The 50,211-nt window shown below is 31.1% G+C and carries 52 protein-coding genes and 1 tRNA gene; 28 read left to right on the forward strand and 25 right to left on the reverse strand.

Features of this window, described 5'->3' with window-relative positions; translation table 11 throughout:
• Positions 1-60: 60 nt before the first annotated feature.
• The 3 genes from N5D90_RS13015 to N5D90_RS13025 all read right to left on the reverse strand — a co-directional run bounded on the left by N5D90_RS13015 (position 61) and on the right by N5D90_RS13025 (position 3,371).
• Complete coding sequence (locus N5D90_RS13015; RefSeq protein ID WP_280062749.1) at positions 61-900, reverse strand: hypothetical protein; 840 nt, start codon at positions 898-900, stop codon at positions 61-63.
• A 38-nt stretch (positions 901-938) separates the two neighbouring features.
• Positions 939-1,559: a hypothetical protein gene (locus tag N5D90_RS13020; protein ID WP_280062750.1), complete on the reverse strand. Its 621-nt coding sequence runs from the start codon at positions 1,557-1,559 to the stop codon at positions 939-941.
• A gap of 291 nt (positions 1,560-1,850) precedes the next feature.
• A complete protein-coding gene (locus tag N5D90_RS13025) occupies positions 1,851-3,371 on the reverse strand; it encodes a helix-turn-helix transcriptional regulator (protein ID WP_280062752.1) in 1,521 nt (506 codons plus the stop codon).
• 647 nt (positions 3,372-4,018) lie between these two features.
• On the opposite strand from N5D90_RS13025, the gene N5D90_RS13030 reads away from it, so the two are divergent.
• The 4 genes from N5D90_RS13030 (at position 4,019) to N5D90_RS13045 (ending at position 7,139) form a co-directional block, all read left to right on the forward strand.
• Positions 4,019-4,591, forward strand: a complete 573-nt coding sequence (locus N5D90_RS13030) for a nitroreductase (protein WP_180905388.1) — start codon at positions 4,019-4,021, stop codon at positions 4,589-4,591.
• A 111-nt stretch (positions 4,592-4,702) separates the two neighbouring features.
• Positions 4,703-5,536, forward strand: coding sequence for an alpha/beta hydrolase (locus N5D90_RS13035; RefSeq protein ID WP_280062756.1), 834 nt, complete (start codon positions 4,703-4,705; stop codon positions 5,534-5,536).
• 52 nt (positions 5,537-5,588) lie between these two features.
• On the forward strand, positions 5,589-6,038 hold the full coding sequence (locus N5D90_RS13040) for a hypothetical protein (protein WP_280062757.1): 450 nt from the start codon (positions 5,589-5,591) through the stop codon (positions 6,036-6,038).
• A 33-nt stretch (positions 6,039-6,071) separates the two neighbouring features.
• Positions 6,072-7,139 carry a kelch repeat-containing protein gene (locus tag N5D90_RS13045; RefSeq protein ID WP_280062758.1) on the forward strand — a complete coding sequence of 356 codons (1,068 nt, stop codon included), beginning with the start codon at positions 6,072-6,074 and terminating at the stop codon, positions 7,137-7,139.
• Positions 7,140-7,175: 36 nt separating this feature from the next.
• On the opposite strand, the gene N5D90_RS13050 is transcribed toward N5D90_RS13045, so the two are convergent.
• A complete protein-coding gene (locus N5D90_RS13050; protein WP_280062760.1) occupies positions 7,176-7,673 on the reverse strand; it encodes a GNAT family N-acetyltransferase in 498 nt (165 codons plus the stop codon).
• A 32-nt stretch (positions 7,674-7,705) separates the two neighbouring features.
• A complete protein-coding gene (locus N5D90_RS13055) occupies positions 7,706-8,167 on the reverse strand; it encodes a DinB family protein (RefSeq protein ID WP_038336414.1) in 462 nt (153 codons plus the stop codon).
• 134 nt (positions 8,168-8,301) lie between these two features.
• Here N5D90_RS13055 and N5D90_RS13060 point away from each other — a divergent pair, with 134 nt between their 5' ends.
• From N5D90_RS13060 to N5D90_RS13070, 3 genes are all read left to right on the forward strand, one after another.
• Entirely contained in the window at positions 8,302-9,402 is a 1,101-nt protein-coding gene (locus N5D90_RS13060; protein WP_114998705.1) for an Mrp/NBP35 family ATP-binding protein, read from the forward strand.
• Between the two features lie 14 nt (positions 9,403-9,416).
• On the forward strand, positions 9,417-9,707 hold the full coding sequence (locus N5D90_RS13065; protein ID WP_280062761.1) for a NifU family protein: 291 nt from the start codon (positions 9,417-9,419) through the stop codon (positions 9,705-9,707).
• A gap of 109 nt (positions 9,708-9,816) precedes the next feature.
• The gene (locus N5D90_RS13070; protein ID WP_280062762.1) at positions 9,817-10,587 is read left to right on the forward strand and encodes a DUF3108 domain-containing protein; all 771 of its coding nucleotides are present in this window, start codon (positions 9,817-9,819) and stop codon (positions 10,585-10,587) included.
• A gap of 30 nt (positions 10,588-10,617) precedes the next feature.
• Here the strand turns inward: N5D90_RS13070 and N5D90_RS13075 are convergent, their stop codons facing one another.
• From N5D90_RS13075 to N5D90_RS13085, 3 genes are all read right to left on the reverse strand, one after another.
• Entirely contained in the window at positions 10,618-11,013 is a 396-nt protein-coding gene (locus N5D90_RS13075) for a DUF1398 domain-containing protein (RefSeq protein ID WP_280062763.1), read from the reverse strand.
• Position 11,014: 1 nt separating this feature from the next.
• Complete coding sequence (gene aat, locus N5D90_RS13080; protein WP_280062765.1) at positions 11,015-11,659, reverse strand: leucyl/phenylalanyl-tRNA--protein transferase; 645 nt, start codon at positions 11,657-11,659, stop codon at positions 11,015-11,017.
• Positions 11,660-11,743: 84 nt separating this feature from the next.
• Positions 11,744-12,115 (reverse strand): DUF3127 domain-containing protein, encoded by a 372-nt coding sequence (locus tag N5D90_RS13085; protein WP_180905392.1) that lies wholly within the window; start codon positions 12,113-12,115, stop codon positions 11,744-11,746.
• Positions 12,116-12,232: 117 nt separating this feature from the next.
• On the opposite strand from N5D90_RS13085, the gene N5D90_RS13090 reads away from it, so the two are divergent.
• Positions 12,233-12,314: transfer RNA gene (locus N5D90_RS13090), tRNA-Leu, on the forward strand.
• Positions 12,315-12,660: 346 nt separating this feature from the next.
• Positions 12,661-12,864, forward strand: coding sequence for a CsbD family protein (locus N5D90_RS13095; RefSeq protein ID WP_038336421.1), 204 nt, complete (start codon positions 12,661-12,663; stop codon positions 12,862-12,864).
• Between the two features lie 45 nt (positions 12,865-12,909).
• On the opposite strand, the gene N5D90_RS13100 is transcribed toward N5D90_RS13095, so the two are convergent.
• The 10 genes from N5D90_RS13100 to N5D90_RS13145 form a co-directional block, all read right to left on the reverse strand.
• Positions 12,910-14,034, reverse strand: coding sequence for a GNAT family N-acetyltransferase (locus N5D90_RS13100; protein WP_280062767.1), 1,125 nt, complete (start codon positions 14,032-14,034; stop codon positions 12,910-12,912).
• 46 nt (positions 14,035-14,080) lie between these two features.
• On the reverse strand, positions 14,081-14,602 hold the full coding sequence (locus tag N5D90_RS13105) for a DUF4833 domain-containing protein (RefSeq protein WP_280062768.1): 522 nt from the start codon (positions 14,600-14,602) through the stop codon (positions 14,081-14,083).
• A gap of 48 nt (positions 14,603-14,650) precedes the next feature.
• Positions 14,651-15,253, reverse strand: coding sequence for a hypothetical protein (locus tag N5D90_RS13110; protein WP_280062770.1), 603 nt, complete (start codon positions 15,251-15,253; stop codon positions 14,651-14,653).
• Between the two features lie 3 nt (positions 15,254-15,256).
• A complete protein-coding gene (locus tag N5D90_RS13115; RefSeq protein ID WP_280062771.1) occupies positions 15,257-15,895 on the reverse strand; it encodes a DedA family protein in 639 nt (212 codons plus the stop codon).
• Between the two features lie 50 nt (positions 15,896-15,945).
• The gene (locus N5D90_RS13120) at positions 15,946-16,617 is read right to left on the reverse strand and encodes a DedA family protein (RefSeq protein WP_280062773.1); all 672 of its coding nucleotides are present in this window, start codon (positions 16,615-16,617) and stop codon (positions 15,946-15,948) included.
• A gap of 9 nt (positions 16,618-16,626) precedes the next feature.
• Entirely contained in the window at positions 16,627-16,992 is a 366-nt protein-coding gene (locus N5D90_RS13125; RefSeq protein ID WP_125349580.1) for a YraN family protein, read from the reverse strand.
• 9 nt (positions 16,993-17,001) lie between these two features.
• Entirely contained in the window at positions 17,002-17,637 is a 636-nt protein-coding gene (gene upp / locus N5D90_RS13130; protein WP_125349581.1) for a uracil phosphoribosyltransferase, read from the reverse strand.
• Entirely contained in the window at positions 17,624-18,580 is a 957-nt protein-coding gene (locus tag N5D90_RS13135) for an LD-carboxypeptidase (protein ID WP_280062774.1), read from the reverse strand. Before N5D90_RS13135 ends, upp begins: the two co-directional genes overlap by 14 nt.
• Before the next feature lie 86 nt (positions 18,581-18,666).
• Positions 18,667-21,183, reverse strand: a complete 2,517-nt coding sequence (locus N5D90_RS13140; protein WP_280062775.1) for a TonB-dependent receptor — start codon at positions 21,181-21,183, stop codon at positions 18,667-18,669.
• A gap of 423 nt (positions 21,184-21,606) precedes the next feature.
• Positions 21,607-24,042 (reverse strand): TonB-dependent receptor, encoded by a 2,436-nt coding sequence (locus tag N5D90_RS13145; RefSeq protein ID WP_038336427.1) that lies wholly within the window; start codon positions 24,040-24,042, stop codon positions 21,607-21,609.
• A 458-nt stretch (positions 24,043-24,500) separates the two neighbouring features.
• Between N5D90_RS13145 and N5D90_RS13150 the strand changes: the two genes are divergently transcribed.
• A complete protein-coding gene (locus N5D90_RS13150; RefSeq protein WP_280062794.1) occupies positions 24,501-24,698 on the forward strand; it encodes a T9SS type A sorting domain-containing protein in 198 nt (65 codons plus the stop codon).
• Between the two features lie 72 nt (positions 24,699-24,770).
• Here N5D90_RS13150 and N5D90_RS13155 read toward each other — a convergent pair whose 3' ends face one another.
• Together N5D90_RS13155 and N5D90_RS13160 are read right to left on the reverse strand one after the other, a co-directional pair.
• The gene (locus tag N5D90_RS13155; RefSeq protein WP_280062776.1) at positions 24,771-26,126 is read right to left on the reverse strand and encodes an orotate phosphoribosyltransferase; all 1,356 of its coding nucleotides are present in this window, start codon (positions 26,124-26,126) and stop codon (positions 24,771-24,773) included.
• A 159-nt stretch (positions 26,127-26,285) separates the two neighbouring features.
• Positions 26,286-26,750, reverse strand: coding sequence for a hypothetical protein (locus N5D90_RS13160; RefSeq protein WP_038337114.1), 465 nt, complete (start codon positions 26,748-26,750; stop codon positions 26,286-26,288).
• A gap of 125 nt (positions 26,751-26,875) precedes the next feature.
• Between N5D90_RS13160 and N5D90_RS13165 the strand changes: the two genes are divergently transcribed.
• The 5 genes from N5D90_RS13165 to nadC are packed head-to-tail and all read left to right on the forward strand — an operon-like array spanning position 26,876 to position 32,329.
• The gene (locus N5D90_RS13165) at positions 26,876-27,994 is read left to right on the forward strand and encodes a C1 family peptidase (RefSeq protein WP_038337115.1); all 1,119 of its coding nucleotides are present in this window, start codon (positions 26,876-26,878) and stop codon (positions 27,992-27,994) included.
• A 12-nt stretch (positions 27,995-28,006) separates the two neighbouring features.
• Positions 28,007-29,011: a quinolinate synthase NadA gene (gene nadA / locus N5D90_RS13170; RefSeq protein ID WP_280062777.1), complete on the forward strand. Its 1,005-nt coding sequence runs from the start codon at positions 28,007-28,009 to the stop codon at positions 29,009-29,011.
• The gene (nadB, locus tag N5D90_RS13175; RefSeq protein WP_125349586.1) at positions 29,011-30,576 is read left to right on the forward strand and encodes an L-aspartate oxidase; all 1,566 of its coding nucleotides are present in this window, start codon (positions 29,011-29,013) and stop codon (positions 30,574-30,576) included. The genes nadA and nadB overlap by 1 nt, the downstream gene beginning before the upstream one ends.
• The gene (locus N5D90_RS13180) at positions 30,576-31,466 is read left to right on the forward strand and encodes a hypothetical protein (protein ID WP_280062779.1); all 891 of its coding nucleotides are present in this window, start codon (positions 30,576-30,578) and stop codon (positions 31,464-31,466) included. The genes nadB and N5D90_RS13180 overlap by 1 nt, the downstream gene beginning before the upstream one ends.
• Entirely contained in the window at positions 31,466-32,329 is an 864-nt protein-coding gene (gene nadC, locus N5D90_RS13185) for a carboxylating nicotinate-nucleotide diphosphorylase (RefSeq protein WP_280062780.1), read from the forward strand. Before N5D90_RS13180 ends, nadC begins: the two co-directional genes overlap by 1 nt.
• Before the next feature lie 147 nt (positions 32,330-32,476).
• Here nadC and N5D90_RS13190 read toward each other — a convergent pair whose 3' ends face one another.
• From N5D90_RS13190 to trmB, 3 genes are all read right to left on the reverse strand, one after another.
• On the reverse strand, positions 32,477-32,965 hold the full coding sequence (locus tag N5D90_RS13190) for a hypothetical protein (protein ID WP_280062781.1): 489 nt from the start codon (positions 32,963-32,965) through the stop codon (positions 32,477-32,479).
• Positions 32,966-33,051: 86 nt separating this feature from the next.
• The gene (locus N5D90_RS13195; RefSeq protein ID WP_280062783.1) at positions 33,052-34,503 is read right to left on the reverse strand and encodes a M20/M25/M40 family metallo-hydrolase; all 1,452 of its coding nucleotides are present in this window, start codon (positions 34,501-34,503) and stop codon (positions 33,052-33,054) included.
• A 94-nt stretch (positions 34,504-34,597) separates the two neighbouring features.
• Positions 34,598-35,275 carry a tRNA (guanosine(46)-N7)-methyltransferase TrmB gene (gene trmB, locus N5D90_RS13200; protein ID WP_038337121.1) on the reverse strand — a complete coding sequence of 226 codons (678 nt, stop codon included), beginning with the start codon at positions 35,273-35,275 and terminating at the stop codon, positions 34,598-34,600.
• A gap of 135 nt (positions 35,276-35,410) precedes the next feature.
• Between trmB and N5D90_RS13205 the strand changes: the two genes are divergently transcribed.
• Positions 35,411-35,824 carry a hypothetical protein gene (locus tag N5D90_RS13205; protein WP_125349592.1) on the forward strand — a complete coding sequence of 138 codons (414 nt, stop codon included), beginning with the start codon at positions 35,411-35,413 and terminating at the stop codon, positions 35,822-35,824.
• A 180-nt stretch (positions 35,825-36,004) separates the two neighbouring features.
• The gene (locus N5D90_RS13210; protein WP_180905404.1) at positions 36,005-36,478 is read left to right on the forward strand and encodes a DUF6702 family protein; all 474 of its coding nucleotides are present in this window, start codon (positions 36,005-36,007) and stop codon (positions 36,476-36,478) included.
• Between the two features lie 49 nt (positions 36,479-36,527).
• Here the strand turns inward: N5D90_RS13210 and N5D90_RS13215 are convergent, their stop codons facing one another.
• Together N5D90_RS13215 and N5D90_RS13220 are read right to left on the reverse strand one after the other, a co-directional pair.
• Positions 36,528-37,784 carry a D-alanyl-D-alanine carboxypeptidase gene (locus N5D90_RS13215; protein ID WP_280062784.1) on the reverse strand — a complete coding sequence of 419 codons (1,257 nt, stop codon included), beginning with the start codon at positions 37,782-37,784 and terminating at the stop codon, positions 36,528-36,530.
• Entirely contained in the window at positions 37,784-38,686 is a 903-nt protein-coding gene (locus N5D90_RS13220) for a mechanosensitive ion channel family protein (protein WP_180905406.1), read from the reverse strand. The genes N5D90_RS13215 and N5D90_RS13220 overlap by 1 nt, the downstream gene beginning before the upstream one ends.
• Positions 38,687-38,864: 178 nt before the next feature.
• On the opposite strand from N5D90_RS13220, the gene N5D90_RS13225 reads away from it, so the two are divergent.
• The 11 genes from N5D90_RS13225 (at position 38,865) to N5D90_RS13275 (ending at position 49,834) form a co-directional block, all read left to right on the forward strand.
• Positions 38,865-40,166 carry an OmpA family protein gene (locus N5D90_RS13225; RefSeq protein WP_280062785.1) on the forward strand — a complete coding sequence of 434 codons (1,302 nt, stop codon included), beginning with the start codon at positions 38,865-38,867 and terminating at the stop codon, positions 40,164-40,166.
• 111 nt (positions 40,167-40,277) lie between these two features.
• Positions 40,278-41,408, forward strand: coding sequence for a tRNA guanosine(34) transglycosylase Tgt (tgt, locus tag N5D90_RS13230; RefSeq protein ID WP_038337127.1), 1,131 nt, complete (start codon positions 40,278-40,280; stop codon positions 41,406-41,408).
• 1 nt (position 41,409) lies between these two features.
• A complete protein-coding gene (locus N5D90_RS13235) occupies positions 41,410-42,504 on the forward strand; it encodes an LptF/LptG family permease (RefSeq protein ID WP_280062787.1) in 1,095 nt (364 codons plus the stop codon).
• Positions 42,505-43,134: 630 nt separating this feature from the next.
• Positions 43,135-44,385, forward strand: a complete 1,251-nt coding sequence (locus tag N5D90_RS13240) for a T9SS type A sorting domain-containing protein (protein ID WP_038337129.1) — start codon at positions 43,135-43,137, stop codon at positions 44,383-44,385.
• 154 nt (positions 44,386-44,539) lie between these two features.
• Positions 44,540-46,462, forward strand: coding sequence for a threonine--tRNA ligase (thrS, locus tag N5D90_RS13245; protein WP_038337131.1), 1,923 nt, complete (start codon positions 44,540-44,542; stop codon positions 46,460-46,462).
• Positions 46,463-46,521: 59 nt separating this feature from the next.
• Positions 46,522-47,031: a translation initiation factor IF-3 gene (infC, locus tag N5D90_RS13250; RefSeq protein ID WP_236688239.1), complete on the forward strand. Its 510-nt coding sequence runs from the start codon at positions 46,522-46,524 to the stop codon at positions 47,029-47,031.
• Positions 47,032-47,090: 59 nt separating this feature from the next.
• A complete protein-coding gene (rpmI, locus tag N5D90_RS13255) occupies positions 47,091-47,288 on the forward strand; it encodes a 50S ribosomal protein L35 (protein ID WP_038337133.1) in 198 nt (65 codons plus the stop codon).
• 95 nt (positions 47,289-47,383) lie between these two features.
• Positions 47,384-47,728: a 50S ribosomal protein L20 gene (gene rplT / locus N5D90_RS13260; RefSeq protein WP_038337134.1), complete on the forward strand. Its 345-nt coding sequence runs from the start codon at positions 47,384-47,386 to the stop codon at positions 47,726-47,728.
• 133 nt (positions 47,729-47,861) lie between these two features.
• Entirely contained in the window at positions 47,862-48,527 is a 666-nt protein-coding gene (locus tag N5D90_RS13265; protein ID WP_280062789.1) for a phosphatase PAP2 family protein, read from the forward strand.
• A complete protein-coding gene (locus N5D90_RS13270) occupies positions 48,511-49,293 on the forward strand; it encodes a nitrilase-related carbon-nitrogen hydrolase (protein ID WP_280062791.1) in 783 nt (260 codons plus the stop codon). Before N5D90_RS13265 ends, N5D90_RS13270 begins: the two co-directional genes overlap by 17 nt.
• A 70-nt stretch (positions 49,294-49,363) precedes the next feature.
• Positions 49,364-49,834, forward strand: coding sequence for a hypothetical protein (locus tag N5D90_RS13275; protein WP_280062792.1), 471 nt, complete (start codon positions 49,364-49,366; stop codon positions 49,832-49,834).
• The last annotated feature ends 377 nt before the right edge of the window (positions 49,835-50,211 follow it).

Genomic DNA, 50,211 nt, shown 5'->3' on the forward strand with positions numbered 1-50,211 from the left:
ATTATAAAAGTATTATGCCGTATCACAATCATTATTATTAATTGCTAATCGGCTGGTTTATTATTGGTTTACTGGCATTGCATATAAATACATATCGTTCAACGATGGGTCGAACTCCCACATATTTCCCGTAGTAGCACCTAATTGTCTTTTTGAATTTTTGAGTAAAACATAAATAGTAGCACTATTACCTGTAACCACCACTACAGAAGAACCAGATAAAAAATTGATAGAATTAGCAGCATTCGTACTTTTGGTGATAGCTGTTGCATATCCCATATATGGAGTTGTATTAGAACCTATGATTTCAAAACCATTTTGTTCTCTGGTAGTAGAACTTGATGAAAGATATGCTTTTTGCCAAAATCCAGATTTATGCGGTACATCTGCTGTTATATTTAAATTCAAACCGAAGTTTACCACCCATTTTCCTTTTGGAAGGGTAATGTTTGCTCCCGTATAGATTTCTAGAGGTGCAGAAGATGAATCATCAGAAGTAATGACAGAAGTCCCCCAAGTTCCCAAAATGGTTGGTTTTGTTACTGCTACTTCTTTCCAATAAGCTGTACCGTCTGCTTTACTCATAAGAAAATATCCTTCACCTTGTGTGCCATCATCTAATTTAAATCCTGCAATAGGAGAAGCAGAAGTTCCGCCAGTTACAATGTCTAACTTTTGAACAGGTGCTGTAACACCTAATCCCAAATTACCATTTGTAAGAAACACCAAATCGTTTCTTTGTTGTGCTGGAGTATAAGTAGAACCTGCACCTGTAAGAGGATTGTCTCTACCTCCATCTATATTAAAAACCCCTTGTGGATTTGATGTATTTACTCCTACTTGTGAGAATGCTACTCCTGAAATTAAAATTGCAATTATTATATAAAGATTTTTATTCATTTGGTTATTTTTATTTGTTACTTTTTATTAATTATTATTCAACAAACTATAGGTGGTGGTCGAATTGAAAAATATGTTTCGCTTATTTTACTTAAACCTTTGTTTTTATAGAAAGATTTAATTGATTTTCCTAAAATAATTTTTCGATAGTCGATTTTTGTTTGGCTTGAAAAAACTCCTACTAATTGTGTATTACTAATTGTAGATATAAACTTTCCTATCTGATTCCCAATATCATAAAACAAAGAAGACCTTGAGCATTCAAAGCTGTATGACGATTTTATTGTAGGTTCTATTTGTTCTTTTTCTTTTTGTTTCTTGTGAGAAACTGCTAAGTGCTTTAATGGAGTAGTCCTAATTTTGGAATCCTCTATGTCAACTACTTTTGCAAAGAGATTTTTTTGATCATCGGATACAACTGCGTTTTTAGAAATGTAAAAATCCCCCTTTATAGGTTTGATATTCTCAATAATTGATTCATCATGAATTTCTACTACTGTGGCTCCCTCAGAAACATAAAGTTGTGAATTGCTACTCTGAAAAATCTGAGCGTGAAAAGAAATAGAGATCAATGAAAATAAGAAAGCACAACAATACTTTTTATTTCTAAAAAATATTGAATGTGTAAAAAATATTGAATGTGCTTTTTCCGAAAACATAATTTTCATTTGTGATTATGATCTCAATTAGATACAAAGAGAAAGCATTAAAACACAATATGAAAGCTTAACATACAAGACTAATCAATTATAACAACATATTAAATGACTATAATCAATTGAACACATTCAATTGATTATCAGTGATATGAATTTTTTGAAAAAAGAATTTTAGATGTGTAGTCATTGAGACAATGATATCTAGTTAAACAAATAAAATTGATAGGTAAAAATGGAATTATTAAAGAAATTTGCAATAAAAATAGCTGAGTCATCTAAACAAAAAATTTATTATTGATGTGATTCTTTTTGTAAATAAGTAATGTATTGTGAAGGAGAAATTTTTGTTTTAGCCTTAAAATTTACTGCAAATTGGTTGTACGATTTATAACCACACATTTCTGCAAGAGCTGCAATTTTGTATTTACGATATTGCGGATTATCTTTTAGTAATTGTGTAAAATAATCGATTCGTAAATCATTCATATAATTATTAAAGTCTTGATTGTAATATTTTTTCAGTAGAAAACTTAAATTTCTGGGAGTGATATTAAGTTTCGATGCTAATTGGATTGCTAAAAAATTTTGAGCTAAAAAGAAATGTTTTTGCTCTAAATTCTTCAATTTTTTGATAATTTGATCCTCATTTTCAATTTCTCTAGACTTCTCGAAAATTATAGAATGAGTTGTTGTTTTTACATTTTTTTTCTGTTCAAGACCAGCAATAATCTCCTGAAATGCAGAAGTTAGCTTTTTACGCTTAAATCTATTATACCAAATCAAAATAATCACAACTATTGTACAGAATAAAATAATAATAAAACTAATACTTGTTTTATATTTCTCTTCTTGAATCTTATTTTTTGACTTTCTCGTTTCATATTTAATTAACTCTTGTATATTTAAGGTTTCATTATGGGTTAACTTATCTATTTCTTCGACAAAGGATAATTGTTCTTCAGGTGAATCTATTTTTGCGGCGAGTCTCTCTTTTAAAATAAGTTTTGTAGCTGCAACTGTGTTTTTGGTTTTAGATCTAGAATATGCTGAAGAAAAATAAGTTTTCGCTTCCTCTTTTTTTCCATTTTTTATTGCTAATAGAGCTTTAGCTAATTCATAAATTTCATATAACGATGAGTTTTCCCTTATGGTTACATCACGTATTGTGTTATCTGCTTTTTTTATATTTTTCTCTGCTTCAAAAATATTACCGCATTTCATTTGAGTAAAAGCATTTTGGGCATACACTGCAAAAATGTAATCAGGATCTTTTTTTTGAATGTCTAAAGGTACTAAACTTAAATATTTTATTCTAGCTTCAGAAGCTTTACAATAATCCGCATCAATATCATAGATTTTGGATAGATTATAATAATATTCAGCTTCTTTGAAGGGATTTTTATATTCTTTTTGTAGTTTAATATAGTTTTGCCAAGCATCATTTGATTGTTCTATAAGCCCTGCCCTTCTATATGACATTACTAAACCATTTGTATAGGCCATTTTTAGATTTATTGAATCAATATTTTTGCCTATTTTTCCAGCTTCTTCATAATAATAGACTGCTTGAATATAAAAGCCATTTCTATATTTCATTCCACCCATAATATAATTTGCGTAAAACTTCTCATCAGAAGTTTGTGCATTTTGAAGAAGGGCTTCAGAATTAAAATTATAGTTATTCGAATTTGTATTCAGCAATTTTTTATAATACTCAAAATTTACAGATTTCTTTTCATCTAGTTTTTGCTGAGCAAAACAGAATGTTGTAAGACAAAGAAATAGTAAAAAATTTATTTTTGAGTGATTCATTCTTTATAAGTATGTACAAAAATAATGAAATTTCAAAATAACTGTTTCATATAAGAATGGAAAACAATTCTTTTACAAAATAAATTGTTGGTTTAGCGTTGACTTTTTGTAAATGTGCTGATGAGCGTTAGAAAAAAGAATAAATTTTGCCTTGGGATAGTTTTTTTTTTTAAAATACTTACTTGATTTACTATAATTTTAATTTTGGAAACCTTACTGGAAGCATTGCATATAAAACTCAAATTAGCAAAATTCCCATAATGATAAGCGTTAAAAGGAAATAGCTTCCTATATTTTTGAAACCTCCAAAAAAGTCACCTAGCTCTAACGACATTTTGTTTTCAGTACGTCTGCACCAATCATAAATCCCGTTATAAGTGGATACATCACAAAAAATAACCAATTACAGTGCACGAAGTAAACATATAAATAATGGCTACCATAAGGGCATAAATCACAAATAGCTGCCAATTGTTTTGGAAAAGCTCTAATGATTAATTGAAATATTTCCCAATATCAAATTGAAATTTATTGTTTTTTTAATATTCAATTTTGTTGTAATCTAATGTTTTCATCTTAACGTTGGTTTAATTGAAATTAATGTAAATTTGCTTGATTAGTAGAATAAAATTAATAATTGTTACAACATGAATGCAAACGATTTATTATCAATCATAAAAAATAGACGCTCTATATTTCCTCCGCAATACAATCAAGAAGAAATTACGCGCGAAGAATTGAATCAAATTTTTGAGGCTGCAAATTGGGCGCCTTCTCATAAAAAAACTGAACCTTGGCGTTTTGTCGTTTTAGAAGGTCCTGCAAAAGACCGTTTCCGCGAATACGTGAAGCGTGTTTATGTGCAAGGAACGCCAACAGATCAATTGAGCGACAGAAAAATAAATGCATTAATTGAGAAATGTGATAAGTCGAATAAAATTGTATTAATCAATTTTATCAACACAGAAAAAAATCCTGAATGGGAAGAATTAGCTGCGACTTCTATGGCTGTTCAAAATATGTGGTTAATGGCAAGTGCGCTAAACATTGGTGCATATTGGTCTTCTCCAGCAAACATTATCGCCAATGTTGATGAGTTTACAACTATGGAAGAAGGCGAAAAATGTGTTGGTGTTTTCTATATGGGAAAAATTGAAGGAGATTCTCCAGAAGCTGTTCGTCAACCAATCGAAGATAAAGTGAGATTTTTAGAGTATTAAAAACTCTTTAGAAAATAATTTGAAAAAGACTACTAATTTTTTAGTGGTCTTTTTTATTAAATAGAAAATCAACTCTTTATGATTTTTGTATATTTGATTAAATACTTTAATATGAAATACATGAAATCGATTTTTAACTACTTATTAGTTGTAATCTCTATTAGTTTTTTGACATCTTGCAAAAACTCTAATCCCGTTGTTTACAATGATCCTATTCCAAAACATGAAACATTTACAATTGATTCTAAAATTCTAAATGAAAAGCGAATTATTAATGTTTGGGTTCCAAAAGAATATTCAACTACTCAGGATTCGTTATCCGTTTTGTATATGCCTGATGGCGGAACAAAAGAGGATTTTCCACATATTGCAAACACATTGGACAGTTTGATTACTTCGAAAAAAATAAAACCAGTTATTTTGGTTGGAATTGAAAATATACAACGTCGCAAAGATTTGAGTCCACCAACCGAAAACGAAGAGGATAAAAAAATAGCCGATGTTGTGGGAGGTTCGAATGAATTTAGAAGTTTTGTCAAGGATGAATTATTTCCTGAAATCACGAAAAAGTATCGCACTCAATCCCAAAAAGGAATTATTGGTGAATCGTTGGCTGGATTATTTATCATGGAAACTTTTCTGAAACAACCCGAAATGTTTGATTATTATATTGCGATTGATCCTTCACTTTGGTGGAACGATCATAAAATGTTATTAAATGCAAAAGATGATTTAGCTAAATTTCCTTCTACTCCAAAAAAGTTATGGTTTGCAGGATCTGGAGCAAGTGATATTTTGCCTTATACAGATGATTTGAAGAATATTTTAACACAAGAAAAACTTCCAAATCTACAATGGAATTATTCTCCAGAACCGAAAGAAGAACATGCTACAATTTACAGAGCAACTAAAGAAAAAGCTCTGATTTGGAGTATTGGGAAATAAAATAATTAACCTCTCTACTACTATGGACAATCGTATCGAAAAATTAAAATCAATGCAGACGAATCTGCTAATTGATGTTGTAAAACGCTATCAACAATTTGGCTATCCAATTGAAATAAAAAATGAAGCTATTAAAATCCTTGAGCAAAGAGGAATTAAAATGGATCAATTAGAATTAACTGGAAAATTAAAAAACACAACTTATGATACCGCAATGGAAGCTTATCAACAATACAAGTTGTTTTCTATAATTGCATTAGTTTTAAACATTATATCCATTTTTCTCATGAAAGATTCTTCCTACGCAGGATACATTTGTTATATAATTATGTTACTTTTTATTCTCCTGTCTTTTTCAAGTGCAAGAAAATTATCTGCAATATTAAATGATGAATCTATCGATTATTCTTACATCTATATTTTTGTTGGAATGTTTTTATACTTTATCATTTTTTTCATCACTCGAAATCATATTAAAGAGGCTATAAAAACAGTTCGGTAAAAATTATTTACAACATAAATCAACTATTTAAATATGAAATCAATATCGTCAGCTTCGTTAATTAGTTTTCTATTTATCTTTTTTCTGCAAACAAAATCTTTTGCCCAAGAAAAAATAGAATTAGAAGAAGTACAAATCAACGCTAAAACTAAATTAAATAACTCTGTACAATATGAGAAATTGAAAAACATGCCAGAAATTGGTGTTTATTCTTTTGGAGTTATAGTAGAAAACAACAAATTATATGTGATGAGCGGAGACGTTTCTAATGTTGGTGTGAGAACAGAATATAAAGGATTTAGTAATAAAATTTATATTTATGATTTGGAACGAGATTTTTGGAAAACATCAAAAACTAAATCTTCAACCATTGCAAATAATTCTATCATTAGTCACAATGGTTTGCTTTATAGTTTTGGAGGAAGAAGATTCGGTAACAACAGAAATCGAGAACTTTTGAACAACAAAATAGATGTTTATGATGTTAAAAATGACACTTTAATCATAGATAATGTAATGGCTCATCAGGCTGTCAATTTTGCATCAGTAAAAGTTGATAACAAAGTACTTTTCTTTGGAGGTTCTACAAAAAAATATAATAATGGAACAAAGTTTTTCACAAACAAAGTTAGTATGTACAATCTTTCTACTGGATTGTGGTACGAAATGGATCCTATGCCAGACGCGAAAGAAGCGCCAGCAATTCTAGTTGATAATAAGATTTATTTGATCGGAGGTAACAAAAATCATTTATTAAAATCAATTGATTCTTTTAATCTAAATGATGGAAAATGGACAAAAGAATTTGAACTTCCTATCGCCATGAGTAGACCATCATTAGCAAAAAAAGAACATCTCATTTATATCTACGAAAATGGTATATTTTATACATTTGATACACAGGAAAAAATTCTGAAAGAATATGCAATAAACAACATATTTGCACTTAATGGTGAAATATTTATCTACAATGATTTTATGTATATTCTTGGTGGAATCGTTGATAATAAAGATCTTTCAAGCGAAATGTACAGATTCAGCTTAAGTGAATTTAACAATACCAAAGTAAAAAGAGAATTAAAACTCAAAAAAAGTTTATAAACAAAAAAACCTCACTTCAAATGAATTGAGGTTTTTTTATGCGATTCGTTTTCCTAAAATAGTTAAACTTCTTTCTATTCCGTCTAATATTGCAATACTGGGATAATTTCCCCATTCTTCGAAACCAAAATGTTTGAATAATTTCAAGCTCGGTTCGTTATGCGAAAAGATAAAACCTAAAATCGTTTTAATTCCAAATTCTGGTGCTTTCGTAATACTATATTCCAACACTTGTTTTCCTAAACCTTTTCCACGTTGCGCTGCATCTAAATAAATGCTGATTTCTACAGTTGCATCATAAGCTGGTCTTCCATAAAAAGATTGAAAACTTACCCATCCTACAATGTCTTTCGATTCATTTTCTACAACCCAAAGTGGTCTTTTTTCAGGTGAATGTTCTTCGAACCATTTTACTTTACTTTCAACTGAAACTTGTTCTGTATCGGCAGTTACTAATCGCGAAGCTATTGTCGAATTATAAATTTCTGTTATTTTTTCTAAATCGCTTCGTTTAGCATCTCTGTATGTTAACATCTAAATTTTTAAATTTTATTCTGCGTTTGATTTTAAAAAGGAATATTCTTTTTCATCGCCATCATATAGCCCAAATGCATTGCTTCGTGAATATTGTTGTACAAAATTGCATCTTCAATCGATTCTAATGTCATACCAAAACTTGTTTTATATGATCGATAATACGATAGTTTTTCCGAACGATAATCCTTGAACATCTGCATTGGTGTACTTTCCAACATTTCCTTCAATTCTGTCACATCTTCTTCCGTTACTTCCGTATTTCCAATTGTTCCTTTTTTATACTTCTGAATAAACTGAATATCGACCAACATCCTATTATCGGTTAAATAATAATGGATCAATTGTTGTGTTGCCAAAACATGAGCCGCATTCCAAAACAAATTGTTTTTATAGCCAACAGGTATATAAAGTAGTTGTTTCAGAGAGTGTTGTTCAAGCTCATCAATAATCTGTTTTCTTATATTCGTCAGATAAATAATATGCTCTTCCATAGTCAGATTTAAAGTTTAAATATACATCAAATTAAGTCTATTTATCAAATTATAAAGCAAAACAATTAAAATCACGTTTTTAGATTATTTAAAGTCTTTGATTCTTCGTAATTTTGTCGCATTAAATTTAAAAGATGGCTTACACAAGAGATCAAATATATCAAGTATTAGAAGAATTGGGTATTCGCAATTGGATGCGTAACGCTCAAGTGATGGGAAATGATATTATTTTGGATATTGTTTCTCCTTCGCCTGCAATGCACGAACGCAAGCGTTTGGAAATTGCGTTGAAAAATGCATTTAAAGAAAATTTACCTGAGTCAAATCTTAAACTTAACATTTCTGTTGAAGTTGAAGAAAAAAATCCGAACGAAATCAAAGGTTCAGAATTACCAGGTGTTAAAAATATTATCGCTGTAGCATCAGGAAAAGGTGGTGTTGGTAAATCTACTGTTTCATCAAACTTAGCAATTAGTTTAGCAAACATGGGATTCAAAGTTGGTTTATTAGATGCTGATATCTACGGACCTTCTATGCCAATTATGTTCGATTGTCAAGATGCTCGTCCATATTCTGTAGAAGTTAATGGAAAAACGAAAATAAAACCAGTAGAAGCTTACGGAATCAAGTTATTATCAATTGGATTTTTTGCTGATACAGATCAAGCAATTGTTTGGAGAGGACCGATGGCTGCAAAAGCATTGAATCAAATGATTCGTGATGCACATTGGGGAGAATTAGATTTCTTATTAATCGATTTACCTCCAGGAACAGGTGACATTCATTTATCTATCGTACAACAAGTTCCAATTACAGGAGCAGTTGTGGTTTCTACGCCTCAAAATATTGCATTAGCAGATGCTAAAAAAGGAGTTGGAATGTTCCAAATGGAAGCGATTAATGTTCCAGTTTTAGGAATTGTAGAAAATATGGCGTATTTTACACCAGAAGAATTACCTAACAATAAATATTATATCTTTGGACAAAATGGTGCAAAGAACTTAGCAGAACAAATTGGTGTTCCTTTCTTAGGCGAAATTCCAATTGTACAATCTATTCGCGAAGCTGCTGACGTTGGTCGTCCAGCTGCAATGCAAGAAGATACTGTTGTGGCTAATGTTTACAAAGAAATTGCACGTAACGCAGTACAAAGTTTAGTAGAACGTAACAATACTTTGCCTCCAACAGAAGCTGTTCGTATTACAACGATGGCAGGTTGTTCGGCAAAAAATTAAAAAAGTAAAAGATCATGACTCCAGAAGAAAAATATTCAGAAGTTGAAAAGGCCTTAACTGAAATTAGACCATTCTTAAATTCAGATGGAGGCGATATCGAATTAGTATGTGTAGAAGATAATATTGTAAAAGTTCGCCTTACAGGTGCATGTATAGCATGTTCTGTCAACCAAATGACCTTAAAGTCAGGTGTTGAAATGACCATCAAAAAATATGTTCCAGAAATCGTTTCGGTTATCAATGTTTCAGATTTTGAAACTTCAACTGAAGCAGATCAAATATCTTCACTAAAAGAAGAAAATTAGAATATCATTAGATTCTCATAAATTAAAACGCCTTTATATCAATTTATAAAGGCGTTTTATTATTTTTGGCAAACAATTTGAATCTTAACCACAAAACCAAAAATTCAAAATGAAAAAATATATTTTATTTTTTACTTTTATTATCCTTTCTTTTGCATTGCCTTTAAATGCTCAAATCAACTACAAAGTTGGCGAAAATCTAAAGTTTAGAGTTCATTATTCTGGATTGAATGCAGGATATGCATCAATTGATGTAAAAGAAGCTACTTTGAACGGAAAAAGTCATTTTCATATCGTAGGAAAAGGAACTTCTACTGGTGCTGTGCGTGCTTTTTTTAAGGTAGATGATAATTACGAATCGTATATTGATAAAACAGATTTGAAACCAACAAAATTTGTTCGAAATATTGTAGAAGGAAGTTACAAACGTCATCAAATCTATTATTTTGATCATGCCAATAGAAAAGCAAAAGTTGAAAATAAACGAGATGGAAAAGTAACGACAGAAACAATTCCGTACGATGCGCAAGATTTACTTTCTGCTTTTTACAGTTTACGTAATACCAATCATGCCACTCTTAAAACAGGAGATTATTTGAACGAAAATATTTTTCTTGGTGACGAAACGCTAAAATTTCGATTGAAAGTTTTGGGACGTGAAACCTTAAAAACAAAATTCGGAAAAATTGCGGCAATCAAAATTCGTCCATACGTACAATCTGGTCGTGTTTTCAAAGAATCAGAATCGGTTACGATGTGGATTTCTGACGATGATAACTTAGTTCCGCTAAAAATAAAGGCTGGATTATTAGTTGGGTCGTTAAATGCAGATCTTAACGAGTATAGCAATCTAAAATATCCTATTACTTTTACGAAGTAAATTGATAGTAAATCATAAAAAATCCCGCTATTAATGCGGGATTTTTTCATTTAGTATCATATTTCCGTTTTTGTCAAAATAAGTACACGTATAATCTTCTAAAGAAACAATCCATTTCTCTACGCCTGTTTCTGCGCAATGTTTACAAAACGTAAAATAATCTGTTTCACCTTTTTGATGAATTTTTAGATACGCGATAAACTTTTCAATATTTACATCATCTACAATCATTAAATCATCGTATTGTGCATCAGAAGTCGTTTCGAAATCATCTGTCCCAAAATAATTAGTATGACTATCCACCACCCAAGTCTCAAAAGCTATAACGCCTAAAGATTTAATCTCTTTGATATAATTCGGAAAATCTGCTCCAGATTTCACTTTTTCATGTGCTTTTTCTATATCGGCAACTATAAATTTTTTCATATTATTTTGATTGATTATGTTCCAAATATTCCAAAAAAATATCACTCGGAATTTCCATTGCACCCAAACTCGCTAAATGCTCTGTATAAACTTGACAATCGATCAATTTATATTTCTTGTGATATTTTGCAACAAATTGTATAAAACCAGCTTTGGAAGCATTGCTCACTTTCGCAAACATACTTTCTCCACAAAAAACGTCGCCCATATCAATTCCATAAAAACCACCTACCAATTCGTCGTTTAGCCAAACTTCGATACTTTTTGCAATTCCCATTTCATGTAACGTACAATATGCCTCGATCATATCATTTGTAATCCAAGTTCCGTCTTGATCTTTTCTATACGCTTGCGAACAATTTGTAATCACTTCTCGAAACGCTTTATTCTCTGAATAGGTAAATGTTTGATCTCGAAAAACTTTCTTCATCGATTTCGAAACATGTAAATTTTCTGGAAATAAGACAAATCGATCTTGAGGAAACCACCAAATAATTGGATCTTCTTCATTAAACCAAGGGAAAATTCCTTTCTGATAAGCCAAAATTAAGCGTTCTGGTGAAAGATCTCCTCCAACAGCTATAATTCCCTCACTATTCACTTCATCGTAATCAGGAAAGATTAAATCAGAACTTAACCAATACATATCGTTTTGTGTATAATTTATATAAAATTAAAAAAACGTGTCCAATAAAGAACACGTTTAGTATTAATTGATGTTTTGTTTTCCTTAGAATGGTAAATCATCATCATCTCCGTTAGAAAAAGTATCTACTGGAGGCGCTGGTGCAAAATTATCGTAACCTTGAGGTGCTTGTGCAGCTGCATTTGCCATATTTTCAATTCTCCACGCTTGGATTGTATTGAAATATCTTGCTACACCTTCTGGGTTCACCCACTCGCGACCACGAATGTTGATAGAAACTTTCACTTCATCACCAGGTTTGTAAGCATTCAACACATCTGTCTTATCTTGTGTAAGCTCAATTAAAATATCTTGTGGATATTGTTCTTGCGTTGTAACAACGAATTCTCTTTTCTTGAAACTTGCAGTAATATTTTGAGTTTCAAATATTTTTTTAATTCTTCCTGTAATTTCCATTTTTGTAAAAGCTTTGTACAAATTTAGAATGTAAAAAAAGATTAAAAAAATTTTATTTCGAAATTTTGTTAGAAAGAAAACTTGTGTATATTTGCAATCCAAATCGGTGAGATTTTAGCGGGCGTGGTGGAATTGGTAGACACGCTAGACTTAGGATCTAGTGCCGCAAGGTGTGGGAGTTCGAGTCTCCCCGCCCGTACAACAAAAAAGACTTTGAAAATATTTTTCAAAGTCTTTTTTTATGATTTATTGTTTTCTAACGATTTATAATATTTTTCATAAATTTAGGTCATTATTTGGTTATAAGTTGGTTTGGTATGTATTCGAAAAGAAAAAGAAATTTGAAATCTGGAGGGAGAACTATCCCCATTTTTGAATTTATAGTGGTTGTTATTATCATCATTATTTTGATTTACTTCGCAGTATTCTAAACCAATATTCCTATATTTTATTTAACATTTTTTTATAAGTCTTTCGAAATCTATGGTTTAATATTTGTTCAACATATAGTATAAATCTATTTACAACTTATAAAACAAAAAATTATGGACAAATTAGAATTAGAAGGGAAATGGAATCGAATCAAAGGCGCTGTAAAACAAAAATATGGTGATTGGTTTGATGATGACAAAGTTTATGCTGAAGGAAAATACGATGAAGTTGTAGGTAAAATTCAGGAAAAAACAGGAAAATCTAGAGAAGAAATTGAAAGTACAATCAAAGATTGGAAAGAAGACAATCAAGATTAATTATTATTTCAATTAAAAAGGTTAGGACAAAATCCTAACCTTTTTTTATGCTTCTATATTTTTATAAAATGTTTTTCGTCGCTTGTGAACAACAGGATCAAAGTTTTTCCATAATTGTTGCACTTTTGTATTTTCCTCAAGCAAAGGGTTCGTTTCTAAAGTTTTAATCCCTCTTGCTATAAATCGATCATAAAGTTCTTTAAAAATCAAGGCATTTACACCTTTATTTTGATAATGAGGATCAATTCCAATCAAATAAAATTCGACATGATCGTTCTTTTTTTGTGCTTGCATCAAATGCCACCAACCAAATGGAAACAATTTTCCTTTCGTTTTCTGAAATGCTTTCGAAAATGAAGGCATTGTAATCGCAAAAGCAATCATTTTGTTGTTTTTATCTTTTACACACGAAATAAAATCAGGATGAATAAATTTTAGATATTTCTTTTTGTAATGTTCAACCTGAAATTTTTCTATCGGAACAAAACTTTGCAATTCTGCATACGTCACATTCAACAAATCGAACATCTCATCAACATAAGGTAACATTTCGTCAATTGTTTCAAATTTATACGTATCAATTTCGTAACGTTTTTTGAGCATTTCGCACAATTTATCCATTTGTTTTACCTTACCCAAATTAGCAATATCAATAGAATATTCTAACCATTCGGCTTTTGGTTGATAACCTAATTCTTGCAAATATGTTTGATAATATTCGTAATTATACAAACCGATTAAAGTTGCAACTTTATCAAATCCTTCTGTTAATAACCCCGCTTTATCCATATTCGAAAATCCCATCGGACCTTCTATATAACTCAGTTTATTTTTTTTAGCAATGTTTTCAACAGTTGTTAATAAAGCTTTCAGAATGTTAATATCATCTTTAAAAACTAACCAACCAAACCGAATTTTAGTCTTTCCAAGTTCTTTTACTTCGGTCCAATTGATAATCGAAACAATTCGCCCAACCACTTCTTCGCCTTTGTAAGCTAAAAAATAGTTAGCTTCTACCGTCTCAAAAATTGCATTCTTTTTATCAAAACTTGCGAGTTCATCTTTCTTTAAAGAAGGCACCCAATACGGATTATCTTTATACACTTCAAAAGGTAAATCGACAAATTTCTTCATTTCACTTGGCGTGTTCACCTCTTTTACTTCGATCATATGCTATTAAATTGCGTCTTAAAGATTCTAATTTAGGAAGATTTTTTTAGAGAACAATTTTCTCTTCTACAGATTTTCCGTTTTTATCTTTTCCGTAAAATAAAATATAATCAAGCTTTACGGAGATTCCAGCCGTTCCTTTCTTCTGTTTCAAAAAAACACGATTCAATGTTATCAACTTGTTATTAACAGTTGTTTGAACAATTGGTTTTTTTTGAGAATCAAGCTTGAGCGTTAATTTTTGAGTTGGATAAGAAACCAGTGTCAACTGAAAAACATTCTTTTCAATTTTCTTAATATCTAAACCATATGCCAATTTCTTTTGTATAGAAGTCAAGGGCTTTTTTGAACCATCTTCAGCATAAAGAATGCGATAAATATCAACTGGATTATCATCATCTAAAATCCCTTTGCTCGAAAAAAGTGCATCGTAAACAAACGTATTTTTATTGTCGTTGTGTTGAATATAAAATAGTCTATTTTCTGATTTTGGAGGGACAGGATAACCTTGTTGCGCATTTACAACAAAAGAAAAAAGGATAGAGCAAATAATTAATAGGTTTTTCATTAGTTCATATTTTTGAGGATAGAAGATAAGAATTATTTGAATGATTATCTAAATCCAAATAAAAAGTTTCGAAACTTTAACTTGTTCAATATTATTTCGATCAAGAAAATCTTGAGGAAATTTGATTAAATCTGAAATTGAAATGACGTTTTCATTCTGAGTAAAATTATATTTACCATGACCAGTTTGATATTTAGAACTTTTATTAGAAACTTCGTGATTGATTTCAATCATTTCATCTTCTAAATCAATTATAATTTCTGTTTCTTTTTCTACAACTAACAAAGCCTTTTTATTCCTGAAAAAATAAATTTCGCGCTTAGATTCCTTCAAGAGATGATTGTAAGTATTCGCAATTGGAATAATAAAAGCAAAGAATAGTATCAAAGAAATCATTCCAATAATTATGTTAGTCAAAGTGAAATCTGTCACAAACAATAATTGATAAGCTACAAATAAAAAAGTGAGACAAAGAATTGCGAAAAGAATTGTATTGAAAACTGAAATATAGCTTACAAAAGCAATCTTGACGCGAATAACTTCATCATTTTCGTGTTTATATTCTTTTTGTGAATCAATGATAAATAAAATGATTGGTAGAAAAATTATTAACAAAAGTAAGATGATGAAAATGGTATTTTCTGTGTTCATTTTTTATTTCTTCATTTTCTCTTTGACGAATTCTACAACAATCGGAACTAAAGAAAAAACAATAATTGCCATGACAACTATCTCGAAATTGTTTTTGATAAATGGAATTGTTCCTAGAAAATATCCAGCCAATGTAATCCCGAAAACCCAAATTATTCCACCTATAAAATTATATTTGATAAATGTACCATAATGCATTTTAGAAATTCCTGCAACGAAGGGAGCAAGCGTTCTTACAATCGGAACAAAACGTGCAATTACAATGGTTTTAGAACCATATTTTGTAAAGAAATCTTCAGTCTTTTGAATGGCAGAATCTTTAATAATTCGTTTTCCGAAAATTTTGGCTGTGACTAATTTCGCTCCTAAGGTTTTTCCAATCGTATAATTGACCGTGTCGCCTGCAATCGCTGCAACCCAAAGCAAACCTAATACGATATAAATATTGAGTTGATCTGGAAAAGCTGCAGCCAACATTCCTGCCGCAAATAAAAGCGAATCGCCAGGTAGAAAAGGCATGACAACCAAACCTGTTTCGATAAAAATTAAGAGAAACAAAATCAAGTAAAACCAGTTTTGATAATCATTCAAAATGGTTTCTAAATATTTATCGATATGTAGTATGTAATCTAAAATTTCCATGATTTAAAGGTATAAAAAAACTCGACCGAAGTCGAGTTAATTTTTTATTGTTATTCTTGTTCAGCTACCTTTTTTTTGCCGAACTTTTCTTTGATAATTTCTACAAAAATTGGAAGTATTGAAACGATTGTTATTCCTAAAATTACTTTAGAAAAATTCTTTTGAACCCATTCGATGTTTCCTAAGAAGTATCCAATAAGCGTTAAACCAACAACCCATAACACAGCTCCAATTACATTATATGTAATGAAAATAGAATATCCCATTCGTCCAATTCCTGCAACAAAAGGCGCTAAAGTTCTTACTATTGGTACAAAACGAGCAATTACAATGGTTTTTGAACCGTATTTTTCGTAGAACTCATGCGTTTTATTGATATGTTCTTCTTGGATGAAATTTTTACCAAAAATCTTCACTTTAGTTGCTTTGTAACCAACTTTTTTTCCAATGGTATAGTTCAACGTATCACCGAGTATAGCGGCCACCAAAAGAATTGCAATCATAATCCACACATTCATATCATTTGTTTCTTGCGCAGCCAACATACCTGCCGCAAACAACAGTGAATCTCCAGGTAAAAATGGCATCACAACCACACCTGTTTCCACGAAAATGATTAAAAATAAAATTGCATAAAGCCACAAACCATACTCATTTGCAAACTCTGCTAAATGCTGGTCGATATGCATAATAAAGTCAAAAAGACTCATAAATACTTCCATAAAAGTTGATTAAATTTCTGAAGCATTAAATGCATTTTTGATATGATTTACGCTCCAAGATTGTTGTTTTTTTAAAAGTGCTAAAATATCAAATCTTACCTCAGAAATAAAATTATTTTTCTGAATAAAATCATCTGCGGCAAGAATTAACAATTTCTTCTTCTTTGTGTTAACAGAACTTTCTGGCTCGGCAACATAATTTGAAGTACGACTCTTAACCTCTATAATAACAATCTCATTTTCAAATTGAGCAATAATATCGATTTCGGCTTTTCTGAAAAAATAATTTCGAGCCAATATTTTGTATCCATTTTGGATTAAATAATTGACAGCAAAATCTTCTGCTTCTTTCCCGAAATCGTAACTAATACTCATTCAAAAAAATTATTTTGTTCCGTACAAACGATCTCCAGCATCACCTAAACCTGGAACGATGTATCCATTTTCATTCAATTTTTCATCCAAAGCAGCCAAGAAAATTGGAACTTCTGGATAAACATTTTGTACTGCTTCCACTCCTTCTGGACAACCAACTAAACAAGCCAAACGAACAGATTTTGCTCCTTTTTCTTTTAAAATTTCGATTGCTTTGATTGCAGAACCTCCTGTAGCTAACATTGGATCAACCAAAATCACATCACGAGAATCTAAATCAGTTGGGAGCTTACACAAATACTCAACTGGTTGTAATGTATCATGATCGCGATAAAGCCCAATATGACCAACTTTAGCTGTTGGAATTAATTGATGAATTCCTTTTACCATTCCCAATCCAGCACGTAAAATTGGAACGATAGCCATATCATTTCCTTTTAATTTGTAACCGATTGTTTTGATAATTGGCGTTTCAACTTCTACTTCTTCAAGCTCGATGTTACGTGTAATTTCGTAACACATTAAACCTGAAATTTCGTCTACTAATTCACCAAATTCTTTCGTTGTTGTGTTTTTATCACGCATTTGCGTAATTTTTGCTTTTACCAACGGGTGAGTAATAACTGTTAAATTATCTTGTTTCATATTTGTTTGTATAATGATGCAAAGTTACATTATTTGAAGTAACATTTAACTGAACTTTCGCACCCATTTTTAGTGCAACATTGTGACCTGTATGCCCTGCAGGAAATCCGAAAGCTACTGGAATATTTATTTTTTTTGTAAAACTATAAATGACTTCAAAAGTTTTTGGATCGAATGGATGATTGTAGTTATCAGCATTTTCTTCTTCGGTATCCATATGCGTAAAGTTTCCTAAAATAATTCCTTTTACATGAGTAAGAATTCCGTTGCGTTTAAGATTCATCAACATTCGATCAACTGCATACCAATTCTCGAACCAATCTTCTAAAAATAAAATCTTATCCGAAGGATTTGTAATCGCAGATTCGCTCCCCAAAAGTGAATACACAATCGAAAGATTTCCGCCAATTAATTCTCCTTTTGCTTCGCCTAAATTATTGTAAGCATGTGATTGAATTTGGTAATTAATTTCATGTCCAAACAATGCTTCGTAAACACTTTGATAAGATGTTGGATGATATTCGGTATTTGCTAATTTCTTCGCTGTAACACCATGAATTGTTTGAAAACCTAATCGGTTAAAATGATTATGAAAAACAGTAATATCAGAATAACCAATTATCCATTTTGGAGATTTTTTGAAATTGGTTAAATCTAATTCATCAATAATTTTTACTGAACCATATCCACCACGTGCGCACCAAATCGCTTTGATTTCAGCATCATCTAATGCCCATTGAAAATCTTCGGTTCTGATTTCATCTGTTCCAGCATATTTGTAGCCAAAATCATATTCAGCATAAATATTTTTCCCAAGAACAGGAATCAATTTCCACGATTTTATTAAGTCTATTGCTTCCTCCAATTCGCCTTGTAACATTCGTTTTGCTGGCGCAACAATTGCTATTTTATCACCTTCTTTTAGAAAATCGGGTTGAATCATTTTTCTATAAAATTTTAGTAAAGGTAAACACAAAAAAAAGACGAACTACAAGCGTTCGTCTTTTTGTTATGATAATGAAATATTTCTTAGAAAGTGTAAGTTACACCTGCATTCCAAGTTCTTCCATTCCCCCAGAAGTAACCGTAGTTATCTTTACGAGAAATGTATTGATCATTGAATAAGTTTTTGATGTTACCTCTAAATTTAATAGATTGACTATTTGTAATTTTAAAGTTGTAAGACATTCCTAAATCTACTGTAGCAAATGGGCTAATACTTGCATTTTTGTAGACTTGTCCATTAATATTTGCTTTTGCAACATCAGCAACGTTTACGTTTTCATATAAACGAGCATAGTAGTTAAAATCTGTATCAAAAGATAAAGCTTTTGTTACTTTAACTTTAGTACCCATACCAAATGTAAATTGAGCTGCATTACCTACTCTTACACCGTCTAAGTTACCTTTACCATTCTCTGTTCCAGCTACAATCTCTTGTGTATCTGTATCTTGAACTTGGTAAGTAAAATCTCCTTGGTATCTCCAATCTCCTGCAGAAGCATAACCTCTAACTGTCCAATCACGTGTTACTTTAGCATCAAAATCTACCTCTAAACCTTTGTGTACTTGAGATAAATTATTTAATAAATAACGAACATTAGAGTGTACTAAACCATTAGCATCTGTAAAATCTCTATCGTTGTAAGTATCTGCTCTATTATCCCATTCAGTGTAATATGCATTCACATTAACTCTTAATGTACGAGTTTTGTAACGGTAACCAGCTTCAACACTTTGAATCTCTTCATTTTTAACTGTTGGATCTACAAAAGTAACTGTATTACGTACAAACATATTATTTAAATATGGTTGACGAGAATATTTACCTCCATTAACAAAAACGCTATTTTCTTTATTTAAATTAATAGAGAAACCAGCTTTTAAATTATAACCAATTTCTGTACGCTCACCTGAATAAGCTTTACCGTTTTTGAATTTGATACCTTGTTTTTCTGCAGATTCTGCAGTATAGTTCCAGTTATCATATTTTTCATACTCTTGCCAAGATAAAGCACCTTGAAAGAATGCTGAGAATAATTCGTTTGAGTATTCAGCTTGTCCAAAGAAACCTTGGTAATTAATTCTCTCTGAATTATCAAATCCAATTCTCTCACTATGTTTAGCTCTATTGAATAAAGAATTCCAAGGGCTTGAGCTGAAAGTTTTATCAACTACATAGTCTTTTGAACGTTGCGCATTAGATGCAGCACGACCAGAAGCTCCTAATAAATTATTTAATTGTTGATAGTGTTCCCCTTGGTAGAAACGTAAATCTGTACCTACATTAAATACAAAACCTTTTTTTGTATCAAAAGTTAAGTTAGAAACTCCTCCGTACCAAAAGTGATTATTTACTGAAGAAGCTAAAACAGTTCCGTTATTTCCATTAGAAATTCCATCTTTTAATTCTTGATTCTTCGCTGCTATTACATCCCAATCAATTTCTCCATTAGATTTATAACCTCCATCAGTATATCCAGGACCATTACCTAAAGTACTTGTCCCTCCTCCTGTACCAGTAGATGCATAAATCACTGTAGACAAAGACAAGTTTTCGTTAATTGTAAAATCCCAGTTTAAGTTAGCTACTGGTTTGTGATAATAGTTTGTTTTAGCAGATAAAGATTCTCCATTATAGAAACCATAATTAGAGTTTCCTAAGCGACCCGTAATATCATAACCTGGAGTTGCAATAATACTTTTATTTACACCATTAACTTTAATATTACGATATTGAGTATCCATTGGTTTAGAATAGTTCTGACCATGTTCTTGCGGAGCACCAAAAATCATAAAGTTGAATGTATGACGTGCATTTGGTTTGAAACCTACAGAAACAAAGTAAGATTGACCTTTACCTTCTGTTCCACGTGCAAAACTTCTGTGAGCAGACCAGTTATCAAACATAAATGAAGCACCCCATTTACCTTTCATACCTGTATTATAACCAATAGTTTGTTTTTGGTATGAATCGTTACCTGTTAAGTAACGTACAAAACCACCTTCTTTTTTCTCAGTAGCTTTTGTTACGATATTTACAGTTCCTCCAACAGAAGAAATAGCTAATTTTGAAGATCCTAAACCACGTTGAGAATCAATAACATTTGCAATATCAGAAACAGACTGCCAGTTTGACCAATATAAACTACCGTTATCCATTCCGTTGATTGGTTGCCCATTCAATAAGAAAGCAGTATTTGATTGATCAAAACCACGCATATACATTTTTGCATCTCCAAAACCTGAAGCTTGGTCTGCAACATAAATAGATGGCGAATTTTTTAATAATTCTGGAAATTCTACATTTCCAACTCCTTTATCAAGGATTTCCTCTCTTGTAATAACTGTAGAAGCAACAGGAGTCTTACGATTCTCTGTAACGTCGATTACACCTTTACCAATGATTAATGTTTCACTTAAAGATACATTTTCGTCTTGTTCAACCTTTGTAGAATCTGTTGGTTCAACAACTTGAGCGAAAGATAATGATGCCGTTAAGGCAAAAGCTCCTACTAATAAAAGCTTTACTGAGTTTAACCTCATCTTATGAAATAGTTTAAATGTTTACCGCTGCAAAGTTGAGGTGTATATATGTTAAAACGACTACAAACGTTATGTTAATTAAGAATAATTATTACTTAAAAAATCAATTTTAAATGATTATAATATTTTTCTTAATATTTTATGAATATGAAAATCTAATTAAAATAAAATTACCATATAATAAGAATTTTAATTCTTTATCAAAAACAGACCAAATAAACAATAACACTTAAAAAAAACAATATGCATAATAATTCATTAACAATTGAATAATAATTCTTAAAATAAATTTATTTAGATTTATTATAAATTATATTTTAAGGTTTTATTAATTTAAGACAAATAATTCAGTCACAACACTTCATAAAAAAAGTGGACTTATTACTAAGTCCACTTGAATATGTTAAGAAATTCTAATTCTTATTAGAAGCTATAAGTAACACCAGCATTCCATGTTCTACCTACTGCATATCCGTATCCATTTCTATCAATTCTACTTACGTATTGATCATTGAATAAGTTACGAACGTTTCCTCTAAATTTGATTTTTTGTTTACCAAATTTGAATTCATATGCAACACCTGTATTAACTTTTGCAAATGGAGAGATTTTTTCAGCTTGATAAACTTCTCCTTTTAATGCACTTTTAACAACATCTTCTGGATTAACTTGTCCATAAGTACGAGCATTGTACATAAAATCTACATCCCAATATAAGTTTCTTGTAAAGTTAACTTTAGTTCCCATACCGAAAGTAAATTGAGCTGCTTCTCCGATATAAGTTCCTGTCAAATCAACATTTCCTTTTTCGAAAATTGTATCGTCATCAGTATACATCGATTCAAATGGAGTTTTTCCATCATACTTCCAATCACCATAAGATGCGAATCCATATAAGCTAAACATTTGAGAAACTTTAGCATCAAAATCAACTTCAACACCTTTGTGTAATTGTGTGATATCTGTATAAGATGTATAAATAGGACGAGTTGTGTTATCTGGTTGCGTTACAGAACCTGAAATTCCTAAGAAACGATTACCCCATTTTGTAGAATAAGCATTAATATTAACTCTTAAACCTCTTGTTTCGTATTTGTAACCTACTTCGAAACCAGTAATTTCTTCGTTATCTACATTTGGTTCACGTAAATCAACTTTGTTGTATTCGAATACATTATCTAAGAATGGTTGACGAGAATAACGTCCTGCGTTAGCAAAAACTGTATTTTCCTCGTTAATATTAACAGATAAACCTCCTTTTACATTCCATCCAGTTTTGTTTACTTTTTTAGAAGCTGTTTCTACACCTCCGTAGTTCCAAGTATCAAATTTTTGGTAGAATTGATTAGAGATTGCTCCTTGTCCAAATACTGTGAAAATATCATTAGAGTATTCAACTTGTCCAAAAGCTCCTTGATAATTAATATCTTCAGAATAATCTCTTGCTGTTCTTTGATCTTTTTTAGCCGATTTGAATAATGCAGACCAAGGATTTGTTCCAAAAGTTTCTGTTACAACAACTGTTTGATTGTTTGATTTATTCAATTCTGACCAACCTTTTAATCCGAACAAATTATTCATTTGTTGGAAGTGATTACCATGATAGAAACGGATATCAGCACCTAAGTTAAAGTTCCATCCTGTTTTAGTATCAAAGTTTAAGTTTGTTACACCTCCATACCAGAAGTGATTATTAACAGATGTACGGATAGCACCATTCGATACTGGTTTACCGTTTGCATCTTTACCTCCATTATTTCCAATACCGTCTGGATCTAATAAGTTATTGCTTTGAATTAAATCAAAATCAACTAATCCATTTTTCAATGTACTTGTTGCTTTACCAACTCCAGAAGTTCCTCCTCCTGTACCTGTAGAAGCATATAATACTGTAGACAAGTTCATGTTTTCATTAATTGTCCAGTCCCAGTTTAAGTTTGCTACTGGCTTGTGGTAAAAGTTAGTTCTTAAATTTTCTCCTTTACCGTTGAAATATCCGTAAGTTGTATTATACTTATTTCCGTATCCATACTTTTCTGCATCAGCCCATTGCTTCGTGTTTTTTGTAGAATAGTTTTGTCCGTGCTCTTGCGGCGCACCAAAAATCATAAAGTTAATGTTATGACGATCGTTTGGTTTATACCCTACAGAAACAAAATATGCTTGTGAATTTGCATTTGTTCCTTGAGCCCAAGATCTGTGCATAGTTGTTTGGTTAAACAAGAAAGAAGCTCCCCATTTACCTTTCATACCTGTATTGTAAGAAATAGTAGCACTCATGTAACTATCGTTACCTGTGTTTAATCTTACAAAACCTCCTTGCTTTTTATCTGTAGCTTTTGTTACCATATTTACAGTACCACCAACAGAAGAAATAGCTAATTTAGAAGATCCTAAACCACGTTGAATCTGAACTGCATTTGCAACTTCAGTCATTGCAGACCAGTTAGACCAATACAAGTTACCATCTTCCATACCATTAATTGGTTGTCCGTTCAATAAGTAAGCTGTATTTTGACTACTAAATCCACGTAAAAACATTTGAGAATCTCCAAAACCTCCCGCTTGTCCAGAAACATATACAGATGGAGTTGTAGCGAAGATTTCTGGGAAATCTACATTTCCTACCGCTTTATCTTCGATAGCTGCCTTACTAATTGTAGATACAGCAACTGGTGTTTTACGATCCTCTACGATATCGATAACCCCTTTACCAATGATTAATGTTTCTCCTAAAGATACGTTTTCGTCCTGTTCAACCTTTGTAGAATCTGTTGGTTCAACAACTTGGGCGAACGATAATGATGCCATTAAGGCAAAAGCTCCTACTAGTAAAAGCTTAGTTGAGTTTAACCTCATCTTTTGAAATAGTTTAAAAGTTTACTTCGGCAAATTTCTATACTTTAAATGAGATTATTGTTAAATTATGGTAAAATTTTATAAAATCAATTAACATCTTAAATATTAATTATTATATCTTATTCAAGATAGTTAATAAATTATCAATATTGTAAATTAGATGAAGTAATTATATTAAGTTTTAAAGATTTTTTAACATCTAATCAAAAATTAACATAATTAAAATGTTAATTTTTAACATTAATTATGGGAATACAATGATTTTTTTTCAGAAAAAAGATAAAAACTCAAGAAAAATTAATTATTTAGAATCAGTATTAATAAAATTAAATTCAATAACTTTTTTATTTATAAAACAATAGTTTTTAAAATATCGTTAATTTATTAAAATCACTTTATAAAAAAAAAAGTTTTCATAGATCACATAAAAAAATGTTAATTTTTAACAAATATTAGTAATCTATAATTATCTACTAAATTTTAAATCTCCAATTTCGATCAAAATAATTGATGCAAATGGACGAATGATTAAAACGATAAATACTAAAAATTCTAACGGAAGTGTAAATCTTTCTAATTTATCTACAGGATTTTATATCGCAAGATTTCAAGATGAGATTGGAAATAGTGTTTCGCATAAATTTGTGTTGAAGTAATTTCATCATAAATAAAAAACAAAAAGCAAACTACAAGAGCTTGCTTTTTGTTTTTTGAAATTTATCTAAATCTTAGTCATTCAAACTTTGTAGGTAAGAAACCCAACCTAACGTTTGGTATTCTTTTGCAGCAGTTTTTACATCAGCAGCTTTGTAAATTCCACGACCAACAATCATAAAGTCTGTGTTGTAATTTTTGAAAACTAATTCTGGCGTATTGTACTGTTGTCCTTTGCTATCTCCAGTCGAAGAAATATTAACACCAGGCGTAAACAATAACAAGTTATCAGGAATTTGGCGTTGCGCAACAGCTCCTAAAACATTTCCAGATTGTTCCGAAACATTAATCGCTTTTGTAAAGTAATAATCATCAGTTAATGTTCCTTTCGAAGACATTTCAACAATTGTGATAACACCTGTGTTTTCGAAAACTTTCAACGATTCTAAACCTCCAATTGGATGAACAGTTACTAAATCTGCCCAATCAGAAATTTTGTAAATCGATTTCTTAAATTGTAATTCTTGCGTATTTCCAATATCACCAAATTTGCGATCTTCGAATAATAAGAATTCTTTTTCACGTGCGATTTTTTTCAATTCAACAATTAAGTTATCCGAAAAATCTTGAATAATATCTGAATGTAATTTTAATGCAACAATATGATCACCAACTTTTTTAGCGAAATCTATAATTTCTTCAGAAGTAATTAAATCTGCAGAAGCAATTAAGTTAGATTGTTTTTTCAATGCTAATTCAACCAAACGTTTTCCAACTGGATGTACAATTTTTTTGTCTTCCAATGCAATACGTTGTTTTGCAGGAACCGCTTCTGGAGGTAAAGCTAAAAAGTCTTTAATTTTTTTCGCTTCATCATCACTTAAACGGTGATATTTATGTAAAATATCGATTACTTCGTGAATTGTAAATAACGTTTTCACATTGTAACCTTGCTCTTTTAATTTTTCAGAACCACCTTGCGCACGATCCAAAACAACAACCAAATCTTTTACACGTAAACCTTCGCGCTCAACTTGATCAATTGTTTCTAACAAAGATTGTCCAGAAGTAATCACATCTTCTACCAAAAGACAAGATTGTCCTTCCGCAAAGACACCTTCTACCATACGTTTAGTTCCGTAACCTTTATTTTCTTTACGTTTGATAATCAAAGGAATGTTCGATGTTAAACTCATTGTAGTTGCCATTGGCAAAGCTGCATAAGGCACACCACAAATCAAGTCGTATTCTACATCTTCAACTAAATCTAATAAGTTATTTGCTAAAGTTTTTAGTAATTGTGGACTCGAAGCTAAAGGTCTTAAATCGACATAGAAAGGAGATTCTATACCACTTTTTAAAGTAAAATTTCCAAATTTTATAATTCCCAGCTCATAAGCTTTCAATAAAAAATCTTCTCTTGGTTGCATCTGTGTAATGTTTGAGCAAAGTTAATAGGTTTTTGAGTCATTTATGGCATTTTCGCGAAAATTAATTTTAAGATGAATAAAAATTGAATATTTATACTGAATTGATTTATAATTTGTTCGAAAAATGAAATATTATGTATTTAAAATAAATGAAAATTTTTAATTAATATTATTTTTTATTGAATCAATAGTACATCTTATGTTTTCTAAATCTTCTTCGCTATTAAATGTAAAATTATCACCAAAAGGATCAATAGCTCTTGATATAAAAAAGAACTTTTTGTTATTTATTTTGATATAATTTAAATATGGAAGTACAAATTGATTAATTTCTTGAACTTCATTAAGATTAAATGTTTTTTTTGAAAATATCTTTTTAATTGTAAGTTGGTTAATGTTATTATCTAACACTATTTCATTAATCTGATAATTAATCCGAATAAAAACACAAAAAATTAGTATAAATGAAATACAAAAAATCAAGACATCATATTTATTATTTGCAATTATTTCGTCTAAATAAGTGAAAATAATTACTGAAGTAAATAGAATTAATATGTTTAAAACAATTATAATAAGTACATTATAAAAACTATTATATTTCCTACTAATATATTCTTTCATTTATAAGAATTAAATATTTACGTAAAAATATAATTTTTATGTAATTCAGAAAAGAAGTTTTCGTTCTACATTTTATAATAAAACTTCATAAAATAACTTTACTTTTGAAATCTATACAAACACAAATGAAAAAATATATATTCGCCAGCATCGCTTTTGTAAGTATGTTGGTTTCGGCACAAGAAACGCCTTTCAAATTCAAAGAATTAGTTAATAATTCAGCGCTTCCTATTATTTCGCAAGGAAAAACGGGAACGTGTTGGTCATTTTCTACAACTTCTTTTTTAGAATCGGAAGTGAAACGTTTGACAGGAAAAGATGTCGATTTATCGGAAATGTATAATGTGCGTTTTACTTACCCTGTAAAAGCTTATAATTATGTATATCGCCAAGGAAAAGCGCAATTTAGTGAAGGAGGTTTGTCGCATGATGTATTAAACTCGGTTCGTAAAAATGGATTAGTTCCAAACGAAGTTTATGCAGGTTTTGCGAATGGAACAGATGTGAAACATAACCACGAAATGTTGGTAAAAGATTTGAAAGTTGGATTAGATTCGATTGTAAAAAATCCTAAAAAATATTTAACAGCAGATTGGAAATCAAAATTTGATCAAAAACTAAATGATAAATTAGGTGTTCCTCCAACAAAATTCAAATTTGAAGGAAAAGAATATACGCCACAAGAATTTGCAAAATTTCTGAAAATTAATCCAGATGATTATGTAACGTTAACATCTTTTCAGCAAGCGCCATATTATTCGCAATTTATTTTACAAGTGCCAGATAATTTCTCAAATGGTTCATATTATAATTTACCGTTAGATGAATACATGAAAGTTTTGGACGAAGCATTATATAAAGGATACACAGCGGCTTTTGATACAGATGTTTCTGAAAAAACATTTTCTAAAAAATATGGAATGGCAATTTGGCCTTCAGAAGGTTTAGAATCAGATTATTTTGTTCAGATTTTACCTGAAAAATGGGTGACGGCTGATGAGCGTCAAAAAGGTTTTGAAGATTATTCGACGGAAGATGATCATTTAATGCATATTACGGGAATTTTGAAAGATCAATTGGGAAATCAATATTATGATGTAAAAAATTCTTGGGGAACAACAGATTTAGGAAATAATGGACACATTTATATGTCGAAACCATTTTTCAGAATGAAATCAATTGCTTTTACAGTGCACAAAGATGCGTTGTCAAAAGAAGTGAAAAAGCAATTAGGTATAAAATAAAACCACTCACAAATGAATACATTAGAACAAGCGATAGAAAAGTTAGATTATAAAGGTTATTTGGATGTAGAAATTCCGAAAGGAACCGATTTGATTGTGGAAATCAATAAACTACGCAAAGAAAAAAATGCGGTGATTTTGGCGCATTATTATCAATCTGGAGAAATTCAGGATTTAGCAGATTATTTAGGTGATTCATTGCAATTGGCACGTGCAGCTGCAAAAACTGAAGCTGATATGATTGTTTTTTGTGGTGTTCATTTTATGGCGGAAGCCGCAAAGATTCTGAATCCGTCTAAAAAAGTGGTTTTACCAGATACAAAAGCAGGTTGTTCTTTGGCAGATTCATGTTCGGCAGAAGGTTTACGTGGTTTACGTGAGCAACATCCAAATGCGATTGTGGTAAGTTACATCAATTGTGATGCGGGTGTTAAAGCAGAATCAGATATTATTGTGACGTCTTCGAATGCGGAAGCGATTATTAATTCGTTGCCAGAAGATCAAGAAATTATTTTTGCACCAGATCGTAATTTAGGTCGATACTTAAATCAAGTTTGTAATCGCAAAATGATTTTGTGGGACGGCGCTTGTATCGTACATGAGGCGTTTTCTTTGGAAAGAATTGCACAACAAATGGGCGATCATCCAAATGCAAAATTAATTGCTCACCCAGAAGCGCAAGAAGATTTATTGAAATTTGCACATTTTATTGGTTCAACTTCTCGCTTGTTAGATTATGTGGTAGAAAATGATGCGCAAGAATTTATTGTGGCAACGGAAGAAGGAATTTTACACGAAATGCAAAAACTTGCTCCGAATAAAACATTAATTCCAGCATTAGTTCAAGATGAATCATGTAATTGTTCTGAATGTTTTTACATGAAATTATCCACATTAGAAAAATTATATCTGTGCATGAAATATGAATTGCCAGAAATACAAATCGAAGAAGAATTGCGAGTGAAAGCATTAGCTGCAATTAATAGAATGTTAGATTTATCAGAAAAAATAAAATAATGGCTATTCAAGATGTTTTAGTCATTGGTTCTGGAATTGCTGGACTTTCTTATGCGCTGAAAATTGCGATTCGAAATCCTGATGCAAAAATTACAATTGTAACCAAAGCAAATAAAGACGAAACTAATACCAAATATGCGCAAGGCGGAGTCGCTGTTGTGAGCGATTTCGAGAAAGATAGTTTCGAGAAACATATTGAGGATACGCTTCGTGCAGGAGATGGTTTGTGTAAGTTGGAAGCGGTTGAGGTTGTCGTAAAAGAAGCGCCAGAACGTATTAATGAAATTATAGATTGGGGTGTTCGTTTCGATAAAAATAACGAAGGAATTTACGACCTTGGTCGTGAAGGTGGACACACAGAAAACCGAATTGTTCATCACAAAGATGTGACAGGTTGGGAAATTGAGCGCGCGATGTTAGAGGCAATCAAGGAATATCCAAATATTCAAGTTTTTACACATCATTTTGTGGTCGATTTGATTACAGAACATCATTTGAATCGTGATAGAGCCCAGAAAACAACATGTTTTGGCGCATATATTTTAGATTTGAATACCGATAAAGTTGAGCAACATTTAGCCAAAGTAACTTTGTTAGCAACAGGCGGAGTTGGTCATGTTTATAAAAATACGACGAATCCAATTATTGCAACTGGGGATGGAATTGGTTTGGCTCGACGCGCGAAAGCAACCGTTTCGGGAATGCAATTTATTCAGTTTCATCCAACGGCTTTTTACAGCGAATTTGATGGGCAATTGTTCTTAATTTCGGAAGCTGTTCGTGGTTTTGGTGCGAAATTGCGTACGAAAGATGGCGAATTGTTTATGCATAAATATGATGAACGTGAAGAATTGGCTTCGCGTGATATTGTGGCGCGTGCGATTGACAACGAAATGAAATTGCGTGGAGATGATTATGTTTATATTGATTGTCGACATTTAGAGAAAGAAAAATTCTTGGAGCATTTCCCCAATATTTACGAAAAATGTAAATCCGAAGGTTACGATATGTTCACCGAATTGGTTCCGGTTGTTCCAGCTTCGCATTATTTGTGCGGTGGAATTGATGTCGATTTAGAAGGAAAAACATCTATCGAGAATTTGTTTGCGGTTGGCGAATGTTCTAATACAGGTTTACATGGTGCAAATCGTTTGGCTTCGAATTCGTTGTTAGAAGCGATGGTTTTTGGTCATCGTGCAGCGTTAAAAACGGTCGATTTATTAAATGATAATCAATTTTCGATTTATAATTTTGAGTTTCCAGAATGGAACGAAGAAGGTATGAAAGTGCAAGAAGAATTAGTATTGATTTCTTATTTACGCAAACAATTACAAGCGATGATGAGCGAATTGGTCGGAATTGTACGAAGCGATAATCGTTTACAAATTGCGCAAAATCGTATCAATGAAATTGAAAAAATGGTCAAAGAAATTTATTATTTTACGATTGTTTCACCTAAAATTTTAGAACTTCGAAATTTGGTTGATGTCGCACATTTAATCATTGAGCAAAGTATCAATCAAAAAGAAAATCGAGGAACTTTTTACAACAAAGATTTTAATTAATGAAGAAGTTATATCTGTTCGTTACATGTTTTGCAATGAGTTTTTCTTTTGCTCAAAATTCGAAAGAAAAACAGAACGTAAGTTTGACTTTTGGTAAAGAAGCTAAGAAAACTGTTGTGTATTTTGGTTGCGAAAATCTCAAAGAGAATAGCGAGTTACAAGCATGTATGAACAAAAACTTGAATCAAGATATTCAAACTCAAATTTCATTCTTTTCTAATATTGCTGATTATCTTCATATCGAAACTGCTCAATCTAAATTAGGTTTTAAAATTAATGAAGATGGTAATTTTGATGATGTCTCGACTGATGGTTCAAATCCAATTTTTAATAGTGTAGCATTGTCGAGTTTAGTTTTGTTGAACAATAAAATGGAACGAGCTAATCTGAAAATAACGCCTGCAAAAGGAGTCGATGGAAAAGCGGTTGCGATGAAATATACAATGCCTTTACGTTACGAATCGGCAGAAAAAAATAATGATTTTGAAACTTTCCCTTCAGAAAATCGTGTATTGTTTACTTTAAAAACTGATGAAGAAACGATTGAAGTAAGAATTGATAAAGAATTTAATTTAACAACTTTTGGTAATAATGGAAGTCGAGAATATTATTTAGGAAAGTTTTCTAATCTTTTCGAAATGGCTTCTATTGATCCTTATGCAACTGCTTTTGATGCGGCTTTCAAATCTGGAACGATTGATATTACAAAAGGTAAAATTGATGACAAAGAATATAAACTTCAAATCAAAAATTTCTTCGAAAATGATCCTTCTGCACAAGTGTTAATTACAGTTGTACGTGAAGAAAACGGTACTTGGGCAGAGTATTACGAATACAAAACCAAGAAAGAATTTAATCAATCAAAATTTGCATCCTTAACATATAGATAATGAATTTTCCTCCATATATCACACAAGAAAAATTACAACTTTTTATTCGTCAAGCTTTTTTAGAAGACGTTGGCGATGGCGATCATTCAACGTTAGCGTCGGTTCCGTATGATGCAATTCAAGAAGCTGAACTGAAAGTGAAAGATAACGGAATAATCGCTGGAATTGAATTAGCAAAAATTATTTTCGATACGTTTGATCCTTCTTTAAAAATAGAACAATATAAAAATGATGGCGATAAAGTACAATTTGGTGATATTGCGTTCAAAGTGAAAGGGTCTTCACAATCAATTTTAACTTGCGAGCGATTAGCGTTGAATTGTATGCAACGAATGTCTGGTATTGCAACTTATGCACATGAAATGATGGAATTGGTAAGCGGTACAAATGCCAAAATTTTGGATACACGAAAAACAACACCTAATTTCCGAATGTTCGAAAAATGGGCCGTTAAAATTGGAGGAGCAGAGAATCATCGTTTTGGATTATACGATATGGTGATGTTAAAAGATAATCATGTCGATTTTTGTGGAAATATTACTAAAGCAGTTGCTCAAACCAAAGATTATTTGGAAAAACATCATTTACATCTAAAAATAGAAGTGGAAACGCGCAATATGGATGAGGTAAAAGAAGCTTTGGAGGCAAATGTTGATTTTATTATGTTGGATAATTTTGATCTCGAAACGATGAAAGAAGCGGTTCAATATATAAATGGACGAGTAAAAACAGAAGCTTCGGGGGGAATTACAAAAGAATCTGTTCGTGCAATTGCCGAAACTGGTGTTGATTTTATTTCTTCTGGTGCGATTATTCATTCTGCTCCTAACTTTGACTTAAGTTTAAAAGCTGTTAAGGCTTAGTTTTTTAACAATTTTTCTTAAAAGTTTGCATTTGAGTAAAAGAGAATGTCTATTTTATCAGAATTTAAAATATTTAAATTTTGTATAACTGAAAACTTCAAAAAAATATAAAAGCAAGCTTTTTTCAGCTTGCTTTTTGTTTTTTATTTATCTTAACATTCTAGTTTTCTTTATTCCTGATTTCAAGAAAAATTCATTCAATAAATCCATTTTCTGCATACATTCATCACCTAAGTCAATTTCTTTATTACTTGATCTAAAAGCATTACAGTCAAAACATATTTCAATATACTCTAATAAATTATCATCTTTGTCTAAAAACAATATAGCATTATTAGGCATATAACACCCTGAAGACATGCGAACATTTGAATCTTTCAAGTATCCATAATTAAAAATTAGATTAGTTAATTCATCTTTTTGAGAAGAATTTAGTTCAACATAATCTTCAAATCTTAATTTATCAAACAACGATTTATCCTCTTCCATACTTACAAAATAACTCCACATTTCACCACCTGCAACACCTGGTTTTTGTTGATGATACGTTGCTAAAACTATTTTTTCTGATATATTATAAGGATAAATTTTATTTCTTTCAGTAACAGCTAATTTATCTTGTTTTACACAAGACATATTTTTATAAAACAACTTTTCTTTGTACTGACTTCCACAACTTGTTAATATAAAAAATACTATTAGTAAAATACTATATCTACTCATTACTTGAACACAAATTTATGTGAAACACTATTTCCATTATCATCTTGAAATGTTGCGATATAAAATCCTGTAGATAAATTAGAAAGATTTACACTTCCGTTAGAATTTTCAGTATTTATTGTTTTAATCATTCGTCCACTTGCATCAATTATTTTGATCGAAATTGGAGATTTAAAATTTAATTGATAATTCAATATTTTATTTGAAATGTAAATTTTAGACGAATTTTTATCAATATCATTTGTACCTAAAGTCGAGGTTTTAGCCGCTTCAACTACATATTCTATTCCTAATTTTGTAAACTTCGCAGCATGCGTAGACGTACTTCCCATAAACGCATAAGTATCTCCGGTTGTGTGTATATTAGGATTATCTTCTCCCATTTTAGACTCGAAAGGTAAAGTCACCGCATAACCATTTTCCGACCAACTCGCATGATCTGAGCATCCATAACCACATTTTGAAGTATCATACGTGAATTGATGTAAACCCGTTTTGTTGTATTCGTCCATCAATTTCATCAAAAACGAATTGAGATTTGCATCACAATAAGTATCCGTCATCAAAATAACATCTTTCGTAGAACCTTTGTAATTCGTCATATCAAATTGTACATAACCAATCACATTCTTATTCTCCGAAGCGTATTTCTGCGCAATTTCTTTCGATCCTACCAAACCTATTTCTTCTGCTGCATAAGCCATAATTTCGGTAGTTCGTTGCGGTTTGAAATTATTTTTCAACAAAACACGTAAAACTTCGGTAATTGTTGCAATTCCCGATGCATTATCATCTGCTCCTGGCGCAAAAGTCTGATTTGCATTCCAACCAACAGTCGAATCGGCGTGACCTCCAATAATCACAAATTCATCTTTCTTTTCAATTCCATTAAAAGTCAAAATCAACGATTTCATTGGTGTATTCACATGACCAACGATTCTTACAGCAACATCTGTTCGTCCTGCATCAGCAATCATTTTTTCCCAAACTTCTTTCAATTTAAGAACCGCATCATTTGCTTCTTGTCGTGTATGATAACGCGTTTTGAAACCTTCTAACATCAAAATTGTTTTCTCAATTTCTTTCACATCAACATCATTCAAAGCCGTAGTTATAAAAGCTTGTTCTGATATTGTATAATTGAAAGGTGCTTTTTTCTGAGATGGCTTTTCTTGAAGTGATTGAAGTGCATCTTCTTTCGAATTTTGAAAAACATAACCATGTCCATGTGCAAATTTTCCGTGCAAACTTTCAGCAATTGCAGGATGAAAATAAATTGCAGATAAATTATCTTTCGAAGATATTAGATCAATTGAATCTGCATGATTTTTTTGTAAAAAAATTGCATTCTCTGTCTCCATTGTCGCAAAAATGAAGTTTTCTTTGGATTGCCCAAAAGAAAAAATAGCATGGAATAAAAAAGGCGTAAGGAATAAAAATTTATTTCTCATAAAATCATATTAGTGTTAAAACAAATATATGATTAATAATATTTTATCAGATTTATTTGAAATAAAAAAATCCATCTTTCGATGGATTTTTTTATTAATATTTTAATTGAAACTTTATATAAGTAATCTTTTTACCTTCTTCCAAAAACTTCGATTCGTAATATGTTTGTACTTCCGTTACAATTGCAGGAATATCCGAATGATCTGGATGATAAACATCGTGTGTAGAACGAATCACTTCGTGTCCTTCGATGTGAATAACACCATGTGTATACCCATGTAAAAATTCAGAATCCGTTTTTAAGTTTACTGTTCCTTCTGGTTTCAAGATTGTATTGTAACGTCTCAAAAATTCAGGATCTGTCAAACGATGTTTTGTTCTTCTGTATTTAATCTGTGGATCTGGGAAAGTAATCCAAATTTCGCTCACTTCATTTTCTGCAAAAAGATGATCGATAATTTCGATTTGAGTTCGAAGAAATCCAGCATTTTCTATTCCTTCATCCAAACAAGTTTTAGCACCACGCCAAAATCTTGATCCTTTAATATCTACTCCGATAAAATTACGATCCTTGTCACGACGCGCCATTGCAACTGTATATTCTCCTTTTCCGCACCCAAGTTCTAACACAATTGGATTATCGTTCTTGAAAAATTCTTTGTTCCAATTTCCTTTTAATGCAAACTCATTAATCGCCTCTTCTCGTGTTGGTTGAACAACATTCTGAAAAGTTTTATTTTCGTTAAATCTTCTGATTTTATCTTTTCCCATTTCGGATATATTTTGCGCGAAATTACGAGATTTTGATTAATCTAAAAAACTGTTCTGAAAACACATAAATATCATCAAATAGTATTTATGTAAAAAGGTTTATTATTTTTGTATTGAAAAACTAAAATTAGAAAAATGGATTTTATCAAACAATTTCATAGTGGCTGGGCTTATCTTGTGATTTTGATGGGCGTTATCTTTGTGATTTCAACATTAATTTATGCGATTTCTAAAAAAGATACAAACGCAACAATTAAAAAAATCGGGTTATTTACAACCATTACTTTTCACGTTCAATTATTACTTGGATTAGTCTATTATATTATGATGTTTTCTGCTTTAGAACCATCAGGAATAATGAAAGATTCTGGCTTAAGATTAACTTTTGTTGAACACCCTATGATGATGATTGCAGGTGTTGTTTTTATGACAATTGCTAATGCAAAATTGAAACGATCTACAACTGTACCAATGAGCGTTGCAGTCTTTGCAATTATTGGTTTAGTTTGTATTTTAAGTAGAATTCCTTACCATGTTTGGTTTGCTTAAAAATTTAGAATAAATTCATAGAAAAGAGTATTAAGTTATTAATACTCTTTTTATATTTTTATGTGATTTATAATTTTTTTATTCTAATTTCGTTATTAACAAGTCGCTAAAGCTTTCTTTTAAATTTTAAGAATCTTTGGCACTCGATTTGAAATAGACTTGTACAAACTAAGAAATAAAATGAAATATATAAAATATCTATTCTCTTTGCTTTTGGTTTTAGTAGCTTTTAACCTAAGTGCCCAAGATTTCCATACAGCAAATATCAAGGTTGATTACGAACAAGAAACCGGAACTTTAAACATAACCGCGCGTACATTTACCAATCAGTTGGAAAAAGCAGTTGGTGCAGATGTTTCGAACAAATCTAACTTTGAGAACAAGTTGAAAGCGTATGTAAATAGTAAAGTTGATGTCAAAGTAAATGGAAAAGCTTTAGGAACTTCTTATTATGGTTATCAAGTAAATGATAAATCGACACGAGTTTTCTTTAAGTTTGATAAAATTTCTGATATCAGCTCTATAGAACTAAAAGTCGCTTTGTTGACAGATATTTTTAATGATCAACAAAACATTGTAACTTTTGATGTCAAAAATAAAAAAGACACAAAAGTATTAACAGGAAATAACGACACCGTAAAGATGTCTTTCTAATAAAGCAAAAGCCTTCCGAAATCGGAAGGCTTTTTTATTTCAAATACATTTAATAATTATCTCTAATCATTCGTAATAACTTTTCGTTCTCATTTCGAATCCAAGATAAATCTTTGATCGAATTATTATTCATCAAACTAAAAATTAATGTTCTTCCAGATTTAGTTTTCAAATAACCACTCAACGTTACATTATTGTTCAACGTTCCTGTTTTGGCGTAAATATAAGGTTGCGTTGAATCTTTGTATCTATTTTTGATTGTTCCCGTTTTACCGCCGATTGGGAAAATAGAAAACAAACGTTGTTCTGGAAATTCGTTATACATTTTCCCTAAAACTTGTGCAAAACTTTGTGGTGTAAACAAATTATAACGCGATAATCCCGAACCGTCAAACCATTCTGGCTGTTGTTTCAAATCATTCAATAAATATCTTTTCGAATAGGTAATCGTTTCAGAAGCGCTCAGTTTTCCTGGCAAAGTACTCGAAGCTAAAATCAATAAATGTTCAGCCAAAAAATTATCGCTATTTTCCATCATTTCGCGGTAAACATCATCTGATTTCTGACTATAAAACACTTTCGGATTATTAACCATTGGCGTTTTGACCATATCAACAGGTTTACCCAAAATTTGCGACAACGATTTTTCTATCACTGTTTCATTCACAATAAAAGGAACTTTTTCTGTTCGTTTTTTATTGCTGATATAAAATTTATTATCATAGAAATTCCTCGGCTCTGGCATTTCTCTAATTTCTGTCAATTCTTCAAAATATGTCGGAAATGTTTTGATTGAACTTCCATTTTTCGAAATTGAAACTAAATTTTCATGAATCGGAAACTGACTTCTTTCTGGTGCATAATCTTTTCTAAAATCGTCCCAAGTCCAACCTGGTAAAAAAGATTCTTCGTCGAAATTATTCCAATGAAAAACAATTTTAGAACCATTATTTTTCAGGAAATCTAACGCTCGTGTATTTTTATATTTTGGATGCAAAAAAGTTGGATCTCCAGTTCCTTCAATATGCAATTCGTCACCAATCAACTGATATTTGAATGCTGGAATCGAATCATTCAACATTTTCATCGCTGTATACAACGTAAAAATTTTGGTGTTAGATGCTGGAATAAAAAATTTGTTTCCGTTATAATTATAAATTTCTTCTTTCGTGATTGGATCATACAAATAAAATCCTGTGAATTGAGTGGAATAAAAATCAGAATTGAGATGTTTCTCAATTAATTCGGTCTGTGCAAAAAGATGCACAGACAAAAAAATTGATAATATGGTAAGTAAATACTTCATTAATCTTTGTTCTCGAAAGGAATTGTTGACGAGTTCGATTCGTTTTTAATAATCATTTCTGTATGTGGATAAGGCATCGAGATATTATTGTCGTCTAACGCATATTTCACTGCACGATACAATTGCCAATAAGCCGTCCAATAATCACTATTTTTCACATAACAACGCACAGCCAAATTCACAGAACTTGCAGCAAATTCTAGAATCTCAACCGTTTTAGATTGTGTATCATCAACCAATTCATTTTTCTCTAAAACATTCAACAAAACTTCGCGCGCTTTGTCAAAATCATCATCATAAGAAATACCAACATTTACATCTAATCGTCGATATTCTTTTACAGAATAATTGGTAATTGGATTGTTAAATAAATTCCCGTTTGGCAAAGTTATGATCTGTCCTTTTGCAGTTGCAATTACTGTATTTAGTAAATTTATCGACTCTACACTTCCTTCATTTCCTTGCGATACGATATAATCTCCAACTTTGAAAGGTTTGAAAAGAATAATTAAAATTCCTGCTGCAAAATTTGACAAAGAACCTTGCAAAGCTAAACCAACTGCTAAACCAACACCTCCTAAAGCTGCAACAAAACCAGAAGCATTAAAACCTAATCGTCCTACAACAAAAGTTAATACAATAGCTTTGAATAATATATTAAGAATTGGAATTAAAAACGTGCGAATTGATAAATCGACATTTCGTGCAACCATTCTTTTTTCGATTAACTTGACAAGTTTACCTGTTACCCAAAAACCAATTATTAAGGTTAATAAAGCAGAAACTAAGCTCCATCCAACCTCAGAACCTTTCGTTAATAACCATTGTGTAAAGTTTTCTAAATCCTTAAATGGAGTTGTTATTACATCTTGCAAACTATCTACTTTGTCTTGCTCTTGCATAATTATTCTTTTTTATTAGTAATTCAGTTGATAAAATTAGTTCCAATCTAACATCTTTTCAAAAAAATAGAAAAATTATCATTTTTTTTAACTAATTTTAATAAATATGAATATTGGTACAATATTCGTTAAGAATAAATTACAATCAAAAAAGGACTATAATTAAAAATTAAAATCTATGAACATTATTGAATTAGTAAAAGGGTATATTACCCCAGATTTGATCTCGAAAACTTCTTCAGAATTAGGTGAAAGTGAATCGGGAATTTCTAAAGCAATCAATGCATTTATTCCTATTCTTTTAGGAGGCGTTTTAGAAAAAAAGAATTCAACAACTGGTTTATTTCATACCATCAAATCTTTTGGTGCTTCTCGTGGATTAGCAAATATCTCGACAGAACAAGAAACGCCAGACACGATCAAAGAATTAATCAATGTTATTTTTGGTTCGAATGCTCAACCAATCATTTCTAAAATTGCTGAATATGCTGGAATTTCGACAGGTTCATCTTCAAAATTATTAGACTTAACAGCTTTAACAACTTTTGGATCTATTGGAAAAGAAGCAGAATATAACAATGTTACAGAATCTGATTTCTTTTCATCTTTAGGTGGAATTAAAGATAAAATTTTAGGATTAATTCCTACTGGTTTAGGACTTGGAGCTTTAGGTTTAGGAACAATGTTTAACGATGCGCCTAAAATCACTGAAACAATAGATGTTGCAAAAGATCATGTAACTGAAACTATTACAGAAACAAGAAAAGTAGTTGATGTAAAACCAGAAGAAAAACCTTATGTAGCACCAGTTGATGCTTACGCAGAAACTCATAACAACAATGGCGGTGGAGGTTTTTGGAAATGGTTAATTCCATTAATTTTAGTTGCTTTAGCAGCCTTTTTCTTATTAAAAAAATGCAATAAGAACGAAGAAAAAACAGTTGTTACAGAAGAAACTGAAATTGTGGTTGATTCATTGAATGAGGATTCTCTAAACGCTGCACCAAAAGAATTATCTGATATCGATTTAGATGGTGTTGCTTTGAAAGGATACGCAAATGGATTAGAAGATCAAATTATCAAATTTATCAAAGCGCCAGATTTTGCAACAATGACAGAAGATCAATTAAAAGAAAAATGGTTCAATTTTGATAATGTTAACTTCGTTTTTGGTAAAACAGATCAATTAGAGCCAGGTTCTGACGTTCAATTAGATAATGTTGCTGCAATTTTGAAAAAATATCCAACAGCAAAAATTAAACTTGGAGCGTACACAGATAAAGTTGGTGATGATGCGAAAAACAAAGAAATTTCTCAAAAAAGAGCAGATTACTTAAAAGCTGAATTAACAAAACGTGGTGTTGGTGCGCAAGTTATTGCTGCCGAAGGTTACGGAGAAGAGTTTGCAAAAGTAGCTGAAACAGCTTCTGACGCAGAAAGAGCTTCTGATCGCAAAATGTCATTACGTTTTACAAAATAATCATTTCATAAAATTTCTAAATAAGGGTAAAGGCAACTTTATCCTTATTTTTTTGTTATTTTTTTCGAAACCAACTCGCAACAAGCTAAACAATTAATATCTTTGCACACTATGAAATTTTCAATCGATAAAAAAGACGAATTTTCTAAGGCAAGAGCTGGTGTTGTAGAAACCGATCATGGTAAAATCGAAACACCTATTTTTATGCCAGTTGGTACGGTTGGTACAGTAAAATCTGTTCACCAACGTGAATTAGAAGAAGATATTAAAGCCCAAATCATTCTTGGAAATACTTATCATTTGTATTTACGTCCAGGAACAGATATTTTGCACAGAGCGGGTGGATTACATAAATTTATGAATTGGCAAAAACCAATTTTGACAGACTCTGGAGGATTCCAAGTGTATTCTTTGGCGACAAGTCGTAAAAAATCTGAAGAAGGTGTACGTTTCAAATCGCATATCGACGGATCTTACCACATGTTTACGCCAGAAAAATCAATGGAAATTCAGCGTTATATCGGAGCTGATATTTTTATGGCTTTTGACGAATTAACAGGAATTCCAGCAAAATATCACGATGCAAAACGTGCGATGCATGTCACACATCGTTGGTTGGAGCGTTGTAGAACTTGGTTAAACAATAATCCTGAATATTACGATCACAAACAAACACTTTTCCCAATTGTACAAGGAAATGATTTCAAAGATTTGCGTCAAGAATCAGCAAAATATATTGCAGATTTCGGTGCAGAAGGAAATGCAATTGGTGGATTATCTGTTGGTGAACCAGAACCTGTGATGTACGAAATGACGGATATCGTAACAGAAATTCTTCCACAAGACAAACCTCGTTATTTAATGGGAGTTGGAACACCTTGGAATATCATCGAATGTATTGCTTTAGGAGTTGATATGTTCGACTGTGTTATGCCAACGCGTAATGCGCGTAACGCAATGTTATTCACTTGGAATGGTGTTATGAACATGAAAAATGCAAAATGGAAAGATTGTTTCGAACCATTAGACGAAAACGGAACAAGCTATGTGGATAGTTATTACACAAAAGCCTATGTTCGTCATTTATTCAATGCCAACGAAGCTTTAGGAAAACAAATTGCATCTGTTCACAACCTTGCGTTTTATTTAGATTTGGTAAGAGTTGCAAGACAGCATATCTTAGCAGGAGATTTCGCTCAATGGAAAGAACAAATTGTTCCACAATTAAAACAACGTCTGTAGTTTGAAAATAATTGATAAATACATCATCCGAAACTTTATCGGGACCTTTATCTTCATGGTTTTGATTTTGTCTACTATCGCCGTTATTGTCGATCTTAGTCAAAAATTAGGGCGTATTAATGATAGTGGTTCTACAGCTTTTTCGGCTTTAACCCAATTTTACCCTTATTGGTCTATTTGGATTATTAACACCTTTTTACCAATTGCCGTTTTTATCACTGTGATCTATTTTACATCACGACTGACGATGCAAACCGAAATTGTAGGTGTACTTTCGGGTGGTATTAGTTTTTATCGATTTACACTTCCATATATTTGGGTTGCTATATTTTTAGCTATTTCTGCTTTGGTAGTAGGAAATGTGGTTTTGCCTTGGGCAAATATCAAAAAAAATAAATACCAATACACCCATTTATTGAGTAATAACGACAAGGAAGAATATTATAAACGACAACGTATCGGTTCGCAAATTTCTCCTGATGAATTTGTTTTTGTTGATAGTTATGACAGAACAGAAAAATTAGGAAGTTCTTTTATGTATCAAAAATTTGATTCGACTGAGTTGAAGAAACAAATCATCGCTTCAAGTTTTAATTGGAATGATAAAGATTCTACTTATGCATTAATGAGTGTTTACACGCGAGAAATTAACAAGGATAAAACCGAAAAGTTAAATTACGAAGCCAATACAAATTTGAAGTTGCCAGCTTCTCCTGACGAAATTTTACCAGAAGAATATGTTGCTGAAACAATGAATACCTTCGAATTGAATGAATTTATTCAAAAACAAAAAGCAAAAGGTTCTGCCAATGTAAATACATACGAAAATGAGTTAAATAACCGTTTAAGCGGTCCATTTTCAACTATTATTTTGACACTTTTGGCTTTATCGCTTTCATCTAAAAAACGTCGTGGAGGAATCGGAATCAACCTTGCAGTAGGTATTTCGTTAGCGTTTGTCTACATTTTCTTCTCGCAAACAACGTCTACGTTTTCCGAAAAAGGATATGTGTCGCCACTTGTCGCCTCGTGGATACCAAACATCGTCTTCGGATTACTAACTTTGTTTTTATATTTCAGACGAGCACGTTCATAAAATATTTCAAAAATCCAGTTCTTTTCAGAACTGGATTTTTTTGTATATATTTATTCTGATTTAATTAAATCATTATGTCAATAAAAATAATCTGTTTCGTTTTCATTATTTTCAGTTTACTTTCTTGTGGAACTAAAAAAAATTATCAAAAGACAATTTTTATGGTTAATAATATTGATTCAACTCAAAATTGGTATTTAATAAATTCTACATTAATTAATGATAATAAAAATTTTATAATTCTATCTCCTAAACTTAACACAACAATAAATAAATGTAAACAAATAACTATTGATTCGGAATACAGTAATCAATTAATATTTGAATCATATACTCACGAAAATAATGGTGGTTACACAATTGACGGAATAGTGTTTCCTACAGAAACAACATTTGCTTTCTCCAAAAAAATTAAAGGACTTTGTTTGAAATAATTAATTTATAAAAACTATTTCAACACATTCATAAAAAATATATCAAAACTCACCATATTTTAACCAAAATAATTCTTTAAATTCATTAGTTTTCAGAAATAAAATTTTTTATTCAATTGATAATTAATAACTTTAAGATATTCTAAATTATTTTTTTTAGATTTCAAGTTGAAGTGTAAAACTAAAATCAATTGATATGAAAAAAAATTTACTCCTTTTATTTTTAATCCTTTCGGTTTCTATTTTTTCACAAGAAACATTAAATACAATGTTTTATAATGTGTTCAAATTTCCGAATTCACTTCCTCAAAATCGTCAATTGATCTTAAGAGATATTTTAGACGAATACAAACCAGATTTATTTATGATTTGTGAATTAGTAACAGAAAATGGCGCTGATTTAATCTTAAATACATCTTTGCAAAATCAACCGGATAAATTTGCTCGCGCACTTTTTGTAGCTGACACAACAAAATTAGATGATCCGTTACAAACAATGGTTTTTTATAACACACGCAAATTAACGTTAGTTAATCAACAGAAAATTCCCACAGTTTATCGTGACATCAATCAATATTCTTTTCAATTAAATATTACTTCAAACGATCCTATTCATTTAGAAGTTTTTGTTGCACATCTAAAATCGAGTACAGGACCTGCAAATCGTCAAATGCGTTTGGAAATGGTGCAAGAAGTTACAAAATCTTTGAAAAAATTAACACAACCTAATACGTATGTACTTTTTGCTGGAGATTTTAATTTTTATAATTCATCAGAACCAGCATATCAAGAAATTATCAATCCAGCGAATGCTATTTTGATGATAGATCCACTCAATGCGCCTGGAAGTTGGCAAGATAATCCAGCTTTTAGTTATTTGCATACACAAAGTACGCGCGTTTCTAACGTAGGTTTTGGAAGCGGAACTAATGCAGGAGCAAGTGGCGGTTTGGATGATCGTTTTGATTTTATTATGATGAGCGAAAATTTCAAAAATAGTACACGTTTTTCTTTTATAAACGATAGTTACAAAGCGTACGGAAATAATGGAGATTGCTTGAATAAAGATGTTAAAGATCCTGATTGTACAGGTATCTACTCGCAAACTTTACGAACTAATTTGTATAATATGAGCGATCATTTACCTATTGTCATGCAATTTAAAATTCATGAGAGTTTAAGTACAAAATCAATTGAATCAAAACCATTTATCTGGTTGCAATCAGCAAATATTACGAATGATAAAATTATAATTGGAGTTGATAAAACTCAATTAAATGCTCAAAATAATATACTTTTTATTTACAATTCAGTTGGACAAATTGTACAATCGGTTCGCATAAATAATCAGTCAAATATAACGATTGACTGTCAAGGCTTAGCGGCTGGAATGTATTATATTAAAACAAAAGAATCGAACGAAGTTTTAAAGTTTATAAAGAAATAATTCGATATTAATTTTATCGAAAACAAGATAATTTCATTCAAAACAATAATTCAACTGTTTACTTAATATTTTAGCTAAAATCAACTCTTTAAAAATTTCGTCAACTTGCAGAAAATTCGTAATTTTGCATCTTAGTACAAATTCTAAAAGTAAGATGATAAACATTTCTCTTCCAGATGGAAGTGTAAAACAGTATGAGAGTGGCGTAACTCCTATGGACGTGGCGCTAAGCATTAGTGAAGGTTTAGCACGTAATGTAATTTCGGCTATAGTAAACGATCAACAAGTTGAAACAACAACCCCAATCACCACAGATGCAACGATCAAATTGTTAACCTGGAATGATGAAATGGGTAAAAAAGCTTTTTGGCATTCATCTGCTCACTTATTAGCGCAAGCTATTTTAGAGTTTTATCCAAATGCGAAATTAACAATTGGACCTGCGATTGACAAAGGTTTTTATTACGATGTTGATTTTGGTGAGGATAAATTTACAGAGGCTGATTTTGCGAAAGTAGAAAAAGCAATGTTAGAGAATGCAAAGAAAAAAGCTGAATTCAAATTATATTCAGTTTCGAAAGCAGAAGCATTAGAAACGTATAAAGACAATGAATACAAAACAGAATTAATCTCTAACTTAAATGATGGAGATATTACATTCTGTACACACGATAATTTTACAGATTTATGTCGTGGTGGACACATTCCAAACACTGGAATTGTGAAAGCTGCAAAAATCTTGAATGTTGCTGGAGCTTATTGGCGTGGAGACGAGAAAAACAAAATGTTGACTCGTGTTTATGGTATTACATTTCCAAAACAAAAAGATTTAACAGAATATCTTGAGTTATTAGAAGAAGCAAAAAAACGTGATCACCGTAAATTAGGTAAAGAATTAGGTTTATTTGCTTTCTCAGAAAAAGTTGGTGCAGGTTTACCACTTTGGTTACCAAAAGGAGCTGCTTTGAGAAGAAAATTAGAAAACTTCTTATTGAAAGAGCAACAAAAAATGGGTTACGAAATGGTAATTTCTCCGCACATTGGTCAAAAAGAATTGTATGTAACTTCTGGTCACTATGCAAAATATGGTGCAGATAGTTTTCAGCCAATTAAAACACCAAACGAAGGAGAAGAATTCTTGTTAAAACCAATGAACTGTCCGCATCACTGTGAGATTTACAAAACTTCTCAATGGTCATACCGCGATTTACCAAAACGTTATGCAGAGTTTGGTACAGTTTACCGTTACGAACAATCAGGAGAATTGCACGGTTTAACTCGTGTTCGTGGATTTACTCAAGATGATGCTCACTTATTCTGTACACCAGATCAATTATTAGAAGAATTCAAAAAAGTAATTGATTTAGTATTATATGTATTTACAAATCTTGGATTTGACAATTATTCGGCTCAAATCTCATTAAGAGATCCAGAGAATAAAGAAAAATACATCGGATCTGATGAAAACTGGGAAAAAGCTGAACAAGCAATTATCACAGCATCAGCAGAAAAAGGTTTACCAACAGTTGTAGAATATGGCGAAGCTGCATTCTATGGACCTAAGTTAGACTTTATGGTGAAAGATGCATTAGGACGTCAATGGCAGTTAGGAACAATCCAAGTGGATTATAATTTACCAGAACGTTTTGATTTAACTTACACTGGAGCAGACAACGAAAAACACAGACCAGTAATGATTCACCGCGCGCCATTTGGCTCTATGGAACGTTTCATTGCCATTTTGTTAGAAAATACAGCAGGTAATTTACCACTTTGGTTAACACCAGATTTATTCACAATTTTACCAATTAGTGAAAAATATGTGGAATATGGAGAAAAAGTATTAAATTTGCTGGCCGAAGAAGAAATTAACGGACTGATTGACAGTAGAAACGAGAAAACTGGTAAAAAAATCCGTGATGCCGAAATCGGTAAAATTCCTTTCATGTTAATCATCGGTGAAAAAGAAGCAGAAAACGGTACAGTTTCTGTAAGAAGACACGGAGAAGGTGATTTAGGAGAGATGACGATTCAAGCGTTTATCGACTTCATGAAAGAACAAATCAAATTAAAATAATTTAAAACAGAATAACTATCGCAATTAGAAGAAAAGGCGGCAGAGGTCCAGCCAGAGTAATTAAGGAAGATCAACACAAGATCAATGATAAGATTGACGCGAAAGAAGTACGCGTTGTTGGAGAAGGTATAGAACCTGGTGTATATCCAATAGCTAAAGCTTTAGAACTTGCAGAAGAACAAGGTTTAGATTTGGTAATGATCAGTGAAAAAGCCATTCCACCTGTTTGTCGTGTCGTAGAGTACAAAAAATTCTTATACGAACAAAAGAAAAAAGAAAAAGAGCTTAAAGCTAAACAGCAGAAAGTTGTCGTAAAAGAAATTCGTTTCGGTCCTCAAACAGATGATCATGATTACGAATTCAAAAGACGTCACGCAAGATCTTTCTTAGAAGAAGGTTCGAAATTGAAAGCGTATGTTTTCTTCAAAGGACGTTCTATTATCTTTAAAGATCAAGGAGAAATCTTATTGTTACGTTTAGCTCAAGAATTGGAAGATGTTGGAAAAGTAGAACAAATGCCAAAACTTGAAGGTAAAAGAATGATTATGATGATGGGACCTAAGAAATAATTAGGTTCTTATCATCTTACAAAAAATAAAAAACGTTTTAATTTTAAATATTTGTAATCATGCCAAAATTAAAAACAAAATCTGGAGCGAAAAAACGTTTCAAATTAACAGGAACAGGTAAAATTAAAAGAAAACACGCTTTTAAAAGCCACATCCTAACAAAAAAAGAGACTAAACAAAAGAGAAATTTAACTCAAACTGGTTTAGTTGATCAAGCTGATGTTCATTCAGTAAAACAACAATTAAGATTAAAATAAGAACGTGTTCTTATTTGGTTTATTAATTCATTATTAACCCTGTCGATGGGCCTTAAAGCAGAGCAATCTCGCCCACTACAAAAAAATTAAAAATTATGCCAAGATCAGTAAACGCAGTTGCGTCAAGAGCTAGAAGAAAAAGAGTTTTAAAACTTGCAAAAGGATATTACGGAAGAAGAAAAAACGTTTGGACTGTTGCTAAAAATGCAGTAGAAAAAGGTTTAGTATACGCTTACCGCGATAGACGTCAAAAGAAAAGAAATTTCCGTGCGTTATGGATTCAAAGAATTAACGCTGGAGCAAGATTACACGGATTGTCTTACTCTAAATTTATGGGAGCTATCCACAAAGCTGGAATTGAATTAAATCGTAAAGTTTTAGCTGACTTAGCGATGAACAATCCAGAAGCTTTCAAAGCAATCGTAGAAAAAGTAAAATAATTTTTTTAAACAATATTAAAACGTTTTAAAACTTGGCTATTTAGTCAAGTTTTTTTTTGCCTAAATTTGAAGTATTTCATTCTAAACTTATTTTAGAATATCATCATAAATGTTATTTAAAAACCCAACTCAAATGAATCAACAAAAAGATTTATTTCTAAGAATTTGGCCATTTTTTGTCGTATTTTTTATCTACAATTTTGCTGCAATTGCTATGACGCAATATTATGGACGCGACGAATTACATCTGCATTTCAATCAATACAGCAATCATTATCTCGATAAACTCTTTGTTTTTTATACCGATTTCGGAACCTATTATTTATTTTTTATACTTCTTGGTTATCTATTTTGGAAAACAACTCGAAGATATTTTTATTATTTATTAGCTTCTGGAGCAGTTGCAACAACAATTAGTGTCTTTTTTAAGAATGTCTATTTCGAACAAGTTTTACGTCCTGGATATTATTTTACACAGAAAAAAATAGACATTATTCTAGTCAAAGATTATGCGATACAAATGGCTTCAACTTTTCCTTCGGGACATTCATTAACAGCCGCAATAATTTCGATGACTTTATGTTTATTAACCAAAAACAGATGGTTACAATTATTTTTTGCAATGCATTTTCCGAGTATCGCAATTAGTAGAATCTACTTGTCACGCCATTTCGCGATTGATACAGTTGGTGGTTCGTTTATTGGTTTTTTTATATTTATCTTTATGTATTACATCATCAACCAATCTAATAAACCAAAATTAGATCAAAAATTTATCAATAATGGAAGTTCAAAATAAACTTAAAATATCATTAATACAATACGATGTAATCTGGGAAGATGCAAAAGCTAATCACGCTTATTTGGATGAATTATTAGCCAATCATCAAACTGATATTATATTGTTACCAGAAATGTTTGCTTCGGGATTCTCGATGAATGTAGAAAAAATTGGTCAAAAACCTTTTGGAGAAACATTCGAATGGATGCAACACAAAGCTAAAGAATTGAATTCTGCGATTGCTGGAAGCATTTCTACGCATGAAAACGATAAATACTATAACCGATTTTATTTCATCTGTCCAAGCGGCTCTATTTACATTTACGATAAGAAACATTTGTTTAGTTACGGAAAAGAAGCTGGCGTATATTCTGCAGGAGATAAAATTGTAACAATAGATTATAAAGGATGGCAAATTCGATCTATTGTTTGCTACGATCTACGATTTCCTGTTTGGATTCGCAATACAGAAGAACATCCCTACGATTTGATACTTTGTAACGCAAGTTGGCCTAAAGCGCGTCGAGAAGCTTGGATTTCACTTCTAAAAGCTCGAGCAATAGAAAATATGGCTTTTGTTGCTGGTGTAAATAGAATTGGTGTAGATGGCTATAATCTCGAATATCAAGGCGATTCGCATTTATTTGATACATTAGGACAAGATTTGAAAACGATAAACAATCATCCCGAAATTTTACAATTCGAAATTGATAAAGAAGAACAAGATAAAACTCGAAAGCATTTTAATTTCCTAAATGATCGCGATTCATTTTATTTTGGATAAATACAAGCTCAACTTCGGTTGGGCTTTTTTGTACATTTTAAGTATATTTAAGAATGCAATATTTAAAATAATGATAAAGAATATTAAATATATTATAGTAATTCTAATACTGATATTTATTGGTCTAAATATTTATTGGTATTATAATCCTACTATAGATAATAAAGATTTTGATTTAGAATTTAAGATATCTAATGAAGGTATGGATTTTTACAAAGAGAGAAATAAAAAAATTGATATAAAAAATTTTACATTTAATGATGAAAGATATTTAAATAATATTGATAAATATGAATTAATAATTCATTCTTTAGATATTATACAAAGAAAAGAGAGAATAATAATTGTGTGTAATGATTTAACAATGAATAATAATTTTAAAATAGCCAATATTACATATAAAGATGAAACTGGTAAATATTCTCCGCTTAAAATCAAAAATAAAAATGATTCTATCTTTATTATTCAACAAATTGGTATTGAAAATAATTTGATTTTTAAAGGGATAAAACTAAGTAAACCTATCCCTAATGCGGATTAAGGATAATGAAAATAAAAACTGTCATTCAGAATGTAGCGATAGCGAAGTGAAGAATCTCTTTCAAGTTGTAAGTTTTGAGTTGTAAGTAATAAGACGTAAGAATTAAGGTTTACAAAATAAAAATCTAAACAAAACTATCCCCTTGAGGGGATTATAGGGGTGTTTTTCGAGTTATGAGTAGTAAGTTCTGAGTTAGTTGTAAAAAGGAAGCTTCCTTTTTATCAAGAAGAAGCTTCTCGTTGACTAATTAGAAGCTTCTTGTTGGATGAAAGCAAGCTTCTTGTTTTATAAAACATAGTTTGGAGATACTTTGAAGTAAAGCTTACATTTTACTTTGTACTTTTTACATTCTACATTGTACAAAAAAGTATAACCAC

Source organism: Empedobacter sp. GD03797 (assembly GCF_029842105.1).
GTDB classification, from domain to species: Bacteria; Bacteroidota; Bacteroidia; order Flavobacteriales; family Weeksellaceae; genus Empedobacter; species Empedobacter falsenii_C.

What these genes read in the sequence shown, in the direction of transcription:
- N5D90_RS13015 (WP_280062749.1), bottom strand. Translation starts at nt 900, where the DNA reads ATGAATAAAAATCTTTATATAATAATTGCAATTTTAATTTCAGGAGTA.
- N5D90_RS13020 (WP_280062750.1), bottom strand. Translation starts at nt 1,559, where the DNA reads ATGTTTTCGGAAAAAGCACATTCAATATTTTTTACACATTCAATATTT.
- N5D90_RS13025 (WP_280062752.1), bottom strand. Translation starts at nt 3,371, where the DNA reads ATGAATCACTCAAAAATAAATTTTTTACTATTTCTTTGTCTTACAACA.
- N5D90_RS13030 (WP_180905388.1), top strand. Translation starts at nt 4,019, where the DNA reads ATGAATGCAAACGATTTATTATCAATCATAAAAAATAGACGCTCTATA.
- N5D90_RS13035 (WP_280062756.1), top strand. Translation starts at nt 4,703, where the DNA reads ATGAAATACATGAAATCGATTTTTAACTACTTATTAGTTGTAATCTCT.
- N5D90_RS13040 (WP_280062757.1), top strand. Translation starts at nt 5,589, where the DNA reads ATGCAGACGAATCTGCTAATTGATGTTGTAAAACGCTATCAACAATTT.
- N5D90_RS13045 (WP_280062758.1), top strand. Translation starts at nt 6,072, where the DNA reads ATGAAATCAATATCGTCAGCTTCGTTAATTAGTTTTCTATTTATCTTT.
- N5D90_RS13050 (WP_280062760.1), bottom strand. Translation starts at nt 7,673, where the DNA reads ATGTTAACATACAGAGATGCTAAACGAAGCGATTTAGAAAAAATAACA.
- N5D90_RS13055 (WP_038336414.1), bottom strand. Translation starts at nt 8,167, where the DNA reads ATGGAAGAGCATATTATTTATCTGACGAATATAAGAAAACAGATTATT.
- N5D90_RS13060 (WP_114998705.1), top strand. Translation starts at nt 8,302, where the DNA reads ATGGCTTACACAAGAGATCAAATATATCAAGTATTAGAAGAATTGGGT.
- N5D90_RS13065 (WP_280062761.1), top strand. Translation starts at nt 9,417, where the DNA reads ATGACTCCAGAAGAAAAATATTCAGAAGTTGAAAAGGCCTTAACTGAA.
- N5D90_RS13070 (WP_280062762.1), top strand. Translation starts at nt 9,817, where the DNA reads ATGAAAAAATATATTTTATTTTTTACTTTTATTATCCTTTCTTTTGCA.
- N5D90_RS13075 (WP_280062763.1), bottom strand. Translation starts at nt 11,013, where the DNA reads ATGAAAAAATTTATAGTTGCCGATATAGAAAAAGCACATGAAAAAGTG.
- aat (WP_280062765.1), bottom strand. Translation starts at nt 11,659, where the DNA reads ATGTATTGGTTAAGTTCTGATTTAATCTTTCCTGATTACGATGAAGTG.
- N5D90_RS13085 (WP_180905392.1), bottom strand. Translation starts at nt 12,115, where the DNA reads ATGGAAATTACAGGAAGAATTAAAAAAATATTTGAAACTCAAAATATT.
- N5D90_RS13095 (WP_038336421.1), top strand. Translation starts at nt 12,661, where the DNA reads ATGGACAAATTAGAATTAGAAGGGAAATGGAATCGAATCAAAGGCGCT.
- N5D90_RS13100 (WP_280062767.1), bottom strand. Translation starts at nt 14,034, where the DNA reads ATGATCGAAGTAAAAGAGGTGAACACGCCAAGTGAAATGAAGAAATTT.
- N5D90_RS13105 (WP_280062768.1), bottom strand. Translation starts at nt 14,602, where the DNA reads ATGAAAAACCTATTAATTATTTGCTCTATCCTTTTTTCTTTTGTTGTA.
- N5D90_RS13110 (WP_280062770.1), bottom strand. Translation starts at nt 15,253, where the DNA reads ATGAACACAGAAAATACCATTTTCATCATCTTACTTTTGTTAATAATT.
- N5D90_RS13115 (WP_280062771.1), bottom strand. Translation starts at nt 15,895, where the DNA reads ATGGAAATTTTAGATTACATACTACATATCGATAAATATTTAGAAACC.
- N5D90_RS13120 (WP_280062773.1), bottom strand. Translation starts at nt 16,617, where the DNA reads ATGGAAGTATTTATGAGTCTTTTTGACTTTATTATGCATATCGACCAG.
- N5D90_RS13125 (WP_125349580.1), bottom strand. Translation starts at nt 16,992, where the DNA reads ATGAGTATTAGTTACGATTTCGGGAAAGAAGCAGAAGATTTTGCTGTC.
- upp (WP_125349581.1), bottom strand. Translation starts at nt 17,637, where the DNA reads ATGAAACAAGATAATTTAACAGTTATTACTCACCCGTTGGTAAAAGCA.
- N5D90_RS13135 (WP_280062774.1), bottom strand. Translation starts at nt 18,580, where the DNA reads ATGATTCAACCCGATTTTCTAAAAGAAGGTGATAAAATAGCAATTGTT.
- N5D90_RS13140 (WP_280062775.1), bottom strand. Translation starts at nt 21,183, where the DNA reads ATGAGGTTAAACTCAGTAAAGCTTTTATTAGTAGGAGCTTTTGCCTTA.
- N5D90_RS13145 (WP_038336427.1), bottom strand. Translation starts at nt 24,042, where the DNA reads ATGAGGTTAAACTCAACTAAGCTTTTACTAGTAGGAGCTTTTGCCTTA.
- N5D90_RS13155 (WP_280062776.1), bottom strand. Translation starts at nt 26,126, where the DNA reads ATGCAACCAAGAGAAGATTTTTTATTGAAAGCTTATGAGCTGGGAATT.
- N5D90_RS13160 (WP_038337114.1), bottom strand. Translation starts at nt 26,750, where the DNA reads ATGAAAGAATATATTAGTAGGAAATATAATAGTTTTTATAATGTACTT.
- N5D90_RS13165 (WP_038337115.1), top strand. Translation starts at nt 26,876, where the DNA reads ATGAAAAAATATATATTCGCCAGCATCGCTTTTGTAAGTATGTTGGTT.
- nadA (WP_280062777.1), top strand. Translation starts at nt 28,007, where the DNA reads ATGAATACATTAGAACAAGCGATAGAAAAGTTAGATTATAAAGGTTAT.
- nadB (WP_125349586.1), top strand. Translation starts at nt 29,011, where the DNA reads ATGGCTATTCAAGATGTTTTAGTCATTGGTTCTGGAATTGCTGGACTT.
- N5D90_RS13180 (WP_280062779.1), top strand. Translation starts at nt 30,576, where the DNA reads ATGAAGAAGTTATATCTGTTCGTTACATGTTTTGCAATGAGTTTTTCT.
- nadC (WP_280062780.1), top strand. Translation starts at nt 31,466, where the DNA reads ATGAATTTTCCTCCATATATCACACAAGAAAAATTACAACTTTTTATT.
- N5D90_RS13190 (WP_280062781.1), bottom strand. Translation starts at nt 32,965, where the DNA reads ATGTCTTGTGTAAAACAAGATAAATTAGCTGTTACTGAAAGAAATAAA.
- N5D90_RS13195 (WP_280062783.1), bottom strand. Translation starts at nt 34,503, where the DNA reads ATGAGAAATAAATTTTTATTCCTTACGCCTTTTTTATTCCATGCTATT.
- trmB (WP_038337121.1), bottom strand. Translation starts at nt 35,275, where the DNA reads ATGGGAAAAGATAAAATCAGAAGATTTAACGAAAATAAAACTTTTCAG.
- N5D90_RS13205 (WP_125349592.1), top strand. Translation starts at nt 35,411, where the DNA reads ATGGATTTTATCAAACAATTTCATAGTGGCTGGGCTTATCTTGTGATT.
- N5D90_RS13210 (WP_180905404.1), top strand. Translation starts at nt 36,005, where the DNA reads ATGAAATATATAAAATATCTATTCTCTTTGCTTTTGGTTTTAGTAGCT.
- N5D90_RS13215 (WP_280062784.1), bottom strand. Translation starts at nt 37,784, where the DNA reads ATGAAGTATTTACTTACCATATTATCAATTTTTTTGTCTGTGCATCTT.
- N5D90_RS13220 (WP_180905406.1), bottom strand. Translation starts at nt 38,686, where the DNA reads ATGCAAGAGCAAGACAAAGTAGATAGTTTGCAAGATGTAATAACAACT.
- N5D90_RS13225 (WP_280062785.1), top strand. Translation starts at nt 38,865, where the DNA reads ATGAACATTATTGAATTAGTAAAAGGGTATATTACCCCAGATTTGATC.
- tgt (WP_038337127.1), top strand. Translation starts at nt 40,278, where the DNA reads ATGAAATTTTCAATCGATAAAAAAGACGAATTTTCTAAGGCAAGAGCT.
- N5D90_RS13240 (WP_038337129.1), top strand. Translation starts at nt 43,135, where the DNA reads ATGAAAAAAAATTTACTCCTTTTATTTTTAATCCTTTCGGTTTCTATT.
- thrS (WP_038337131.1), top strand. Translation starts at nt 44,540, where the DNA reads ATGATAAACATTTCTCTTCCAGATGGAAGTGTAAAACAGTATGAGAGT.
- rpmI (WP_038337133.1), top strand. Translation starts at nt 47,091, where the DNA reads ATGCCAAAATTAAAAACAAAATCTGGAGCGAAAAAACGTTTCAAATTA.
- rplT (WP_038337134.1), top strand. Translation starts at nt 47,384, where the DNA reads ATGCCAAGATCAGTAAACGCAGTTGCGTCAAGAGCTAGAAGAAAAAGA.
- N5D90_RS13265 (WP_280062789.1), top strand. Translation starts at nt 47,862, where the DNA reads ATGAATCAACAAAAAGATTTATTTCTAAGAATTTGGCCATTTTTTGTC.
- N5D90_RS13270 (WP_280062791.1), top strand. Translation starts at nt 48,511, where the DNA reads ATGGAAGTTCAAAATAAACTTAAAATATCATTAATACAATACGATGTA.
- N5D90_RS13275 (WP_280062792.1), top strand. Translation starts at nt 49,364, where the DNA reads ATGATAAAGAATATTAAATATATTATAGTAATTCTAATACTGATATTT.